Annotated in this window: 49 protein-coding genes and 1 tRNA gene (1 of these 50 only partly in view); 35 read left to right on the top strand and 15 right to left on the bottom strand. The window is 51.3% G+C overall.

Annotated elements, in window-relative coordinates; translation table 11 throughout:
- On the bottom strand, positions 1-157 hold the 5' portion of the coding sequence (gene erpA, locus PsW74_RS15230; RefSeq protein ID WP_063288821.1) for an iron-sulfur cluster insertion protein ErpA. 185 nt of this gene lie to the left of the window's left edge; 157 of the gene's 342 nt are visible here — the first part of the coding sequence; its start codon is at positions 155-157; its stop codon lies off the left edge, out of view.
- A 213-nt stretch (positions 158-370) separates the two neighbouring features.
- On the opposite strand from erpA, the gene PsW74_RS15225 reads away from it, so the two are divergent.
- The 14 genes from PsW74_RS15225 (at position 371) to PsW74_RS15160 (ending at position 16,891) form a co-directional block, all read left to right on the top strand.
- The gene (locus tag PsW74_RS15225) at positions 371-1,588 is read left to right on the top strand and encodes a deoxyguanosinetriphosphate triphosphohydrolase (RefSeq protein ID WP_063288820.1); all 1,218 of its coding nucleotides are present in this window, start codon (positions 371-373) and stop codon (positions 1,586-1,588) included.
- A 90-nt stretch (positions 1,589-1,678) separates the two neighbouring features.
- The gene (gene argS / locus PsW74_RS15220) at positions 1,679-3,433 is read left to right on the top strand and encodes an arginine--tRNA ligase (protein ID WP_063288819.1); all 1,755 of its coding nucleotides are present in this window, start codon (positions 1,679-1,681) and stop codon (positions 3,431-3,433) included.
- A gap of 80 nt (positions 3,434-3,513) precedes the next feature.
- Complete coding sequence (locus PsW74_RS15215) at positions 3,514-6,339, top strand: SPOR domain-containing protein (RefSeq protein WP_063288818.1); 2,826 nt, start codon at positions 3,514-3,516, stop codon at positions 6,337-6,339.
- Positions 6,340-6,412: 73 nt separating this feature from the next.
- Positions 6,413-7,426 (top strand): beta-N-acetylhexosaminidase, encoded by a 1,014-nt coding sequence (nagZ, locus tag PsW74_RS15210; RefSeq protein WP_063288817.1) that lies wholly within the window; start codon positions 6,413-6,415, stop codon positions 7,424-7,426.
- 65 nt (positions 7,427-7,491) lie between these two features.
- Positions 7,492-8,364, top strand: coding sequence for a ScpA family protein (locus tag PsW74_RS15205; RefSeq protein ID WP_063288816.1), 873 nt, complete (start codon positions 7,492-7,494; stop codon positions 8,362-8,364).
- Entirely contained in the window at positions 8,361-9,077 is a 717-nt protein-coding gene (scpB, locus tag PsW74_RS15200; RefSeq protein ID WP_063288815.1) for an SMC-Scp complex subunit ScpB, read from the top strand. Before PsW74_RS15205 ends, scpB begins: the two co-directional genes overlap by 4 nt.
- 57 nt (positions 9,078-9,134) lie before the next feature.
- On the top strand, positions 9,135-10,217 hold the full coding sequence (locus PsW74_RS15195) for an ABC transporter ATP-binding protein (protein WP_057466249.1): 1,083 nt from the start codon (positions 9,135-9,137) through the stop codon (positions 10,215-10,217).
- Positions 10,218-10,299: 82 nt separating this feature from the next.
- Entirely contained in the window at positions 10,300-10,545 is a 246-nt protein-coding gene (locus PsW74_RS15190) for a twin-arginine translocase TatA/TatE family subunit (RefSeq protein ID WP_057466250.1), read from the top strand.
- A 170-nt stretch (positions 10,546-10,715) separates the two neighbouring features.
- Positions 10,716-11,204: a Sec-independent protein translocase protein TatB gene (gene tatB, locus PsW74_RS15185; protein ID WP_057466251.1), complete on the top strand. Its 489-nt coding sequence runs from the start codon at positions 10,716-10,718 to the stop codon at positions 11,202-11,204.
- A 12-nt stretch (positions 11,205-11,216) separates the two neighbouring features.
- Positions 11,217-12,002, top strand: coding sequence for a twin-arginine translocase subunit TatC (tatC, locus tag PsW74_RS15180; RefSeq protein ID WP_057466252.1), 786 nt, complete (start codon positions 11,217-11,219; stop codon positions 12,000-12,002).
- 72 nt (positions 12,003-12,074) lie between these two features.
- Positions 12,075-13,352, top strand: a complete 1,278-nt coding sequence (serS, locus tag PsW74_RS15175) for a serine--tRNA ligase (protein WP_063288814.1) — start codon at positions 12,075-12,077, stop codon at positions 13,350-13,352.
- An 84-nt stretch (positions 13,353-13,436) separates the two neighbouring features.
- Positions 13,437-14,201, top strand: a complete 765-nt coding sequence (gene surE / locus PsW74_RS15170; RefSeq protein ID WP_063288813.1) for a 5'/3'-nucleotidase SurE — start codon at positions 13,437-13,439, stop codon at positions 14,199-14,201.
- Positions 14,202-14,360: 159 nt separating this feature from the next.
- Complete coding sequence (locus PsW74_RS15165; RefSeq protein ID WP_063288812.1) at positions 14,361-15,053, top strand: rRNA adenine N-6-methyltransferase family protein; 693 nt, start codon at positions 14,361-14,363, stop codon at positions 15,051-15,053.
- 89 nt (positions 15,054-15,142) lie between these two features.
- Positions 15,143-16,891, top strand: coding sequence for a M23 family metallopeptidase (locus tag PsW74_RS15160; RefSeq protein WP_063288811.1), 1,749 nt, complete (start codon positions 15,143-15,145; stop codon positions 16,889-16,891).
- 100 nt (positions 16,892-16,991) lie between these two features.
- Here the strand turns inward: PsW74_RS15160 and PsW74_RS15155 are convergent, their stop codons facing one another.
- Positions 16,992-17,885 (bottom strand): ATP-binding protein, encoded by an 894-nt coding sequence (locus tag PsW74_RS15155; RefSeq protein ID WP_063288810.1) that lies wholly within the window; start codon positions 17,883-17,885, stop codon positions 16,992-16,994.
- 315 nt (positions 17,886-18,200) lie between these two features.
- Between PsW74_RS15155 and yajC the strand changes: the two genes are divergently transcribed.
- From yajC to PsW74_RS15130, 5 genes are all read left to right on the top strand, one after another.
- Positions 18,201-18,530, top strand: coding sequence for a preprotein translocase subunit YajC (yajC, locus tag PsW74_RS15150; RefSeq protein ID WP_057466258.1), 330 nt, complete (start codon positions 18,201-18,203; stop codon positions 18,528-18,530).
- Between the two features lie 95 nt (positions 18,531-18,625).
- Positions 18,626-20,230, top strand: coding sequence for a protein translocase subunit SecD (gene secD / locus PsW74_RS29770; protein WP_063288809.1), 1,605 nt, complete (start codon positions 18,626-18,628; stop codon positions 20,228-20,230).
- Positions 20,231-20,246: 16 nt separating this feature from the next.
- Entirely contained in the window at positions 20,247-21,188 is a 942-nt protein-coding gene (gene secF / locus PsW74_RS29765; protein ID WP_063288808.1) for a protein translocase subunit SecF, read from the top strand.
- 144 nt (positions 21,189-21,332) lie between these two features.
- The gene (locus PsW74_RS15135) at positions 21,333-21,737 is read left to right on the top strand and encodes an Mth938-like domain-containing protein (RefSeq protein ID WP_057466261.1); all 405 of its coding nucleotides are present in this window, start codon (positions 21,333-21,335) and stop codon (positions 21,735-21,737) included.
- 21 nt (positions 21,738-21,758) lie between these two features.
- Positions 21,759-22,619, top strand: coding sequence for a phytoene/squalene synthase family protein (locus tag PsW74_RS15130; RefSeq protein ID WP_063288807.1), 861 nt, complete (start codon positions 21,759-21,761; stop codon positions 22,617-22,619).
- A 53-nt stretch (positions 22,620-22,672) separates the two neighbouring features.
- Here the strand turns inward: PsW74_RS15130 and trmFO are convergent, their stop codons facing one another.
- Complete coding sequence (gene trmFO, locus PsW74_RS15125) at positions 22,673-24,070, bottom strand: methylenetetrahydrofolate--tRNA-(uracil(54)-C(5))-methyltransferase (FADH(2)-oxidizing) TrmFO (protein ID WP_082830585.1); 1,398 nt, start codon at positions 24,068-24,070, stop codon at positions 22,673-22,675.
- A gap of 235 nt (positions 24,071-24,305) precedes the next feature.
- Here trmFO and PsW74_RS15120 point away from each other — a divergent pair, with 235 nt between their 5' ends.
- On the top strand, positions 24,306-24,890 hold the full coding sequence (locus PsW74_RS15120; protein ID WP_208988002.1) for a hypothetical protein: 585 nt from the start codon (positions 24,306-24,308) through the stop codon (positions 24,888-24,890).
- A 683-nt stretch (positions 24,891-25,573) separates the two neighbouring features.
- Here the strand turns inward: PsW74_RS15120 and uvrA are convergent.
- Positions 25,574-28,507 (bottom strand): excinuclease ABC subunit UvrA, encoded by a 2,934-nt coding sequence (gene uvrA / locus PsW74_RS15110; protein WP_063288805.1) that lies wholly within the window; start codon positions 28,505-28,507, stop codon positions 25,574-25,576.
- Positions 28,508-28,908: 401 nt separating this feature from the next.
- On the opposite strand from uvrA, the gene PsW74_RS15105 reads away from it, so the two are divergent.
- Complete coding sequence (locus tag PsW74_RS15105) at positions 28,909-29,466, top strand: single-stranded DNA-binding protein (protein ID WP_063288804.1); 558 nt, start codon at positions 28,909-28,911, stop codon at positions 29,464-29,466.
- Positions 29,467-29,733: 267 nt separating this feature from the next.
- On the opposite strand, the gene PsW74_RS15100 is transcribed toward PsW74_RS15105, so the two are convergent.
- Both PsW74_RS15100 and PsW74_RS15095 read right to left on the bottom strand, forming a co-directional pair.
- Positions 29,734-29,808 (bottom strand) — tRNA-Glu (locus PsW74_RS15100).
- A 190-nt stretch (positions 29,809-29,998) separates the two neighbouring features.
- Positions 29,999-30,439, bottom strand: a complete 441-nt coding sequence (locus PsW74_RS15095) for a VOC family protein (RefSeq protein ID WP_057466264.1) — start codon at positions 30,437-30,439, stop codon at positions 29,999-30,001.
- Positions 30,440-30,856: 417 nt separating this feature from the next.
- Between PsW74_RS15095 and PsW74_RS15090 the strand changes: the two genes are divergently transcribed.
- Together PsW74_RS15090 and PsW74_RS15085 are read left to right on the top strand one after the other, a co-directional pair.
- Entirely contained in the window at positions 30,857-31,438 is a 582-nt protein-coding gene (locus PsW74_RS15090) for a cold-shock protein (protein WP_057466310.1), read from the top strand.
- Positions 31,439-31,554: 116 nt separating this feature from the next.
- Complete coding sequence (locus tag PsW74_RS15085) at positions 31,555-31,992, top strand: DUF192 domain-containing protein (RefSeq protein ID WP_082830584.1); 438 nt, start codon at positions 31,555-31,557, stop codon at positions 31,990-31,992.
- A gap of 64 nt (positions 31,993-32,056) precedes the next feature.
- On the opposite strand, the gene galE is transcribed toward PsW74_RS15085, so the two are convergent.
- The 3 genes from galE to PsW74_RS15070 form a co-directional block, all read right to left on the bottom strand.
- Entirely contained in the window at positions 32,057-33,046 is a 990-nt protein-coding gene (gene galE, locus PsW74_RS15080; RefSeq protein ID WP_082830583.1) for a UDP-glucose 4-epimerase GalE, read from the bottom strand.
- A gap of 69 nt (positions 33,047-33,115) precedes the next feature.
- The gene (locus PsW74_RS15075) at positions 33,116-34,048 is read right to left on the bottom strand and encodes a cation diffusion facilitator family transporter (RefSeq protein WP_063288802.1); all 933 of its coding nucleotides are present in this window, start codon (positions 34,046-34,048) and stop codon (positions 33,116-33,118) included.
- 111 nt (positions 34,049-34,159) lie between these two features.
- Positions 34,160-34,792, bottom strand: coding sequence for a MarC family protein (locus PsW74_RS15070; RefSeq protein WP_057466267.1), 633 nt, complete (start codon positions 34,790-34,792; stop codon positions 34,160-34,162).
- Between the two features lie 333 nt (positions 34,793-35,125).
- Here PsW74_RS15070 and gyrA point away from each other — a divergent pair, with 333 nt between their 5' ends.
- The 6 genes from gyrA (at position 35,126) to tgt (ending at position 42,502) form a co-directional block, all read left to right on the top strand.
- Complete coding sequence (gene gyrA / locus PsW74_RS15065) at positions 35,126-37,924, top strand: DNA gyrase subunit A (RefSeq protein ID WP_063288801.1); 2,799 nt, start codon at positions 35,126-35,128, stop codon at positions 37,922-37,924.
- A gap of 315 nt (positions 37,925-38,239) precedes the next feature.
- Positions 38,240-38,743, top strand: a complete 504-nt coding sequence (gene coaD, locus PsW74_RS15060) for a pantetheine-phosphate adenylyltransferase (RefSeq protein WP_063288800.1) — start codon at positions 38,240-38,242, stop codon at positions 38,741-38,743.
- 198 nt (positions 38,744-38,941) lie between these two features.
- Complete coding sequence (locus PsW74_RS15055; protein WP_063288896.1) at positions 38,942-39,448, top strand: peptidylprolyl isomerase; 507 nt, start codon at positions 38,942-38,944, stop codon at positions 39,446-39,448.
- Between the two features lie 55 nt (positions 39,449-39,503).
- The gene (locus PsW74_RS15050) at positions 39,504-39,965 is read left to right on the top strand and encodes a peptidylprolyl isomerase (RefSeq protein WP_093521872.1); all 462 of its coding nucleotides are present in this window, start codon (positions 39,504-39,506) and stop codon (positions 39,963-39,965) included.
- 273 nt (positions 39,966-40,238) lie between these two features.
- A complete protein-coding gene (gene queA / locus PsW74_RS15045) occupies positions 40,239-41,324 on the top strand; it encodes a tRNA preQ1(34) S-adenosylmethionine ribosyltransferase-isomerase QueA (RefSeq protein ID WP_063288799.1) in 1,086 nt (361 codons plus the stop codon).
- Positions 41,321-42,502, top strand: coding sequence for a tRNA guanosine(34) transglycosylase Tgt (gene tgt / locus PsW74_RS15040; protein WP_063288798.1), 1,182 nt, complete (start codon positions 41,321-41,323; stop codon positions 42,500-42,502). Before queA ends, tgt begins: the two co-directional genes overlap by 4 nt.
- Before the next feature lie 56 nt (positions 42,503-42,558).
- On the opposite strand, the gene PsW74_RS15035 is transcribed toward tgt, so the two are convergent.
- From PsW74_RS15035 to galU, 3 genes are read right to left on the bottom strand one after another with little or no spacing between them, the layout of a single operon-like run.
- Complete coding sequence (locus PsW74_RS15035; protein WP_063288797.1) at positions 42,559-43,845, bottom strand: nucleotide sugar dehydrogenase; 1,287 nt, start codon at positions 43,843-43,845, stop codon at positions 42,559-42,561.
- Positions 43,846-43,866: 21 nt separating this feature from the next.
- Positions 43,867-44,877 carry an NAD-dependent epimerase gene (locus PsW74_RS15030; protein ID WP_063288796.1) on the bottom strand — a complete coding sequence of 337 codons (1,011 nt, stop codon included), beginning with the start codon at positions 44,875-44,877 and terminating at the stop codon, positions 43,867-43,869.
- Between the two features lie 17 nt (positions 44,878-44,894).
- Positions 44,895-45,779 (bottom strand): UTP--glucose-1-phosphate uridylyltransferase GalU, encoded by an 885-nt coding sequence (galU, locus tag PsW74_RS15025; RefSeq protein WP_063288795.1) that lies wholly within the window; start codon positions 45,777-45,779, stop codon positions 44,895-44,897.
- 261 nt (positions 45,780-46,040) lie between these two features.
- Here galU and cysQ point away from each other — a divergent pair, with 261 nt between their 5' ends.
- The 6 genes from cysQ (at position 46,041) to eno (ending at position 53,367) form a co-directional block, all read left to right on the top strand.
- Positions 46,041-46,850: a 3'(2'),5'-bisphosphate nucleotidase CysQ gene (cysQ, locus tag PsW74_RS15020; RefSeq protein WP_063288794.1), complete on the top strand. Its 810-nt coding sequence runs from the start codon at positions 46,041-46,043 to the stop codon at positions 46,848-46,850.
- Positions 46,851-46,921: 71 nt separating this feature from the next.
- Positions 46,922-47,830, top strand: coding sequence for a sulfate adenylyltransferase subunit CysD (gene cysD / locus PsW74_RS15015; RefSeq protein ID WP_057466276.1), 909 nt, complete (start codon positions 46,922-46,924; stop codon positions 47,828-47,830).
- A complete protein-coding gene (gene cysN, locus PsW74_RS15010; protein WP_063288793.1) occupies positions 47,831-49,756 on the top strand; it encodes a sulfate adenylyltransferase subunit CysN in 1,926 nt (641 codons plus the stop codon).
- 215 nt (positions 49,757-49,971) lie between these two features.
- Entirely contained in the window at positions 49,972-50,562 is a 591-nt protein-coding gene (locus PsW74_RS15005; protein ID WP_063288792.1) for a hypothetical protein, read from the top strand.
- A 491-nt stretch (positions 50,563-51,053) separates the two neighbouring features.
- Positions 51,054-51,902, top strand: a complete 849-nt coding sequence (gene kdsA / locus PsW74_RS15000) for a 3-deoxy-8-phosphooctulonate synthase (protein ID WP_063288791.1) — start codon at positions 51,054-51,056, stop codon at positions 51,900-51,902.
- Between the two features lie 190 nt (positions 51,903-52,092).
- Positions 52,093-53,367, top strand: a complete 1,275-nt coding sequence (gene eno / locus PsW74_RS14995; protein WP_063288790.1) for a phosphopyruvate hydratase — start codon at positions 52,093-52,095, stop codon at positions 53,365-53,367.
- 481 nt (positions 53,368-53,848) lie between these two features.
- Here eno and PsW74_RS14985 read toward each other — a convergent pair whose 3' ends face one another.
- From PsW74_RS14985 to PsW74_RS14975, 3 genes are all read right to left on the bottom strand, one after another.
- The gene (locus PsW74_RS14985) at positions 53,849-54,505 is read right to left on the bottom strand and encodes a DsbA family oxidoreductase (RefSeq protein WP_063288788.1); all 657 of its coding nucleotides are present in this window, start codon (positions 54,503-54,505) and stop codon (positions 53,849-53,851) included.
- A 105-nt stretch (positions 54,506-54,610) separates the two neighbouring features.
- Positions 54,611-55,852, bottom strand: coding sequence for a hypothetical protein (locus tag PsW74_RS14980; RefSeq protein WP_063288787.1), 1,242 nt, complete (start codon positions 55,850-55,852; stop codon positions 54,611-54,613).
- Positions 55,853-55,860: 8 nt separating this feature from the next.
- Positions 55,861-57,534, bottom strand: coding sequence for a class I adenylate-forming enzyme family protein (locus PsW74_RS14975; RefSeq protein WP_063288786.1), 1,674 nt, complete (start codon positions 57,532-57,534; stop codon positions 55,861-55,863).
- Positions 57,535-57,671: the final 137 nt, after the last annotated feature.

Here is a 57,671-nt window from a genome sequence, read left to right as displayed (position 1 = left end):
CTTTTACGATGTCATACTTGTATTGAAAACCGGAGCAGCCGCCACCTTCGACAGAAATGCGGAGCATGCTGCCATTGGTTTCTGTTTCCAGTATCTGGGCTACGCGTTTTGCGGCCTTGTCGGTCAAGCCGACGGTATTTTCAGGGGTCTGGGTCATAAGCTCAGTCTTGTTTCGGCTTGTATGCTTTCTTTGCCTTATAATTTAGGTGGTCTCCATGGTAATTTCCATAGTATTTTATTGCTAAATTACATTTGGCTTGGGAAAGCGGTTGTTTACAGGGCTTTTACATCTGTTATGTCATTGCTGTGATACGAAAATCGCAGGGAATGACCTGGGCATTTTCTGATTGTAAGGGGCGGGGGATAAAGAATGGTCAAGACGTTAGGATACGGTGCTCAGCCGCGGGCGGAGTATGCTGTTGATCCGGAAGTCAGCCGTGGCCGACTTTTTCCAGAACCGGAAAGCCCGACACGCACGCCGTTTCAGCGTGATCGAGATCGTATTATTCATAGTGCTGCCTTCCGCCGCCTTAAGCACAAGACGCAGGTCTTTGTGTACCATGAAGGCGATCACTTCCGCACACGCCTGACGCACACTATTGAGGTCTCCCAGATTGCGCGCTCGCTGGCGCGTGCGCTGCGGCTGGATGAGGATCTGGCCGAGTGTCTGGCGCTGGCGCATGATCTTGGACACACTCCGTTTGGGCATGAGGGCGAGGACGTGATGCATGAATGCATGGCGGACTATGGCGGGTTTGACCACAACGCCCAGTCTCTGCGCATTGTGACGGATCTTGAGCGCCGGTATGCGGAGTTTGATGGCCTCAATCTGGCGTGGGAAACGCTGGAAGGGCTTGTGAAGCACAATGGGCCGCTGACGGATCGATCCGGTGCGCCTTGTGGCAAGCTTGAAGGCAGACATCTGCCGTTTGCTGTGAGCGAATATGCCAAGCATCAGGATTTGCTGCTGTGGTCGTGGCCGAGTGCAGAGGCGCAGGTGGCAGCGATTGCAGATGATATTGCTTATGACGCGCATGATCTGGATGACGGACTGCGGGCCGGGTTGCTTAGCTTTGAGGCCATGAAAGAGGTGCCGTATCTGAAGCGTATTTTAGACGAGGTGGATGGGAAATATCCCGGTCTTGAGGATGCGCGGCGTATTCATGAGATTGGACGTAGATGTATCACCGGCATGGTGGAGGACGTGATTGCGGAGAGTATTTCGCGAATTAATCAGGTTTCTCCCAAGAAATGCGGGGATATTCGTGATGCAAATGGTCCTGTTATTGCCTTTTCAACTGAAATGGCGCGAGAAGAGCGCGAGTTGAAAGAGTTTTTGTTTGCCAATCTGTACCGACACGAAAGTGTTCTGGCGGTTCGCAGGAAGGTTGCCAAAGTGGTGCGGGATTTATTCCATGCCTACTTTAAGGCACCGGAAAGAATGCCAGAACCGTGGTGTACGGGATTGAAAGGCGAGGGTGATGATGTGAAGGCCCGCAGGGTTTGTGACTTCATTGCAGGCATGACGGACCGTTATGCCATAGACGAACACCGACGATTATTTGACGATACCCCGGAACTGGGGTAATGCGCCAATTCAAACACTATTAATTCATGGAGTTTATGTGGGGCTGCGGCTTTGCAAAACCCTGTGAGCTGTCAAACTAGGCTATTAAAAATGAACATCTTTGCAGACTTCGCCGAAAGGGTAAACAGTGTAGTCAAGGGTCTCGACCTTGCTGCTGACGCGCCGGAGCTGGATCTGCGACGAGTGACTGTTGAACCTCCTCGGGATGCTGCTCATGGCGATCTGGCGACTAACGCTGCCATGGTACTGGCTAAACAGCTGAAGATGAAGCCGCGTGATCTTGCCGAAAAGATTGCAGAAGGCCTGCGCGCCGACAGTGAAGTTGATGCTGTTGATATTGCCGGACCTGGCTTCATCAACATCCGCGTAAACAAAGTTATTTGGGAACGCGTGCTGGCAGATGTTGTTGCCAAGGGCAATGCGTTTGGCAGTGGCAGCCGTGGTGCCGGTTTGAAGGTGAACGTGGAGTATGTATCCGCGAACCCGACCGGACCGATGCATGTGGGCCATACACGCGGTGCTGTTGTGGGTGATGCGCTGGCGAGCCTGTTGCAGTTTGCCGGTTATGATGTGACCCGCGAATACGTGATCAACGATGCTGGCTCCCAGATTGATACTCTGGCGAAGTCCGCCTTTCTGCGTTACCGCGAAGCACTGGGTGAAGACATTGGTCAGATCCATGAGGGCTATTATCCGGGCGAATACCTTATTCCAGTCGGCAAGGCGCTGGCAGAGGAACATGGTGAGCGCTTGAAGGATATGGGCGAGGGCGAGCGCCATGCTATGCTCAAGGGCTATGCCGTTGACAAGATGATGGATCTGATCCGTGAAGACCTGAGTGCTTTGAACGTGAAGCACGATGTGTTCTTTTCTGAAAAGACCATGCACGGTCAGGGGAATGCCATTGATCTGACGCTCGATGCTCTGCGTCAGCGCGATCTGGTTTACACTGGCACTTTGCCACCACCAAAAGGCGAAGTGTCTGATGACTGGGAAGACCGTGAGCAGACCCTGTTCCGCTCCTCCAACTACGGTGATGACAGTGACCGTGCGCTGGTGAAATCTGATGGTAGCTACACCTACTTTGCCGCTGACGTTGCTTACATGCGCGACAAAATTGAGCGCGGGTTCAAAGAGATCATCTTTGTGCTTGGTGCGGACCATGGCGGCTATGTGAAGCGTCTGGAAGCGATCGGTAATGCGATCTCTGGCGGTGATGTGGATGTGATTGTGCGTCTGTGTCAGCTCGTGAAGCTCTTTAAGGGCGGCGCTGAGTTCAAAATGTCCAAGCGCTCTGGTAATTTCATCACCCTTCGCGATGTGGTTGATGAAGTGGGCGTAGATGCGGTACGCTTTATGATGCTCTATCGTAAGAACGATGCGCAGCTGGATTTCGATTTTGACAAGGTGAAAGAGCAGTCAAAAGACAATCCAGTGTTTTATGTTCAGTACGGTCACGCTCGGTGTCATTCTGTGCTGCGTCAGGCTGCTGGAGAGCTGGATTGGTTCTCAAATACTGCTGAAGAGTTGCAGTCTGCAGATTTTGCACAACTTGAAGATGAGGGTGAACTTGCACTGATCGCGAAGATGGCTCAATGGCCTCGAATTGTAGACGGAGCCTCAGAAAATCACGAGCCGCATCGCATCGCGTTCTATCTTTATGAGCTGGCCAATGCGCTTCACAGCCACTGGTCTCGAGGCAAGGAAAAGCCGCAATTACGCTTTATTAATGATAAAACGCCAGAATTAACCAAAGCTCGACTCGCGTTAGTTTACGCAGTTTCACAGGTAATAGCTTCTGGCCTCAATGTTTTGGGTGTCACAGCACCAAATGAAATGCGCTAGCGCCTGAGCATAGTTGATAGAGTATTGGAGGTTCGCGGTGGGGATTGCGAGCCTCTTATTTAAGGGAAAACACCGCTGCAATGACCAATCGCTCCAAGTATCCGGGTCCGGGTGAGGTTTCTGCTAGGCAAACGGCAGGCGATGAACCGCAACAGTGGGCAGGCGATCAAGATCCGCTCGTAGAACTTGCCAGAATTGTCGGGGAGAGCGCTGCTCAGTACCGTCCTAGTTCTCGCGTAGAAAGCGAAGTCTCTGACCGTCCGCTGTTTCCAAAGACTGATGAGCGCAGTGTAACTGCCGATCATGCTTCACAGCATGGCTCTCAGGACGCCACGTTGGCCGATGATTATTCAGTGGGTGCAGCTGAAGTGAATGAGCCTGCATCAACTCAAGATTCATTTGCGGCTCTGGATGCTGTTTTTGCATCTCCCAAGACATCCGCGTCATCTGCACATGCTGATCCGTTTGCGGATTTGAGCGCTGCTGCGTTGTCTGCTGGCGCGCCGAGTGAGGCTGTTGACTATGTCAGCGATCTTCCACCGGTTCCAAAAGCGGCGGCTGTGCCTGAAGCAAAGCCAGTTCCTGCTCCTGCACCTGTGCGCCAGTCTGTGACTGCTGCTGATGTGACTGCAGAGCCGGAAATGGATGATATTCTTTCGCGCGATCTTGAAGAGAGCCTTGTTGCCTCTCTCAATCAGTCTCAGGTGGAGCGTGAGCAGACGTCTCGTCCTCAACGGTCCGTGAGCCGTGCGACACCGACGCTGGATGCTGTTGGCGCACGGGATGTGCGCCCTGAGCAGACTTTGCGTGAGCGCCTTGAACGCCGCACAGTGGATGCTCCACGTGTGGTTGAAACACCGCGCGTTGCTGAGCCTGCTGCGCCTGTACAAAATGTGGCGTCTGCTTCGCCGAGAGCTCTGGATGAGCTTTCCCAGAGTGATTATGACAGCTGGCGCGCCGAGCGTGCTGCTGAGCGTGCAACTGCGGCAGCAGCTGCCAAGCCTGTTCAGCCTGCACCGGCACCAACGCCTGCGATTGAAGAAGCTCCTGCCGCGCCTCAATTGCGTGGCACGCATGATGATGTGGCACCTGCTGCTGACCCTGTTTCATTTGAACCTGATATGACAGCGTTTGCGATGGACACCGGTGCTGAGCTTGAGGGTGAGCACATCAGCGCTCCTGAAGTGTCTGCACAGGAAACTGTTATTCCTGCCAAGCATCTTGAAGAAGCTTTGTTGGCTGAGTTCAGTCTTGACGAGGAAGCGCAGCCAAGCGTTGTTGCTGAACCTGTTGCGCCTCAGCCTGTGCGAAATGTTGCGCAGGAGATTGAGGCGAGCGTTGATGACATCTTTGCAGATGAAATTGCGCAGGAGCCGCAGCCAGAACCAGAGCCGGAAGTTGAAATCGGCCCTGAAGTTGCTGCAGAGCTGAATGAATTTGAGCGCATGAGTGCCGGTTTTGAACAGGTTGCTCAGGAAATCGATCCATTTGCCGTTGAAGGTGATGATGCCTGGCAGCTGGACGAAAGCGTTGCTAACGATACGTCTTTGGATGAAATGTCCTGGCCTGCTGCTGCTGAAAAGCTGGCGCAGACGGAAGCTGCTCATCAAGAGGCAATGAATGCTGCGAAAAAGCCTGGTGAAGAGCAATCTCCTCCTCCTGGCGGATATGATCTTGATGCTGTGGCGCAGGCTATGCGCAAAGAAGATCCTAGCCTTGATGGCGGTGTTCTTCCGCAAGCTGTGCCACGCGTTTCTGTTGATGTTCCTATTGAAGCAGAAGAGAACCGCAGTGGCGGTATGCGCAAAGGCCTGATGGCTGCTTCGCTCATTGGCGGTATTGTTGTGGTCGGCGGTGCCGGTCTGTTCCTGTTCGACTTCGGTGGAACAGGCGGAGATGCAACTCCACCACCGATTATTCGAGCTGATGCCTCTCCAATGAAGGAGGTTCCATCTCCTTCTGCGCAGCCTAAGAACGACACAGCAAAAGTCTTTTCTCCGGAGGAAGCGTCTCAGCCAGTCACTGGCGAGAAGATGATTCAGCGTGAAGATGCAGCTGTTACACCATTGCCGCCAGCATCCAGCGAAACGGATACTGCAAAGTCCAGCGTGTTTGATGTGAACCCGACGAAGAAGGTGCGGACCGTTATTGTTCGTCCTGACGGGACCATCGTTCAGCGGGCTGGTACGGAAGCCAATGTGTCTGCACAGCCTCGTGTTGTCACAAGCAGCACTGTGCGCAACAGCAATCCGCAGAATACGGGTAGCACCACACCAGCGGCAACGTCTGGGCAGTGGGACCCACTTCCGGGTGAAACCCAAAGTGCAAACCAGCAGACTGCTGCTGTACCAACAACCACCAGCTTGCAGGATGCGTTTGCGAATGCTCCGGTGGCAACGCGGACCGAGACGCGTAATACGCTTCTGGGTGTGAGTGTTGTACCGCAGTCCAAGCCGTTTGTTGTGGCGTCTGCCAATACAGGCAGCGGTACTGTTCGCTCCAACACACTGACGCCGCTGCAGCCGCAGCCGACGTCTCGTGTCAGCAACGCACCGCTGAACCTGACTGGAAACCAGAATACGCAAACAGCTGCTGTAAACCCGCAGGCGATTGCTCCAACTCCGACACCTACCGAAGGTGTTGTTGGTGAGATTCCAGGTGGGACCTACATTGTGCAGGTGGCGTCTGTGCGCACTGTTGAGGATGCTCGTGGTCAGATCCGCCGCTACAACAGCCGCTATCCAAACCTGATGGCGTTGGTGACACCGGTGATTACGCGTGCTGATCTTGGCGACAAAGGCATTTACTACCGCATTCAGGTTCCGTTTGATGGTCCGACCAGTGCAAACACCTTCTGCGGTGAGTTTAAATCTGCTGGTGGTGACTGTTACGTTCGCCGCAACTAAATACGCTTTCCCTTTTCAGGGACTACGCTTTGGAGCTTGACGCCGTAACAGCGTCAAGCTACCAGCTTTACTCATGTTTTTAAAATCGTTCATTTCCGGATGCTTTGGACCTGAGCTCAGCGCTGAGGATAAAGTCTTTTTTCGCGACCAGCAACCGTTTGGTCTGATCCTTTTTGCTAGAAACATGGAAACGCCGGCGCAGATCCGCCGTCTTTGTGCTGATTTTCGCGAGGCTGTTGGCCGTGCGGATGCGCCTGTTTTTATTGATCAGGAAGGCGGGCGTGTGCAGCGCTTTGGTGCGCCGCATGTGCCAGTCTATCCAGCGGCTGGGACCATCGGTCGGCTTTATGCGCAGGACGTTGAGGCGGCGAAACGAGCTGCTTATTTGCATGCCTTGCTGATTGGGCTGGATCTGCGTGATCTTGGGTTGAACGCCAACTGTATTCCGTGTCTTGATATGCCCATTGAAGGTGCGAGCAACATTATTGGTCTGCGGGCCTACGGATCTGATGCGGCGCTTGTGAGTGATTTGGGCCGCGCTGCGATGGATGGCTGTCTTGCTGCTGGTGTGATGCCGGTTATGAAGCATATGCCGGGCCATGGCCGGGCGCTGGTTGATAGTCATCTTTCCTTGCCTGAAGTGACAAGCCCACTTGAGGAGCTTGAAGCGCGGGACTTTTTGCCGTTCAAATCCTTGCGGGACTGTCCGATGGGGATGACCGCTCACATCGTGTTTAAGGAGATTGATGGAGATCATCCTGTTACGCAATCTTCCTATGCTATTCAGAAGGTTATACGGGAAGCGATTGGTTTTGATGGCGTCTTGATCAGTGATGATATCTCCATGAAAGCGCTTGGTGGTGATCTGAAGAGCCGGGTTGAGAAAATTGTTGCGGCGGGGTGTGATCTTGTTCTGCATTGCAATGGCGAGCTGGATGAGATGAAGGTGGTTGCTTCGGCAGTGCCGGAGATTGATGGCAAACGCGCTGAGCGCATCAAGGCAGCTATGCAGCGAAATACCCAAGTGTTTGATGGGGATGAAACGGCACTGCGCGCGGAGTTTGATGAGCTGTGTGCGAAAGTTTGAGAAGGTGTCTTCTTACCGGAGTGCAGGACATACTCTTCGGGGATACGCTTTAAAGGGATTGATGTTTGAGCGACGTTGAGGCCACAGAGCAGATAGAGGAAGCGTTGGCAGGCGCGGCGGCTGTGGAGCAGCCCGCGACTGGCGACCCGAACCTGCTTGTGGATGTGGACGGGTTTGAGGGCCCGCTTGATGTTTTGCTCACACTGGCCCGCAGCCAGAAGGTTGATATCACCAAGATCTCCATTCTGGCGCTGACAGAGCAGTATCTTGAGTTTGTAAAGGAAGCGCGCCGTTTGCGGTTGGAGCTGGCTGCAGATTATCTGGTGATGGCGGCGTGGTTGGCTTATCTGAAATCCCGTTTGCTTATTCCGCAGCAAAAAGACAGCGACGAGCCAACGGGTGAAGAGCTGGCAGCGGCGCTGGCGTTTCGTCTGCAACGATTAGAAGCCATGCGGGATGCTTCTGCAAAGCTGATGAACCGGTCGCGTCTTGGACGGGATTTGTTTGCGCGTGGTGCTCCTGAAACGGTGTCGGTGGAACGGCGCAGTGTCTGGACTGCCACGCTTTATGATTTGCTGATGGCGTATGCCTCTCAGCGCCAGCGCCACTCGGTGACGTCCGTGCATGTGAAACGGCGTCAGGTTTGGTCGCTTCAGGATGCGCGCGATATTCTGACCCGTCTTGTGGGGCAGGTCGCAGTATGGACGCCGATTGAGCGATTTTTGACGGCTTATCTGGAAGACCCGCAGGAGCGGGCGACGGCTATGGCTTCTGCGTTTTCGGCCAGTCTGGAGCTGGTGCGTGAAGGCGTGATCGATATTCAGCAGTCCGGGCCGTTCGAGACGATCTATGTGCGTGCCTCACAGCGGACGCCGGAAGAGATTGGTGCGGGTGAGCCTACTGAAGAGCTTCAGGAAAAAGAGGTTGAGTTGTCATGAGTAAAACGCCAGACCTGCTCGACACAGTCTCACAAGATGAGGCCATTGAAGTTGCGGATGCCGGGGAGCTCCTGGAAACGGAGCGCATGGTTGAGGCTTTGATCTTTGCCAGTGCGGAGCCTCTCAGCTTTACCGAGCTGACAAAGCGTATTCCGGGAGACCGGGATATTCGCGGCGCGCTTAACCGCCTGCGCTCGTTCTATCGCAAGCGCGGTGTGCAACTGCGGTCTACTGAGGATCGCTGGTCGTTTCGGACTGCGGAAGATCTGTCGTTCATTTTGCACCGTGAAGCGGTTGAGCAGAGGCGCTTGTCGCGGGCTGCGCTGGAAACATTAGCTATTATTGCCTTTCACCAACCTGTGACCCGCGCAGAGATTGAAGATATTCGCGGCGTTTCTACATCTAAGGGCACGCTTGATGTGCTGCTGGAAACGGGCTGGGTGCGCATGCGTGGTCGACGCAGAACACCGGGGCGTCCTGTAACTTATGGAACCAGCTTTGATTTTCTTGACCATTTTGGTCTTGAGAACATCAAGGATTTGCCGGGATTGGAAGAGCTGAAAGGGGCAGGGCTGCTTGATAGTGCGATCCCTGCCAGCTTCCATGTGCCAGCACCGGATGACAGTATTGATCTGACAGAAGATGAAGATCCTCTGGAAGAAAGTGAAATGTTTGCAACTGGCGCACTTGAAGAAGACGCCGGAGAAAAATAAACACATGCAAGGGGCGCGATGTTGTGTTCGCCGCCTTGCAAGTTTTATGAGGGACGAATGGAGCCAGGGAAGGTTGCAGCATCAGAACGGCTGGTGTTTGACAATATCTACCATCATTATGGGGACTTACCTGCGGTTCGCGGTGTTTCGCTTTCATTGAAAAGCGGAGAAGTGCTGTGTTTGCTAGGGCATTCTGGTTGCGGAAAGACAACGGTGCTGCGTATTGCAGCTGGTGTTGTGCGCCAGCAGCAGGGAAGCGTCCGGATCAATGGTTCTGTGGTTGCCGATGAGCGGACTTTTCTGCCACCGGAAAAGCGCGGTGTGGGGCTTATGTTCCAGGACTATGCGCTGTTTCCGCATCTAACGATTCTTGAGAATGTGAAGTTTGGTCTTTCCGACCTTTCTTCTGAAGTGGCCGAGCGCCGTGCGCGTGATGCGCTGCACATGGTTGGACTTGGCCAGTATCTGGATGATTATCCGCATGGATTGTCTGGAGGTGAGCAGCAACGTGCTGCGCTGGCGCGTGCAATGGCACCGCGGCCTCATACACTGTTGATGGATGAGCCATTTTCAGGACTGGACAGTCGCTTGCGTGATGACGTGCGCACGCAGACGCTGGATATGATCAAAATGCAAGGCGCGACAGCGGTTGTGGTGACCCATGATCCTGAAGAAGCCTTGCGCGTGGGTGACCGGATTGCGCTGATGCGTAATGGGGAGGTGGTACAGCTGGCGACGCCAGAGGATATCTACTTCCGCCCGAATAGTTTGTTTGCCGCTAAATTCTTTTCCGATCTCAATGAGATACCCGGAAAAGTTGTTGGTGGCCGTGTGGTCACGCCTATCGGGAATTTTTCCTCTAATGGCCTTGAAGAAGGGGCTCATGCGACCTTATGTGTAAGACCACATCACTTAAAGGTATGCCATGGTGAGGGACAGTTCAAAGGCAGAGTAATTTCTCGCGCAATGGCAGGTGAGACAGATCTTCTGGACGTACAAGTTGATGGAATTGAGCGTCTTCTACGTATTCGTACGAGGGATGTATTACAATTCTACCCAGAAAATGTCATAGACTTGTGTATAAATGCAGAGAATGTTTTGGTTTTTGGGCGAGAGACGTCAGTAAATCATAGTGGGTAATTCTTCTGGATACTACCTATTAGTATCTGGGGGATGTAGTGTCTCTCAAAACACAGTTCAGGGTTCTTAAGGAGTTTGGTTGATGGGCTCAATTGGTATTTGGCAAATTGTCATCATCGCGGTTGTCGTAGTTCTGCTGTTTGGTCGCGGAAAGATTTCCGAGCTGATGGGCGATGTTGCAAAGGGCATCAACAGCTTCAAAAAGGGGCTGAATGATGATGCTGCGGAAGCAAAAGAAAAAGAAGAAGATCCTAAAGTGATCGACCATGCGCCGGGTGACACCGTGAATGCGCAGGAAAAAACTGAAGACACCGCGAAAAAGGACTAAGTCTCCTTTAAGGTAGTCTGTGTAAATTACCTAGGGAAAGTCGGCGTTTTCTGGCTTAGAGTTTGTGATCTACGCCTTTCCCTAGTGAATGTGCCGTTGGCGGCACGACATGTCTATGATGAGAGCCTGGCAACGGGCTGTCATTGAGACACTAACGAAACGGCTTCTTTATGTTCGATATCGCATGGACAGAGCTGCTGCTTGTTGCTGTGGTTGCCATTTTGGTGGTTGGCCCCAAAGAACTGCCGGGCATGTTGCGCACAATCGGGCGCACAATCGGCAGTGTGCGGCGTATGGCTGGCGAGTTTCAGTCTAGTTTGAATGACGCTGTCAAAGAAGCGGAGAAGCAGACCGGCATTGATGAAATGCGGAAGCAGGCTGATGCCGCACAAAACTTCAATCCACTTGATGACTTGAAAAAGACATTGGCGGACGAGAAGAAAAAGCTTCAGGACAGCATGAAAACTGCGGAGAGCGATGTGAAAAGCTCGCTGAACGGTGAGGGCTCTTCGGAGAGTAAGCCGGACAGTGCGCCAGAAGCTGCGCCTGTGAAGGCGGAGGTTCCGACGCAGAAAGTTGTTTCTTCAGCTGAGCTGGCTTCCACGCAAAAAGCAAAAGAAAGTGCCGCAAGCACTCCTTCCAGCAAAGATGAAAGCTAGGGCGGCTATTTTATGAGTGATAACGAAATTGAAGATTCGCGTGCGCCACTGATTGAGCACCTGATCGAATTGCGTTCCCGCCTGATGAAGTCGGTGATTGCGATCGCTATTGCCTTTGCGGTTTGCTTTTACTTCTCAAATGACATCTTCAACTTCCTGATCGAACCGTTTTCGGCAGCGGCCGGGGAAAGTATTGAAGTCAAGCTGATCTACACCGCACCGCACGAATGGTTCTTCACCCAGATGAAGCTGGCTTTGTTTGGAGCGCTGTTTATTGCCTTCCCGGTTCTTGCCAGTCAGATTTACATGTTTATGGCGCCCGGGCTTTATAAGCACGAGCGCAGTGCATTTATTCCGTATCTGGTCGCGACACCTATTTTGTTCGTGATTGGCGGGTCGCTGGTTTATTACCTTGTGCTGCCAATGGCGATGGGCTTCTTCCTGGCCATGCAGCAGATGGGCATGGACGGGCAAGCGTCCATTGAGATGCTTCCGCGTGTGAGTGAGTACCTGAGCTTCGTGATGGTTCTGATCTTCGCGTTTGGTCTGGTTTTTCAGCTTCCGGTTGTTTTGACGCTTATGGGACGCGCGGGTCTTGTGACCTCTGAGTCTTTGAAGGGTAAGCGGAAATATGCTGTGGTTGCTGCGTTTGCAGCTGCGGCAATTTTAACACCTCCTGATCCGATTTCGCAGATCGGTCTTGCACTTCCTACTCTGCTTCTCTACGAAGTCTCCATCTATTGTGTAAGGCTCGTCGAGAAGAAACGTAAAGAGAAGGAAGCGGAAGAAGAGGCCTAGTCTCACTTCCACCCTGATTTACGAGTTTCCCGGCGGGTTATCTGAAGGCAAACCTGCCGGGGTTACTAAGTTATGCTTGATATCAAGTGGATTCGTGAAAATCAGGAGAGCTTTGATACAGCTCTCGCTAAACGCGGCCAAGAGCCACGCGCTGCGCTGCTCGTTGAACTGGACGATGCGCGCCGTTCCCACACCACCAAGCTTCAGGAGGCGCAGCAGCGCCGTAACTCCGCATCCAAAGAAATCGGCATGGCCATGGGCCAGGGCGACAAGGAAAAAGCAGAGGCCCTGAAGGCTGAAGTTGCCGAAATTAAAAGCTTTATCCAGAACGGCGAAGAGGAACAACGCAAGCTGAACGCTGCGCTTGAGGATGCTTTGGCTGTTATCCCCAATATTCCTCATGAGGATGTTCCGCTTGGCGTGGATGAGGCTGACAACGTTTTGCTGCACACGCATGGCGAAAAGCCGCGTAACAACTTTGAGCAGAAAGAACATTACGAGCTGGGTGAGCAACTTGGCGGCATGGACTTTGAAACCGCTGCTAAAATGTCTGGCTCCCGTTTTGTGTTGCTGAAAGGTCAGATTGCGCGTCTGGAGCGTGCGATCGGTCAGTTCATGATTGACCTGCACACGCAGGAAAACGGCTACACCGAAGTTTCTCCACCACTGTTGGTGCGTGATAACGCGCTTTACGGTACGAGCCAGCTGCCGAAGTTTGCTGAAGACCTGTTCCGTACGACAAATGATCACTGGCTTATTCCAACAGCAGAAGTTCCGCTGACGAATGTGGTTGCTGGCGAGACACTGGCTGAGGCAGACCTGCCACTGCGTATGACTGCTCTGACCTATTGTTTCCGGTCTGAGGCTGGGTCTGCTGGTCGTGATACGGCTGGTATGCTGCGTCAGCATCAGTTCCAGAAGTGTGAGCTGGTTTCTATTACGGATGAGAACAGCTCTCTGGAAGAGCTGGAGCGGATGCGCGCGTCTGCTGAAAAGGTTCTGAAGCTGCTTGGCTTGCACTACCGTGTTGTCACACTGTGTGTTGGTGATATGGGCTTTGGTGCTCGTAAAACCTACGATATTGAAGTTTGGCTGCCAGGTCAGGATGCTTACCGCGAGATCTCTTCCTGTTCTGTTTGTGGTGACTTCCAGGGCCGTCGCATGAATGCACGCTACCGCGTGGAAGGCGAGAAGGCTCTGAAATTCGTTCATACTTTGAACGGCTCTGGCCTTGCTGTTGGGCGCTGCCTGATCGCAGTGATGGAAAACTATCAGAATGCAGACGGAACAATTACGGTTCCTGAGGTTCTTCGCCCATACATGAATGGCCTTGAAGTCATTGGCGCTTAACAATTGATGTAAGCGTATTTTCAGCAGAAGGGCGGTAGCGTTCTTCTGCTGCACTGCGCGACTTATATGAGGAATTGCTGCGATATGCGTATCTTACTAACCAACGATGACGGGATCCACGCTGAGGGTCTTGAGGTTTTGGAGCGCATTGCGCGGCAGATTTCAGATGATGTTTGGGTTGTTGCACCAGAAACCGACCAGAGCGGTGTGGCGCACTCCCTGTCTTTGAATGATCCTTTACGCGTTCGTGAAATTGACAGCCGTCACTTCGCGGTTCGCGGTACTCCAACTGACTGTGTGATCATGGCGGTTCGTTCCATCATGGATACACCTCCTGATCTGGTTCTTTCCGGTATCAACCGGGGTGCGAACATTGCAGATGATGTGACCTATTCCGGTACCATTGCTGCGGCTATGGAAGGCACTTTGATGGGTGTTCGTTCCATTGCGCTGTCTCAGGCATATGCTTTTGGGTCTGAGTTCGGCCCGAGCTACGACACGGCTGAAGCGCATGCCGTTGGTGTGATCCGCAGCCTGCTGGAGTTCAATCTGCCATCTGACACGCTGCTGAACGTGAACTTCCCGAAAGACGCGCCTGACATGGTTAAAGGTGTTAAGGTTGTGCGTCAGGGCAAGCGCGATGCGGGTTCGCTCTACATTGAAAGCCGCAAGGATGGCCGTGGCAATCCATATCACTGGCTTGCTTTCCAAAATCGCGTGCCAAGTGCATGTGAAGGGACTGACATCAATGCTTTGAAAGAGGGCTATATTTCGGTCACGCCTTTGCATCTGAACCTGACAGCTGATGAGTTGATGGGGCAGTTGGAAAAGACACTCGAAAAGTCCTGATTTGATGTGAAGCTGATGAGGTCCTTCGGGTTGGCGTCAGGTTCTTAGGTTATGTGTGCGTTTCCTTCAAAGGGCAGAGGTGGCCTTTGAAGGTGCGCTCTTTTGAGCTTGCTGGCCCGCCAGCGGGTTTTGCACTGCAGATAGACGGAGTGTTTTAAAATGGAAGACAGTCTGTTTGCTGATGAAGATGGTCGCTTTGATGAGAACCTTGCCAAGCAAGCGGCATGGGTGATGAAGCTGCGATCTGAGGGCGTGCGGAACCTTGAGGTTCTGGGGGCTCTTGAAGCTATCCCTCGTAGAATATTTCTGTCAGCCAGTCAGCAATTTCTGGCCTTTGAAGATCGTGCATTTCCAATTGATTGCGGGCAGATGAGTACACAGCCATCCTTGATAGGGAAGGTTGCTGATTTTCTGCAAATGAAGCCGGATCATTCCCTTCTGGAGATTGGTAGTGGGTCCGGGTATCAGTGCGCGGTTCTTTCTAAAATCTGTGATCGCATCGTCTCGCTAGAGCGCTATCGGACACTGGCTGATCTGGCGCGTGAGCGACTTCGGTCCTGCAAGATCAACAATGTCGACGTGATTCATGCGGATGGTCTTGTGGCGCCTGTTGATGAAGAGGATGATGGCGGCCCGTTTGATCGCATTATTTTAAATGGTGCGCTGGACCGTGTGCCGGGATTCTTGTTTGACCGTCTTGCGCCCGGGGGGCGTTTGTTGGCGCCAATCAAGCATGAAAGCGGTATTTGCCGCCTGATTCAATATGACAAAGGTGGCCGCGGTCTTGATGAGACTGACCTTGGTGGTTTCCGCTATCTTTCTCTCACACCGGGAATAGCTGCGAAACTGTAGGGGAATGAGGCTTTAATTAAGTCTTTATCAACTCTGTTGTCAGTAAACTTACGCCAGTTAGCCTTTTATTTGTATTGGGTAGGGCGGATATGCAGTTTCATTCCCGTGAGAAAGCCAGATTGCGGCGCGGTGTAGCCTTGTTTTTGCTGTCAGCAGGTCTTGCTGGTTGTAGTGGCAATGTGGACCGGTTTGGCAAGTCTGAATATGTTGATGAACCAACGTCTCCGGCTCGAACTGCCGTTGTGGTGACGCCCGGACTTCCATCATCAAGCACGAAATCTGTTGTTCAGCGCGGTGTCTTGTTGCCTGCGCCAACATCAAGTAATGCTCCTATTGTGACCGGATCTGCGCAATCGCGCGGGTATCCGCAGCAGACATGGCAGCCGACATTTTCTAAACAGCCTGTTGCGGTGAGCCAGCGCACGCGCGCGAGCGCTCGGGTTCCTGCAGCACTTGCCAAAGCGCCGAATGATGGCACGCTTGGGTGGACAGCTGTTGGTGGCCGCGTTGTCACGCTGAAAGCCAACGAGAATGTTGATAGTCTTGCCTGGCAATACCGTGTGCCGGCCAACGAAATTCTTCATGCCAATCGCGTGACTGTGAGTTCTGCGCTGCAGCCCGGTGATTCCGTTGTTATTCCGGTGAAGATGGTTCGTAAACCGAACCGCTTGCCGAAAGCCAGCGCTCGTGTGTTGCCGTCCAATAGCCAGCAGCCTCAGACGACAGCCTCCATTCCTTCGCAGTATGTTGCGCCTTTGAATGCCAATGGCTCTGCTTCCAGGCAGTCTCGTGATGTGTTTGCGACCAAGATTGCGGCTGCGTTGCTTCCTCCGGGCAATGTGGGAGAACGATCGCGTCCTGTTTACAGTGATGCGCCTCCAGCAGCTTATCCGGTGCAAAGGCGTGCACCAGCAGCAGCTGTGCCTGCGTCTTCGCTTCAGCCAATTCAGCAGTCTGCACCTTCTCAGGTCTATCGTGCACAGCAACAGCCAACGACCTATCGCAGTCAGTCTTTGACGCCGATTGTTGCTCCGCAGTCTGCGACTGCTCAGCCATCTTATGGTGTGCCTGTTACGGGGCAGGCAGCGCGCAGCGTTGCTCCTCTGCGCGTTTCAGCTGTGCCAAAGAGCAAGCCTAGGGCTTCTGTTGCACAGCGTCCGGCCTCAGTTGCCAGTGTTACAGCGACACGAGCGGTGCCGAAGCCGAAGAGAATCGCTTTGGCAGGGTTGAACCCGCAACGCGTGGCCGCTCCGGTTGCGACGCAGCGCACGCTTGCCAATTCTCTTGCGCCGACCCCAGTTCACACTGCAAGTGTTCAGAAGCCGCAAAAACCGATTGTTCCGGTTATCTCTGAAGCTGAGACGGATGTTGTCCGTTTGCAGCCGACAGAAGTTTCCAAGCCAGCGCCTGTGCAGCCAGTTGCGACAGCGAAGGCTCCAAAGGTTGCTGTGGCAGATGAAGCGACGTTCCGCTGGCCGGTACGTGGGCGGATTATCTCTGACTTTGGCGTGAAGCCGGGTGGGTCTAAAAACGACGGCATTAATCTGGCTGTTCCATCAGGAACAGACATTAAAGCTGCGGAAGACGGAACCATCGTTTACGCCGGTAATGAGCTGAAAGGCTTTGGAAATCTGGTGCTTATCCGCCATGATAATGGCTGGGTTTCAGCTTATGCGCACAACAAAGAGCTGAAGGTGCGCCGTGGTGACGCCGTACGCCGTGGACAGACTATTGCCATGGCTGGTGCGACCGGGTCTGTGACACAGCCTCAGCTGCATTTTGAGCTGCGTAAGGATAACAAGCCGGTAGATCCTATGAACCATCTACCGCGTTCCTAATAAAAAGGGGGAGGGTTCTTCTTGGAACTCTTTTCATAGGTAGAGCACGCCGCGTTGATGACCTTCACGCGGCGTGCTTTTTTATGAGCGTGTTTGTTTGTCAGGACAGCGTCTGGCTGAGGCGGCCTGCCAAATCCTGAATAAACTGCCATGCGACACGGCCAGAGCGGGCGCCGCGTGTGGTGGACCATTCCAGCGCCTGTGCGCGGAGCTGCTCCTGCTCGACCTTTAAGCCAAAATGCTCTGTGTAGCCGTAGATCATATCCAGATACTCATCCTGAGAGCATTTGTGGAAGCCGATCCAAAGGCCGAATCGATCAGAAAGTGAAACCTTCTCTTCCACCGCTTCGCTTGCATGGATCGCGGTTGACCGCTCGTTCTCCATCATATCGCGCGGCAAAAGGTGTCTGCGGTTGGATGTGGCGTAAAACAGGACATTTGCTGGTCGACCTTCAATGCCGCCGTCCAGAGCTGCTTTCAGGCTCTTGTAGCTGGTGTCGTCGCCATCAAAGGAGAGGTCGTCGCAAAAGATGATGAAGTTGTATGGCTTGCCGCGCAGCTCGTTCATCAACGCTGGGAGGGCTTCGATGTCCTCGCGGTGAATCTCGATGAGAACAAGTTTGCGGACGCCTTCGGAGTTTGCGTGTGCTGCGTTGATCGCAGCATGAGCAGATTTCACCAAAGATGACTTGCCCATGCCTCTGGCGCCCCACAACAGCACGTTATTGGCCGGAAAACCTTCTGCGAACCTATTTGTGTTCTCCATCAGCATTTTCTTGGAGTGATCGACGCCTTTGAGCAGGCTAATATCAACCCGATTGACTTTGGGTACAGGTGCAAGCTCAAACGGGGAAGGGTGGAATACAAAGGCATCGGCTTCGTCGAAATTGACAGTAACCGGAGGCTTGGGAAGGGAGCTGGCCAACAGGGCGACAATCTCGTCCAGCTTGGATGTAAGAAGGGCGACTTCAGAGGTATTTTCTTTAGTGGTCATGTGTATCTACGTGATTAACTCAGGTGCGCTGGCATAGGCTTTACGCAAAATGCACTAGGTGAAAAATTGTCTCAGCGGCGGTTCTGCTATTTGATCTGCGGCCAAGTATCCCTATTTACAGCTGTATCATGTCCAATACTCTTGGGGAAAGTCCCAGTTAGCATGTCAATGCCTTGAAAAGGTTGGAGTGGACTGTATAGTCCAGCGCAAAATCCTTGTTCTTTCGGGCCAAGGTCAATTTTGGAGGGGTTCACCTCGCCAATTGTTTAATGAACGCCATCAGGTTCCTCGGGAATTTGTGGTAAGGAGAAACTAATGTTTATTACCCCTGCCTATGCACAGGCCGCAGGCGGCGTGCCAGACGTTGTAATGTCTATTGTGCCGTTCGTCCTGATCTTCGTGATCATGTGGTTCCTGATCATTCGCCCTCAGCGCCAGAAAATGAAGTCTCATCAGGAAATGGTGAGCAATCTGCGTCGCGGCGACACCGTTGTGACCTCTGGTGGTCTGATTGGTAAAGTTGCTAAGATCGTTGATGATGCTGAACTGCAGGTGGACATTGCTGAAGGTACGCGTGTGCGTATTGCTCGTGCCATGATCCAGGAAGTTCGCTCCAAAGGTGAACCTGTTAAGGACGGCGAATAATCGCGCCTTGATACCTGTAGTTTCAGACCGCTTTCCTGTTTCGGCAATCGCCGCAGTGAGAGCGGTCTGCCTATTCTAGGACCGGGCATATACTCATGCTTCATTTCGCGCGTTGGAAAATCGCCCTGATTATCGTCGTGGTGCTGGGCGGTATCTTTACAACATTGCCGAACTTCTTCCCGGCAAGTACCGTTCAATCCTGGCCGGATTTTATGCCTAAGCGCCAGATTGTTCTCGGTCTTGACCTTCAGGGCGGTGCTTATCTGCTCTATGAGGTTGATAAGGAAGATTACAAAGAAAAACAGTTCCGTCAGCTGGTTGGAAATATCCGCCGGGCCCTGCGCGAGAACCCACGTATCGGCTACACCGGTCTGGGTATTCAGGGAGACGGCGTTCAGGTTCGCATTCGTGATAATGCACGCTTCGATGAGGCTGAACAGCGCCTTGCAGAACTGGTAAACCCGCTTAACTCCGGCGTTTTCGGTGGTGCAGCGGTTAACGAATTTGTTCTTGAACCTCAAGGTGACGGCCTGTTCCGCATGGCTTTCTCCGAGGAAGGTCTGGACATGCGCCTCGCTTCCGTTGTGAGGCAGTCCATTGAGGTTATCCGTCGCCGTGTTGATGAACTCGGCACGACTGAGCCTTCCATTCAGCGTCAGGGCACTGACCGTATCCTTGTTGAAGCGCCGGGTGAATCCAACCCTCAGCGCCTGAAGGATATCATTGGTGCAACTGCGCAGCTAACGTTCCATCTTGTTAGTCAGGAAATGAGCGCGTCACAGGCACTTCAAGGCCGTCCGCCAGCAGGCACGATGGTTGTTGAGAGTTCTGATGGCCAGCCATACCTGTTGGATGAAAACCCGCTGCTGACGGGTGAAGAGCTGCAGGATGCTTCTGTTGCGTTTGACCAGCAGACAAACGAGCCTGTTGTGAACTTCCGCTTCAACACTGCCGGTGCCCGCGTCTTTGCGGATGTGACCCGTGCAAATGTTGGCCGTCCGTTCGCGATTGTGCTGGATGACGAAGTGATCACCGCTCCGGTTATCCGCCAGCCAATTACAGGTGGTTCCGGTCAGATCTCTGGTAGCTTCACTGTTGATGGTGCGAATGATCTTGCTGTTCTGCTGCGTGCTGGTGCGCTTCCTGCGCGTCTGGATGTGGTTGAAGAGCGTTCAGTTGGTCCAGGCCTTGGTCAGGATTCCATTGATAGTGGTAAGGTTGCTTCCATCGTTGCAGCGGCAGCGGTGGTGATCTTCATGCTGCTGGCTTACGGCCAGTTCGGGATCATTGCGAACCTTGCGCTCGCTTCCAACGTGTTCCTGATCTTTGGTGTGCTCACCACACTTCAGGCAACGCTGACCCTGCCGGGTATTGCGGGTGTCGTTTTGACAATTGGTATGGCGGTTGATGCCAACGTGCTGATTTATGAGCGCATTCGTGAAGAGGCACGCGCTGGTCGTTCCGCTATTGGTTCGATTGATGCGGGCTTTAAGCGTGCGCTTGGCACCATTTTGGATGCAAACATCACAACGCTGATTGTGGCTGTGATCCTGTTCTTCATCGGTTCCGGTCCTGTTAAAGGGTTCGCTGTAACGCTGATGATCGGTATCTTCACCACAGTGTTCTCTGCGTTTACTATCTCTCGTTTCCTCATCTCTGTATGGGTGAAACGTAAGCGTCCATCCAAACTGCCAATCTAACTCGGAGCATGACCCTATGAAACTTCTTAGACTTGTTCCGGAGCAGACCAACTTCCGCTTTATGCATTGGCGGGTGTTGAGTTTTCCGTTTTCTGGAATTACGGCAGTTCTTTCCGTTGTGCTGTTCCTGACAATCGGCCTGAATTACGGCATCGATTTTAAGGGCGGAACACTGATTGAGCTGCAGTCCACAAGCGGTCCTGCGAACCTTTCTGAAATTCGCCGGACCCTTGGTGGTCTTGATCTGGGTGATGTGCAGGTGCAGGAATTCGGTAGTCCTACCGAAGTTCTGATCCGCATTGAATCTCAGGGCGAAGGTGAAAGCGCCCAGCAGCATGTGGTTGAGAGTGTCCGTGGTGCCTTTACCGATGGATATGAATTCCGCAGAACTGAAGTGGTTGGACCTCGTGTCTCCGGTGAGCTTGCTTATGCAGGAACGCTGGCGGTCGGGTCTGCCTTGCTGATGATCATGTTTTACATCTGGTTCCGCTTTGAATGGCAGTTCGCAGTTGGTGCGATCATCACCACCTTCAATGATATCCTGCTGACGGTTGGATTGTTTGCGGTGTTGCAGCTGGACTTTACGCTGTCCAGTATTGCGGCGGTGCTGACGATTATCGGTTACTCGCTCAACGATACGGTGGTTGTTTATGACCGTATTCGTGAGAACCTGCGTCGTTACAAGCGTCTTTCTCTGGAAGAGCTGCTTGATAAGTCCATCAACGAGACCTTGTCCCGTACAACAATGACATCCGTGACCACTTTGCTCGCGCTGTTTGCATTGTACTTCCTGGGCGGTGAAGTGATCCAGTCCTTCGTGCTGGCGATGATCTTCGGTATCGTGATCGGGACTTACTCTTCTATCTTCCTTGCCTCTCCGTTGCTGATGCTCATGAAGCTTCGCACCAGCGTGTTTGACAAGAAAGACGACGAAACATCTCCTGCAAAATCTGCTTAACCAGCGGAAACAGCTAGTGTTTTAGATGGGGCTGACCACAGTTGTGGTCAGCCCCATTTTCTATTGGACATTCTTTCGCGTGTAATTAAACAGAGGCTATCAATTTGCGCGTATACTGGGCGAAAATAGCCATTGGAGGACACTATGGGAAAACGTGGAGAGCCTTTGGAAGTGCGGGATGCGCATTATCCAAGCATGGTTCAAATCGACGCCTACGGAAATGGCGGCTTTCGATTTGCCGATATGTCTCATCGTGGATCGCTGATGTGTGTGCCGTCTGGCGTTTATGGTTGGGCGCCAACCAGCTTTGATGAAGTTACGGATGAAGCACTGGCGCAAATCCTTGCAGAATCTGACGACATTGAAGTGTTGTTGATTGGTGCTGGTGACGAGCTGAAGCCATTTCCAGAGTCTCGTAAGGGGCCGTTTCGTGAGAAGGGCATTATGGTCGATAGCATGTCCACAGGTGCTGCTGTGCGCACATACAATGTGCTTCTTGGTGAAGACCGCGCTGTGGCAGCCGTGTTTATTGCAGTTGAAGACGTTTAAAAAGAAGCGTGGAACCCAGCTATGAGCCAGGCCTATGACCACTGTAATGATTTCGTAAAACGCTTCTCCTACGAGCGTTACCTGAGCACATTGTATGCTCCGATTATTGCGCGTCCGAGTTTGATTGCCCTTTACGCCTTTGCCTGTGAGATTGCGCGTATCCGAGAGTTGGTCAATGAGCCGATGCCCGGAGAAATTCGCCTGCAATGGTGGCATGATGCGCTGAGTGGAACTGATCATGGCGATGTGATGCACAACCCGGTTGCGCAGGCGATCATTGAGACGATTGAGCATCATAAATTGCCAAGAGAGCCGTTCCTCAACCTGATTTCTGCGCGCCGGTTTGACCTTTATTCCGATCCAATGCCAACCATCAATGATCTGGAGGGGTATTGCGGGGAGACCAACTCTACAGTGGTTTTGCTGGCCTCTATGATATTGAGCGGAAAACCTGCTGATCGCCAGCTTTCTGACGCCAGCGGGCATGGTGGTGTGGCGTATGCGCTCTCTGGCTTGATGCAGACGCTTGCGTGGCAGGCCTCGCGGCACCAGCAGTTCCTTCCCAAAGATGTGATGGAACGACACGGTGTGGATGCGAATGCCTTGCGAGGGAACCGTTCAAATGATGCTGTCTGGGCGGCTTTTGAAGAAATGGTGGAGCTGAGCAAAAAGCATCTCGATGATTGTGAGAGTGCACTGGAAGGGATTGACCCGTCTGTGCTGCCTGCGTTTTTGCCCGTGTTTCAGGTGGAACTGTTCTTCAATGAGGCGGACAAAGATAGTTTTGAGCCGCTGCAGGTTTGCGGTGGGGCTCCGCATATGCGCCGTGTCTGGCATATGTGGCGGACATCTCGCCGCCTTACCAAACTCTCGCGGAAATAGAAAAAGGCCGGAATTTCCGGCCTTTCTGTCTCTAATTGTATGTTGCGTGCGTGTTAGACGTTCGCGACCCATGCTTTAAAGTCATCCAGACCACGTTTGGCCATAACCTGTTTTTTAAGGCGGGTCTTTTCTTTCCCGCGCAGGCGCTTGCCTTCCGGATGCTTCGGCATCTCGTCCAGAGGAGGCAAGAGGCCGAAGTTGATGTTCATTGGCTGGAAGGAACGTGGGCCGGAGCCATCTTCGCGATCGATGTGACCACCCGTGATATGGTTGACGATTGCACCGCATGCAGTTGTGACTGGCGGAGGTGCGATGTCGGTTCCAAGTGCCTGATGAGCTGCAAACAGACCTGTCAAACATCCAACAGCGGTGGATTCCACATAACCTTCACAGCCGGTGATCTGACCTGCGAAACGCACGTGTGGCAGAGCTTTGAGCCGCATTTGATCATCGAGAAGACGCGGTGAATTGAGGAAGGTGTTGCGGTGCAGGCCACCGAGGCGGGCAAACTGAGCTTCTTCCAGACCCGGGATCATGCGGAGAATTTCTGCCTGTGCGCCGTACTTCAGTTTGGTCTGAAAACCAACCATGTTGTAAAGCGTGCCAAGGGCATTGTCCTGACGCAGCTGCACCACAGCGTAGGCCTTGATGTCTGGCTGATGGGCATTGGTTAGGCCCATTGGTTTCATTGGGCCGTGGCGCAGAGTTTCGCGGCCACGTTCTGCCATCACTTCAATTGGCAGGCAGCCATCAAAGTAAGGCGTGTTTTCTTCCCATTCCTTAAAAGAGGTCTTTTCGCCGCCAATCAGTGCATCGATAAAGGCTTCGTATTGCTCTTTATCCATTGGGCAGTTGATGTAATCTTTACCTGTACCGCCCGGGCCGACTTTGTCGTAGCGAGACTGAAACCATGCCTTGTTCATATTGATGGATTCAGTGTGGATGATCGGTGCAATCGCATCAAAAAAGGCGAGGGAGTCTTCGCCGGTCGCTTGTAGGATCTGCTCTGAAAGAGCTGGAGATGTGAGCGGGCCGGTTGCAAGAATGACCTGACCGCTTTCTGCGGATGGGATCTCAGTCACTTCTTCGCGGAGGATCTCTACGTTCTCGTGGCCTTCCAACGCGGCCTGCACAGCTTGGGAAAATCCATCGCGGTCCACGGCCAGTGCGCCGCCAGCAGGCACTTTGTTGGCATCTGCGCATCTCATGATCAGGGAGCCAGCGGCACGCAGCTCAGCATGAAGTAGGCCAACAGCATTGTTTTCGGCATCGTCAGAACGGAATGAGTTGGAGCACACCAGTTCTGCAAGGCCATCTGTTTTGTGTGCATCGGTCTCACGTGTTGGGCGCATTTCGTGCAGAACGACCTTCAGGCCTTTTTCTGCGATCTGCCATGCTGCTTCGGAGCCTGCCAGGCCGCCGCCAACCACGTGTATGGGCTGCTTCGTCATTTCCTATCCAATCGACTGGGCTTCTGTTGCGCCAAAGCGTCTGATGAAGCCTAAGTGTTTATCGCTTGCGAATTGCTTAGCCTCTGAACTTGCTCAGTTCAATCATTTAGGCCATCAATCTTCCATGGTTGTGCAAAGTGATTCACAAAAACACATGTATTTTTCAAATAAGAAACTGAAGAAAATTTCTCAGGCCTTCGTGATTGCAGTTGGCGCAATTGGGCTAACTGCGTGCATGAGCCAAATTAATAGAAAGCCAAGTACCTGGTATACTCAGATGGGTGGCATCGAAAACAAAGGTGACACACTTTACATCTGTCATGGTTTCGGCTGCGAATATCGCACGACTGTGACGTTTAGCCAGAAAGACAAACAGCGATTACGCACGATTTTGAAGCGAGGGCATCGAAGCCCTGAAGCTGAGCGTGCCGCAATTTCCAAAGCGGTGCAGTGGCAAGAAAAGCGTGTTGGACCTGTGGTTGGGTCATCCAATGATATTGGTGGGTTGGATATGGGTAATGGCAACGTTAAAGGGCAGATGGACTGCATTGACGAGGCGACCAATACAACAAGCCTGCTGGTTTATGCGGGTTCTCAGGGGTGGCTTAAATACCACCGTGCGGCGCGGCCTGCCTCTCGCGGTTTCTTCCTGGATGGCAAATATCCGCATGCTTCAGCTGTTGTGGTGGATACGACCACAGAGGTTCCATGGGTGGTAGACAGCTGGCGCCTAAGTAATGGCAAGCCGCCGGATATTCTGCACATGACTGAGTGGCTGACTATGACTAGCGCTGATTTGGAAAACCCACCAGGCGGGTGAGCTGGTGATGAGAGTTGCGCAGTGATGTGCGTAAAGCTGTGATGATTTGGAGAGCGTATCAGCGAGGCTGGTGCGCTTTTCTTTTGTGTGATTGCTTTACTGAGGACGATGGGTAGTTTTGAGGAAAATAGGCCCTTAAAACAGCTAACGCCCGTCGATGGGAGGAACGACGGGCGAAGCTAGTAAACAGAGAACTGGGAGGAAATCTCTGTTTAGAACCATCAAGCAGCTTGGGAGGAGGTGCTGCCTGAGGATTGTATGTTAGGCTGCCGAGGTTTAATTGGGAGGAGTTCCTCAGCGGCCTTGAGTTGGTTTATACAAAAGACTTTCCAATTGTGCATCACATCATTTCGCATGTCCGATATGCAAAAAATGCATAGCATTATGGCAAATGATGGCGCTACCATTCTTCAAAACGACATAAATGCCAAAATTAACGATTGTGCAGTGCGGTAGTTTTGTGATTTGGGGTACAAATCTGCATACCTGAGGGGCCGGGAGTGCTGTTTTTAGGCAGTTGGCGCTGAAAACTTAATCATATGTCAATGTGTCGCCGGCTTTGGGTGGGGTTTGCAGTGGATCGGCGCCAGTTGGTATTTTGTGTTGTTTTCGCGGAAAGAGACTGTTGGGGGCGGTGATTTTTGCAAAAAAAAAGACCGGGACAGTGCCCGGCCATTTGGTTTTTATTCTGCTGCGTCCAGCTTGCTGGCGCTTCGCCTTTCAAACAATTCCTTGAGGAAGTGTCCCGTATAGCTCTCTGGTACCTCTGCCACATCCTGTGGACGGCCGGTTGCAACGATGGTTCCGCCGCCGTCGCCCCCTTCAGGGCCAAGGTCAAGGATCCAATCTGCAGTTCTGATCACTTCCAGATTGTGTTCGATCACGAGAACTGTGTTGCCCTGATCGACCAGCTCATGAAGGACATCGAGCAGCTTGGCGACATCGTGGAAATGGAGACCGGTTGTTGGTTCGTCCAGAATATAGAGCGTACGGCCAGTTGAGCGTTTGGAAAGTTCTTTTGCCAGTTTCACACGTTGTGCTTCACCGCCGGACAAGGTGGTGGCCTGCTGACCGACCTTGATGTAGCCGAGGCCCACGCGGGCGAGGGTTTCCATTTTGTCGCGGATGGATGGCACGGCAGAGAAGAAGCTTGCTGCTTCTTCAACGGTCATGTCCAATACATCTGCAATGGATTTGCCCTTGAACTGAACTTCCAGTGTCTCGCGATTGTAGCGCTTGCCCTTACACACATCACAGGTGACATATACATCTGGCAGGAAGTGCATCTCGATCTTGATAACACCGTCACCCTGACAGGCTTCGCAGCGTCCGCCTTTTACGTTGAAGGAGAAGCGACCCGGAGCGTAGCCGCGTGTTTTCGCTTCCGGCATGCCTGCAAACCACTCCCGGATTGGAGTGAAGGCGCCTGTGTAGGTTGCCGGGTTGGAACGCGGCGTTCTGCCAATTGGGGACTGATCAATGTCGATGACTTTGTCCAGACGCTCCAGACCTTCAATCCGGTCATGCGGAGCGGGATTGTCGCGTGCGCCATTGAGGCGGCGAGCGGTTGCCTTGTAGATGGTATCGATGAGGAATGTAGATTTACCGCCACCAGATACACCCGTCACACAAGTGAATGTGCCAAGCGGGATGGTTGCATTCACGTCTTTGAGGTTGTTGCCGCGTGCGCCGAACACCTTGATCTGACGGTTCTTGTCAATCTTGCGTGGCTCATCTGGTTGCGGGATGCTCATTTTGCCGGAAAGGTACTTGCCGGTGAGGGAGGCCGGATTGGCCATCACTTCATCTGGAGTGCCTTTGGCAACTACTTGTCCGCCATGGATACCTGCGCCCGGACCCACATCTACCACGTAATCCGCGGTGAGGACGGCATCTTCGTCGTGTTCTACCACGATAACGGTGTTGCCCAAGTTACGCAGGTGTTTCAAGGTTTCCAGAAGGCGGGCATTGTCGCGCTGATGCAGGCCGATTGATGGCTCATCCAGAACATAAAGAACACCGGTCAGGCCGGAACCGATCTGGGAGGCCAGGCGAATACGTTGGCTCTCACCACCAGACAAGGTTCCGGAAGAGCGGTCCATGGAAAGGTATTCCAGACCAACATCGTTGAGGAACTTCAAGCGCTCACGGATTTCCTTGAGGATGCGATATGCGATTTCGTTTTGTTTATCGGAGAGCTTTTCATCAATGCTGGAGAACCAGTCATGTGCGGTTTTGATGGAAAGGGCTGTGATCTCGCCTATATGGCGATCTGCTATTTTGACGCAAAGAGCCTCAGGCTTGAGGCGGTAGCCTTTACAAGCATCGCAAGCATGGTCGGATTGGTAGCGTGAGAGCTCATCGCGCACCATCTGAGAATCTGTTTCACGCCAGCGCCGCTCGATGTTGCCGACAACGCCTTCGAATGGCTTTTCGGTTTTGTAAGAGCGGGTGCCGTCATCATAAACAAACTGCACTTTTGTGTTGCCGGTTCCGAATAGCACCGCATTGCGGAAGTCTTCCGGAAGGTCTTTCCAGGCTTTGGTCATTGGCTGCTTATGATGCTTGGCCAATGCTTCCAGTGTTTGCGTGTAATAAGGAGAGGTTGAGCCGGTTTTTGACCATGGCAGGATCGCGCCGCCTCGAAGGGACAGGGTTTGGTCCGGTACAACGAGTTCGGCTTCAAACGCCAGTTTTGTGCCGAGACCATCGCAAGTCGGGCATGCGCCAAACGGGTTGTTGAACGAGAACAGACGCGGTTCAATCTCCGGGATGGTGAAGCCGGACACCGGGCAAGCGAACTTTTCAGAGAAAATGAGCTGCTTTGCTTTGCCTTTTTCATCCTGCTGATCTGCAAACTCAACGGTAGCGAGGCCTTCGGCCAGCTCCAGTGCGGTTTCTAGAGAATCTGCCAGGCGGCCAGCCATGTCTTCGCGCACAACGATACGGTCAACAACGACATCAATATCGTGTTTGAACTTCTTATCCAGAGTGGGCGCATCGGCGATTTCATAATACTCGCCGTCAACTTTTACGCGCTGGAAGCCCTTTTTCATGAGCTCAGCGAGTTCTTTTCTATACTCGCCTTTGCGGCCACGCACGATTGGGGCCAGCAGGTAAAGGCGGGTTCCTTCTTCCAATGTCAGAATTCGGTCTACCATTTGGGAGACGGTTTGACTTTCAATTGGAAGGCCCGTTGCCGGTGAGTATGGAATGCCTACGCGCGCGAATAGAAGGCGCATATAGTCATAAATTTCTGTGACTGTGCCGACTGTGGAGCGTGGGTTTTTTGAGGTAGTCTTCTGCTCAATGGAGATTGCAGGTGACAGGCCGTCGATCTGATCTACGTCCGGTTTCTGCATCATTTCAAGGAACTGGCGGGCGTAAGCGCTCAGGCTTTCAACGTAGCGGCGCTGCCCTTCAGCGTAAATCGTATCGAAGGCAAGAGAAGATTTGCCCGAGCCGGACAGGCCAGTCATGACGATCAGACTGTCTCGTGGAAGATCCAGGTCCACATTCTTCAAGTTATGTTCGCGAGCGCCACGTACAGTGATCTGCTTCATAAGGTCTGCGCGCGCGGGAGTATTTTGTGTGTCATGTGTTGGCGACTTCGCCATGGAACTGTCCTTTATCACGGATACCGAGTTCGCATATAAAAAGCAAAACAGGTCTGGGCGCGATCCTCAAAATGCAGGAGAATGAGCGCTGGAAATCAGGTGGAACATAAACGGAACAATTTTAAGGAGCAAGCCTTTTTGAGTTTGCTCTCGTAAATTTGTCTTTTAGAAAAATTGAGAGTTGAACTTGGCAGTTTTGCAAGGCATTGTATCGGAACAAAAATAGAACGAGCAGAGAGCCTTGCTTGCGGGCGCCTGATATTCCGACTGAAAGCCTAGGAAATGTGGACAACCACCGCGGGTTTGAGAAAGTCTGTTTGAATTGTAGAGCGCGGAGCATAGGTTACTTGCCAACTTAACTCGCTTAAACTTTGGGTGGGTTCAGACTTAGGAGTAATTCAATGGCCGGTAGCGTCAATAAAGTCATTTTGGTTGGAAATTTGGGCGCAGATCCGGAAATTCGCCGTACGCAGGACGGTCGTCCGATCGTCAACTTGCGTATCGCTACTTCGGAGAGCTGGCGTGACCGTAATAGCGGCGAGCGCCGTGAGCGGACCGAATGGCACCGTGTTGTTGTGTTTAATGAAGGTCTAGCAAAGGTTGCCGAGCAATTCCTGCGCAAAGGCTCCAAGGTTTACATCGAAGGTCAGTTGCAAACTCGCAAATGGCAGGACCAGAGCGGCCAGGATAAATACTCCACCGAGATCGTTTTGCAGGGCTTCAACTCTACGCTGACTATGCTTGATGGTCGCGGCGAAGGCGGTGGTGCAGGCGGCCAGGGTGGCCAGTCCGGTGGCTTCGGCGGCAGCGGCGGCGGTGGCGGCGGATACGATCAGGGCGGTGGCTTTGGTGGTGGCGGCTCCAGCAATCAGGGCGGCGGCTTCGGCGGTGGCAGCGGAGGTGGTCAAGCACCATCTGGCGGCTTCGGCGGCGGAATGGACGACGAAATTCCGTTCTAAGCCAAGCATGCAATTCAAGATGGCCCGGAGTGAGCGCAGGTTCACTGCCGGGCTTTTTTGTGTTCCGGTGTGAGGTCTTGCTCAGAGAGTGACGTGGGTAAAAGTCTTATCTTTCGACTTTACTTGGGCTTAAGTGGACTGGTCGCGGCTATGAGGATTGGGGAGCTCGTTCGCAGAGATGTGTCGTCAGTACTTGCTCTCAAAATAATAGAGAAACAACGCATGAAGATGCGATGTTAGCAAAACAAATAAATTTAAGGAGAGAATTGGTACGCCCAAGGGGAATCGAACCCCTGTTTCCGCCGTGAAAGGGCGGCGTCCTAACCGCTAGACGATGGGCGCACTCTACAGCATTTGCGCAATTTGGCGCGCTGTGAGGAGGCTTATAAGTTTTCAGTAGGATATTGTCTAGTGCTTAAAATTTTATAATTCAAACAATCCACAAATATGGATTTAGTCTATTCTTTTCTTAATTATTGTTAGATTTCAGCGCCTCACTCGAAATTGAGGCGCTGAAATGCTTGTGCTGAAATTACCAGCTGCCGGTGTTGCCCATGGAAAGCCATGGCTCAGCTGGTTCAAGGCTTCCACCTTTTTGCAAAAGCTCAATGGAAATTCCATCTGGAGAAACAATGAATGCCATACGGCCGTCGCGTGGTGGTCGGTTGATTGTGATCCCAGAGGCTTGAAGCTTTTCGCAGGTCTCATAGATATTGTCGACTTCATAGGCGAGGTGGCCGAAGTTGCGACCTCCGGCGTACTCTTCCGGATCCCAGTTGTATGTTAGCTCGAGTGCTGGTGCGGAAGATGCGCTGAAGCTTTCTTTGTCTTCAGGCGCAGCCAGGAAGACAAGCGTGAAGCGGCCAGCTTCGCTTTCGTGACGGCGAACTTCTTCCAGCCCAAAGATACTGCAATAAAACTTCAGGGATTCATCAAGATCTTTAACGCGGACCATGGTGTGTAGATAACGCATGTCGAACTCTTTCTTTTATGGGATTGGCTCTATGAAGTGGGAACCAGCAGAGGTTGAAGTTGGCCGAAGCTAGCGCGAAAAAAGCTAGGAGGGAAGGGTGCCTAGTATTTCTGAATTCTGAATATGCAAGGTATGCTTCGCAATAGTGTGTATCTGATGACAAGCGGAGACTTTGAAAGTAACGCGGGGATTCATGGGATAAAATCTTCAGTAGTGTTAGCTATACCCCCTCCAAACTTCAGGTAAATGGTGTTGATAGGACAACACTAACCAAATCAATGGGGGATCATTTAGCTCTTTGTTAATTTTTTACCTTTTTGCCGTCGGGCGTAATGATATTCTTTTTGTGGAATCAAGTGGTGTTCGGTTTTGATCGAGCGTTACATTTCAGATGCGGCAAATTTCGGGGCATTCATCATGGTGGTAAAAACGGCGCCTCAGTTAGGCTCTGTCGAGGACCTGGTTGACGATACAGCCTTAGATGTTCTTCAAGTGGCAGGAACAATCAAGTGGTTTGATATTGGTAAAGGCTATGGTTTTGTAGAGCCGGAAGACGATCTGCCTGACGTCTTGTTGCATGTTACATGCTTGCGCAGAGACGGCTATCAGACGGCGTATGAAGGCGCGCGTGTTGTTTGCGAGGTTCTTAATCGTCCGCGCGGATTGCAGGCTATGCGCATTCTTTCCATGGATGAGAGTTATGCGGTTCATCCTTCTCAGCTGCCACCTTCTCGGACGCACGTGCAGGTGACGCCAGAGGGTAGCTTTATCGACGCGGAAGTAAAGTGGTTTAACCGGGTCAAGGGCTTTGGCTTCCTGACGCGCGGCGAAGGCACGGAAGATATCTTCATTCATATGGAAACGCTACGTCGTTTCGGTATTACTGAGTTGCGGCCTGGTCAAAAGGTGCAGGTGCGCTTTGGTGATGGGCCGAAAGGCAAGATGGCTGCGGAAGTTCGGCCTGTCGGGAGTGGTACTCACATTCCGGCATCTCACTGACGAGAGGCTGATCGTTTTCAGATCACATTCCTGAGATTTGCTAGTTTTAAGCCCTTGGTGACTTGCCAAGGGTTTTTCTTTGGCTCAAAGCTAAAGAAAACGAGGTTTAGGGCTATATGACGGTTCTTCGAATTGCATTCATTTTTATTTTGCTAGGTATGACATCGACGGTCGCTGCAGGTATGAGAACTGAAATTCTTGAAGTGCGTAGTGCCAATGGAACGCATGAGTTCCAAGTTGAGGTCGCTGAAACGCCTGATGATAGAGCTCAAGGCTTGATGGGCCGAACGGATCTGACAGCTGATCAGGGGATGCTGTTCATTTTCCCGCAGTCGGGTCTTCAGTACTTCTGGATGAAGAATACGCCGACTTCGCTCGATATCATTTTCATCGGGTCTGATTATAAAATTAAAAGCATTGCTGCGAATACAGTGCCGTACTCGAAAGAGATTATTCCTTCCGGTTTGCCTGCTCAATATGTTTTAGAGGTGGTGGCTGGGCGCGCGGCTGAATTGGGTATTCAGCCCGGAGATCGCGTTATCCGTATCCCATAGATGAAGCGTTTAGTGCTTCGCAGAAAAGTGTGCCGACTGAGGAGTTCAGCCGGCGCAATAACGGTTAAAGGCTGTTTTTGAATTGGAGCTTTTTCTCCCAATCCAGCGCATGTTTTACGATTGTTGGCAGGTCATCAAAGCGTGGCTTCCATTCCAGATTGCTCATGATTCTGGAGTTGTCTGCGACAACTTTTGGAGAGTCGCCAGCACGGCGCGGCTCTTTTTTCACCTCAAAATTAACGTCTGATACGGCTTTCACAGCGTTGATGACCTGAAGGACTGAGTAGCCGTCACCGTAGCCTGCGTTCATGATAATGCTATCTCCGCCATCGCGCAGGCGTTTTAGGGCGAGGTAATGTGCGCTTGCAAGGTCGGAAACGTGGATGTAATCGCGCACTCCAGTCCCATCTGGTGTGTCGAAATCATCGCCAAAAATGCCGAGATGGGTGCGCTTACCGAGGGCAGCTTCGCAGGCCACTTTGATCAGATGTGTCGCATTCTTGGTGGACTGGCCAGTGCGACCTTCCGGATCAGCGCCTGCCACATTAAAATAGCGTAGAGCCGTGTATTTGAACTCGTGGGCGGCGGCCGTGTCGCGCAACATAAGTTCTGTCATTAACTTTGAAGTGCCGTAGGGGCTTAAGGGATTTAAGGGGGTGTCTTCAGAAACTGGAATAACTTCTGGATCACCATAAACTGCTGCGGTTGATGAGAAGATGAAATGCTTGATGCCATTCTTCACACAGGCTTCAATTAATGTGCGTGAAGCTGCTGTGTTATTCTCATAATATTTCAGTGGGTTAGAGACGGATTCTGGGACGATAATTGAGCCCGCGAAGTGAATGACCGCACAGATGTCGTGGTTGCGGAAGATTGTCTGGAGCAGATCAAGGTCTGTGATTTCGCCTTCGTAAAGCTTGGTGCTCTGCGGGATGGCCCAATCGAAGCCCGTGGACAGATTGTCTATGACGACAAAATCCTCTCTCGCGTCGTGAAGACACCACGTCATGTGGCTTCCAATATATCCGCAGCCGCCTGTTACAAGTATGGTCATTGTCTGCTCCAAAATTCTTAGTATGTAAGCTTCTTAAGGGTCTAATCTGTGTGTCACTAGGCGGATAAACTACTCGCCCTCAAGAATCTGATGATCGCGTGCAGCCTGAACTTCAAGGAATACGCGTCCGATCAATGGTTGTGCCCGTTTGATAGTGTCTTCCAGTGAGAAGATGACTTCTTCAACTGCGCCTGCTGTCAGAGCGTCTTCGAAATCCAGCGAGGCTGCGAGAAGGACGTCATTTGGGCCCAGGTGCAGGGTGCGGATTTCATTCACGCCTTTGACGGCTGCGGGTGCTTGTAGAATTTCTCGTACGGAAGCAACAAGTTCGTCAGAAGCGCTTTCGCCGATGAGGAGGCCTTTGGTTTCCAGTGCCAGTACAAAAGCTGTGCCTGCGAGGATGAGGCCAATTAAGACAGAGGCTGCTCCGTCCAGCCATGCAATGCCCAAAGCTTGAGCGCCGTAGATGCCGGCAAATGCTACGAGCAGGCCAAGCATTGCGGCTGTATCTTCGAAAAGTACAGTGAAAACTGTTGGGTCTTTGCTGTCGCGCACAGCGGCAAGGAAAGGGCGCTTGCCTTTGGTTTTTTTGAACTCTTTGTAGGCGACCATCCAGGCCCAGCCTTCAAAAATGATTGCGAGTCCAAGGACGATGTAAGCGATCAGGGCAGATTCAATCGGGTGAGGATTGAGAATTTTCTGAATGCCTTCGTAGAGCGAAATCCCTGCACCAACGGCGAAAATCATGATGGCGACGACAAATGCCCAGAAGTAAATTTCTGAGCCGTATCCGAACGGGTGTTTTTCATCTGCAGGTTTTTCAGCGCGCTTCATGCCAAGCAGCAGCAGGCCCTGGTTTCCTGTATCAACGAGCGAGTGAATGCCTTCGGACAGCATTGCGGCAGACCCGGTATAGGCTGCGGCAGCAAATTTGGTGATTGAAATGAGTGTGTTGCCAGCAAGGGCGGCGAAAATCACTTTTTTTGAGCCGTGGGCAGCCATTCGAATCCTCCGTGAAATACAAGGGTGACTTTACGAAGGGGATTTGGGACTGCAAGCTTTAACTCATTTGGGGAGAAGAGCGCCCACAAGAGGTATGGGCGCTCACCTGAATTATGAATGCATCTCGATTAACGAGAAGATGCCGTCTGCAACGAACTGAACGGACAGCGCTGCGAGGATCACACCAAAAAGACGGGTGATGATGAGCTGAACTGTGGAACCGAGCAGTTTATCGATGCGTGCTGCCAGCAGAAACACGAAGAAGCTGAGTGCGAGCACAGACAGAAGGACTGCGATCAGGCTCATCTGGCCAGCAAAGCCTGGTGCCTGACCGGCGAGCAGGATGATTGCAGAGATAGTTGCCGGACCTGCAATGAGCGGAATAGCTAGCGGGAACACTGCTGTCTGAGACAGGTCTTCCTGTTCGACAACCTTTTCCGCACTTTCAGCTTTACGCTTCTGGCGATGTTCGAACACCATCTCAGTTGCAATGATGAAGAGCAGAAGGCCGCCTGCAACCTTAAATGCAGCCTGAGAGATGCCGAGAACTTCCAGAAGCTGGCGTCCGGCAAAGAAAAATGCCAGGAGCGTGATGCCAGAAATGACTATGGCCTTAATCGCGATCTGACGGCGCTCAACACTGCTTGCCCCGGCGGTTACGGCCAGAAAAATTGGTGCCAGACCAATCGGGTCGATGGTGACAAACAGCATGGCAAATGCATTGATGAGGAACTCAATGAGCATTGCGCTTTACCTTGTATGTGGTTTAGCCCATCTTTGGGCGCTTTTACCCGCATTTCTGCGGTTCTTGAGAGGGCGCTACCAGACAATGTTGTATTTGGCAAGAGTTTGATAGGATTTTGCACTGCCTGCGTATAGCTTAGTATTTTTATGAGGAAGAGCGATGCTTTTGAGCAACGAAACTGTGTAGAAAGGCCTAGTAACCAGTGGTCGATGAGGCCGTGGGGTAAGGTAGTTGTTATTAGGTGTCTTTTCAGGGCTTGTGGCGTTTGGTTCTGCGGTTTGAATCGGCTATAAAGGCTAGGAATTCTGACTTAAAATTGATGAGAATAATCCTTGGCAGATCAGGACTTAAGTACACCACCAGGTGGCCTACCTAGCGACATTCGGCCCGTCTCTATCACAGATGAAATGAAGCGCAGCTATCTCGATTACGCAATGAGCGTGATTGTGAGCCGTGCGCTTCCCGATGTTCGTGATGGTTTGAAGCCGGTTCACCGCCGCATTCTGTATTCTATGCATGAAAACGGATATGAGTGGAACAAGCCCTATCGTAAATCCGCCCGCGTCGTTGGTGACGTTATGGGTAAATATCACCCACATGGTGATAGTGCGATTTATGATGCTCTTGTTCGTATGGCGCAGAATTTTTCCATGCGCCTGCCACTCATTAATGGGCAGGGCAACTTTGGCTCGGTTGATGGTGACCGTGCTGCAGCGATGCGTTACACAGAGTGTCGCCTCGAAAAAGTTGCTCAGACACAGCTTTCCGATATCGACAAAGATACGGTGAACTTCAATGAGAACTACGATGGCTCCGAGACGGAACCTGAAGTTCTCCCAGCACGCTATCCGAACCTACTGGTAAACGGTGCTGGCGGTATTGCTGTTGGTATGGCGACCAATATTCCGCCGCATAACATGGGTGAAGTGATTGATGGCACGATCGCAATGATCGAGCGCCCTGAAATCACTCTGCCAGAGCTGATGGAGATTATCCCGGGTCCGGACTTCCCGACCGGTGGTATTATTCTTGGCCGTGCTGGCATCAAATCAGCTTATGAGACCGGACGTGGTTCCGTTCTTATGCGCAGCCGGGTTGAGACAGAAGAAATTCGCTCAGGCCGTATGGCATTGATTGTCACTGAAATCCCTTATCAGGTGAACAAATCCTCTATGATCGAAAAGATCGCAGAGCTTGTTCGTGAAAAGCGGATTGAGGGCATCTCTGACATTCGCGACGAATCAGATCGTCGTGGTATGCGCGTAGTTATTGAGCTGAAGCGTGACGCGGTTCCTGATGTTATCCTGAACCAACTCTATCGTTACTCTCAGCTTCAACAGAGCTTTGGCTGTAACGTGGTGGCTCTTAATGGTGGCCGTCCTGAGCAGCTTGCACTGCAGGATATGCTGAAAGCGTTTATTGCTTTCCGTGAAGAGGTTATTGGTCGCCGGACCCGGTTCCTTCTGAATAAAGCGCGTGATCGTGCTCATGTTCTCGTAGGTTTGGCTGTTGCGACTGCCAACATTGATGATGTTATTCATCTTATTCGCACAGCACCTGATCCTGCGACTGCGCGCCGTCAGCTGATGGAGCGTAACTGGCCAGCGAAAGACATCGAGCCGCTGATCCAGCTGATTGATGATCCACGCTACGCTATTCAGGAAGATGGTACGTTCAAGCTTTCTGAAGATCAGGCTCGCGCCATTCTGGACCTGCGCTTGCAGCGTCTGACTGCTCTGGGCCGCGACGAGATTGGCGATGAACTCGACAAGCTGGCGACGGAGATCAAGGACTATCTTGATATTCTACGTAGCCGTGAGCGTATTCTTCAGATTGTTCGTACCGAGCTTGAAGAAGTACGTGATGAGTTTGCGACGCCGCGCCGGACAGAAATTACCGATGGTGGTGGAGATCTGGATGATGAAGATCTGATCCAGCGTGAAGATATGGTCGTGACCGTATCTCATACCGGCTACATCAAACGCGTTCCTCTGGACACCTATCGTGCGCAGCGTCGTGGCGGTAAGGGCCGGTCTGGCATGCGGACGAAAGACGAAGATTTTGTAACCCGTCTATTCGTTGCCAATACGCATACGCCAGTTCTGTTCTTTTCGTCTCGCGGTATTGCCTACAAGATGAAAGTCTGGCGTTTGCCGTTGGCGAGCCCGCAAGCACGCGGGAATGCGTTGGTCAACATGCTGCCACTTGAGCAGGGTGAGCGCATCACCTCTATTCTGCCGCTTCCTGAAAATGAGGAAACATGGGCAGAGCTGGACGTGATGTTTGCGACCAAGCGTGGAACCATCCGCCGGAACAAGCTTTCAGACTTCGCTCAGATCAACAAAAACGGCAAGATCGCCATGAAGTTGGAAGAGGGAGATGGCATCGTCAACGTTATGACTTCAACGGAAGACGATGATGTTCTGCTGACGACCTCGTCGGGTATGTGTATTCGCTTCCCGGCAACGGATGTTCGTGTGTTCTCTGGCCGTAACTCCGTTGGTGTTCGTGGGATCAACCTTGCTGAGAGTGATCACGTCATCTCCATGACGATCCTTGGTCACTTTGAGTGCGATTCCGAAGAGCGGACGGCTTATCTGAAGCTTTCCCGTGCTATGCGCGGTGAGGAAGCAGAAGATAATGTGTCCTTTGAGGACGCGGGCATCTCCGAAGAACGCTTTAAAGAGATGGACGAGAGTGAAGAAGTCATTCTTACTGTTTCTGAAAAGGGTTATGGCAAGCGCACCAGCTCGTACGAGTACCGTACCACCGGTCGTGGCGGTAAGGGTATCGCGGCTATGACGGTGAATGATCGTAATGGCCGCCTGGTTGCGTCTTTCCGTAGTGAGGACAGTGACGAGATTATGCTGGTGACCGATGGTGGTCAGCTGATCCGTTGCCCAGTTAACGGCATCCGCATTGCAGGTCGTTCGACACAAGGTGTGACCGTGTTCAATACCTCTGCTGAAGAGCAAGTCGTTGCAGTGGAGCGCATTAGTGAAGCTGATGATGACGAGAATGTTGAACCTGAAGACGCTGTTGAGGTCGGTACAGACACCGGAGGGGCAGACGCAGAGAGCGCTGCTCCGACACCTGAGGGTGACGGTGGTGAAGTGCCAAGCACTGAGTAGGTGATGTAGATTCTAGAAAAAGGCGGGGCATGTGCTCCGCCTTTTTTGTTTCTGGCTATTTTATTCTGGGAGAGGGAACTGCAATTTTGTGAGTGATATAGATTTGAAGGCTTTCATTGTGCTTTTCTAGAAGCACGTCTTGGGTAGATCCAACTATCGATCCAATTCTGCATGATCTGTCCTAAATGGTATGGCCTAATTGTCAGAAATAGCTTGAAACGCATGGGTAAAATGGGTTCAATCTCGCCAAAGCCCAAAAGGTAAGTGTCATTTATGATGCTTATGGGGAGAGGCATTTGTGACGCGAGAGATTATATGAAGCGCATTGCACTTTATCCGGGGTCTTTTGATCCTATGACACACGGTCATCTGGACATTCTGGAGCAATCATTGGTTTTGGCTGATGAGGTGATTGTAGCTATTGGCATTCAGGCTTCCAAGGCTCCGTTGTTTTCCTTTGAAGAACGTGTGGAGTTGATCCGCCTTGCTTGTGAAGAGCAGTTTGGTGCAGAAAATGCTGCTCGTATTCGTACAGTCTCCTTTACTGGGCTGGTAGTGGATGCAGCGCGAGAGCATGGCTCTAATATTCTGGTGCGCGGACTTCGAGACTCGACTGATCTCAATTATGAAATGCAGATGGCTGGAATGAATGGGGCGATGGCATCTGACATCAAGACCGTATTTTTTCCAAGCTCACCAGTGATGCGCCCCATTGCGGCTACACTGGTGCGCCAGATTGCAAAGATGGGGGGAGATTACAGTTCGTTTGTCCCCAAGTGTGTTGAGGCTGCGCTTAAAAAGCGCTTTGAGATTGCTTAAAAACAACGCAACAGAAAAGACTGCCTATTTGATAGGGTTAGACTTTTTTAGCGCGTCGCGTTTATGTGCAATCACATAACACCCGCTAAATTTTGTTTGTGTGCGTATCTCTTTTCGAAAGCCAATTGGGAGTTTGAGAGGTACGCCTTGGCTAAGACAAGGACAGAAATCTTGCTACGTATCCTGACAGCATGTGCGATGGTTGTGGGCGCATTTATGATGCCATTCACTGCCAGCGCGAAAGATCTTGAAAACACGATTTATCTGGACCTAAAAGACGGACGCGTTGAAATTGCGCTGCGTCCTGATCTTGCACCTGAGCATGTGAAGCGTATTAAACAGCTTACACGTGAAGGCTTTTATGATGGCATCGTATTCCATCGAGTGATTGATGGCTTCATGGCGCAGACTGGCGACCCAACCGGCACAGGCATGGGCGGCTCTGAAATGCCTGACCTGAAAGCTGAGTTCTCCAAGGCTCCGTTCAAGCGCGGTACTCTTGGCATGGCACGTTCCCGCAGCCCGAACAGTGCGAACTCTCAGTTCTTCATCATGTTCAATGATGGGTCCTGGCTTGATGGTCAGTACACCGTATTTGGTGACGTGGTTTCCGGAATGGACGCTGTAGACAAGATCAAACGCGGCGAACCTGTTCGTAACCCTGATAAGATCATCAAAATGCAGGTTGCGGCAGACGCCAAGTAGAGGCTATGTCTGCACTCAGACTTATTCTAAGATAAAGGACAGTCCCGTGGCTGATATCAAAGATCCAGAAAACACACTGCTGCTGGAAACCACTCAGGGTAACGTTGTTATTGAACTGCGTCCTGACCTGGCACCTAACCACGTTGCTCGTATTAAAGAGCTCGCACGTGAAGGTTTTTACGACGGCATCGTGTTCCACCGTGTGATTGACGGCTTCATGGCTCAGACCGGCTGCCCACAGGGCACAGGTACTGGCGGCTCCGGCAAGAAGCTGAAAGCTGAGTTCAACGATGCGAAACACGTTCGCGGCACATGCTCCATGGCTCGCTCTATGGATCCAAACTCTGGCGACAGCCAGTTCTTCATCTGCTTCGGCGATGCATCCTGGCTCGACGGTCAGTACACCGCATGGGGTCAGGTTGTTGAAGGTATGGACAACGTTGACAAGATCAAACGTGGTGAGCCTGTTTCCAACCCAGATAAGATTGTCTCTTTGAAGGTTGCTGCGGACGCTTAATAGCGAACGCACTGCGAATTATGAAAGGCTCGGCAATTTGCCGAGCCTTTTTGTTGGGGCCATGCAAATGGACGCAGCGCTCTTCTAAACAGGTTGACCTAAATCGCGTCAGGGGGTATCTCCCTCTGGCTTCAATCGTTTGACTGCGGGACAGGTGACAGCAAGGCCTGCAGACTACAAACGGATTTGGCAATAATTCCAATAAGACAGCACGGAGATGGCGACCACATACTGTGCGGCGCTGATTTGCTGTTTTGTAAAACTGGATACCCTATGCTGGTTGATGATTTTGATTTTGATCTGCCACCGGAAAACATTGCGCTCCGCCCGGCAGTTCCGCGTGATAGTTCACGGATGTTGGTGGTGCGCCCTGATGGTGAGCAACTGCTGACAGATGATCAGGTGCTGTCTCTACCTGACCTTTTAGAGCCGGGTGATGCGCTCGTCTTTAATGATACAAAAGTTATTCCGGCACAGCTGCTTGGCTTCCGCTCGCGTGATGGCGTGACGGCAAAAGTTGGTGTGACATTGCACCAGCGTGCCAGTGCGAAGGAATGGCGTGCCTTTGTTCGTCCAGCTAAGAAACTGAAAGTTGGCGATACTGTTCGTTTTGCTTTTGATGAGGAAAGTAAAGATACTGCAGAGCTTTCTGCTGTTGTGGCTGAGAAATCTGAGGCTGGCGATATTCTGTTTGAGTTTGACCGTTCTGCCGGTGAGCTGGATGCTGCGATTGCACAGGTGGGGCACATTCCGCTGCCGCCATACATTGCAGCTAAGCGGGCTGAAGATGATCAGGACCGCAAAGATTATCAAACCATCTACGCAAAATATGAGGGTGCTGTTGCTGCACCCACTGCTGGTTTGCATTTTACAGATCAATTGTTTGCTGCCCTTGAAGAGCGCGGTGTTGAGAAGCACTTTGTGACGCTTCATGTGGGCGCTGGCACGTTTTTGCCAGTCAAGGCCGACAAGACTGAAGACCATAAAATGCACTTTGAGTATGGCGAGATCAGCGGTGAGACAGCTGCAGCGCTCAACGCTGTGCGCGCCCGTGGCAACAAGATTGTTTCTGTTGGTACAACTTCACTGCGCATTCTTGAGAGCTCAGTTTCTGAAGATGGCGTGATTAACCCGATTTCTCAGAGCACCGACATTTTTATTACACCCGGCTATCAGTTCAAAGCCATTGATGCGCTGATGACCAACTTCCATTTACCGCGCTCAACGCTGTTTATGCTTGTGAGTGCACTGAGTGGTATGGACGAAATGCGCGCTGCTTATGAGCATGCGATCAGCACTGGCTATCGTTTTTACAGTTATGGAGACAGCTCGCTGCTGTTCAAGAAGGCTTCCAAATGACCGAAACATCTCGTGAAACACAGCAGGGCACCAAGCCGTTTTCCTTCAAGCTGCTGAAAACAGATGGCATGGCGCGCCGCGGTGAAATTACAACGTCGCACGGCAAGGTTCGTACACCTGCGTTTATGCCGGTTGGTACACAGGCGACTGTAAAGGCTATGTATCCGCAGCAGGTGCGTGATCTGGGGGCGGATGTTGTTCTCGGTAACACATACCATTTGATGCTGCGCCCGACTGCTGAGCGGATTGCCAAACTTGGTGGCCTGCACAAATTTATGGGATGGGATCACACGATCCTGACAGACTCTGGTGGGTTCCAGGTGATGTCCTTGTCTGGTCTTCGCAAGATGACAGAAGAAGGCGTAACCTTCTCGTCTCACCATGATGGATCAAAGCATTTCATGAGCCCGGAGCGTTCTGTTGAAATTCAGGGCCTGCTTGGTTCTGATATCCAGATGCAGCTTGATGAGTGTATTGCTCTTCCTGCTGAGCGGGATGAAGTTGAGCGCGCCATGCAATTGTCTTTGCGTTGGGCTGAACGCTCCCGTGCTCAGTTTGAGAAGATGGGTGGCCCAGAAAAGGGGCAGGGCCTTTACGGTATTGTTCAGGGCGGTGACGTGCCGGATCTGCGCGTTGAATCTGCTCAGCGACTTGGTGAGCTTCCGATGGAAGGTTATTCCGTTGGTGGTCTGGCCGTTGGTGAGCCTCAGGCTGTCATGCTGAAGATGTTAGAGATCACGACGCCTGCGATGCCAAAGGACAAGCCGCGTTATCTGATGGGTGTTGGCACACCAGAAGATATTCTGGAAAGTGTCGCGCGTGGTATTGATCAGTTTGACTGTGTGATGCCAACCCGTGCTGGCCGTCATGGATTGGCCTATACCCGATTTGGTAAAGTGAATCTGAAGAATGCGCGCCATTCTGAAGACCCGCGTCCGTTGGATGAGCATTCCAACTGTGAAGCAACTTCAAAATACTCCCGAGCTTACCTACACCATCTGGTGCGTGTGAATGAAGGTCTGGCTGCGATGCTGTTGACCTGGAACAACCTTGCTTACTACCAGTACCTGATGCAGGGCATCCGTGATGCGATTGATGAAGGTCGGTTTGAAGAATTCCGCCAGCAGACCAAAGAAGATTGGGCACGTGGCGACATGGAACCTTATGTTTGGTCATAGGGTTCAGCGAATATAAAAGCTACGAAGGCTTGGGTGTGAGAATGCCCAAGCCTTTTCTATAGGCGCCATAGAAGTACATGCTCTGGTGTCTTCTCCCTTTCCAAGAGACCATGAAGATCGGCGACAAAGACTTTTTCTGCACTTAAATACCGCTCCATCACATGCCAGGGTTCTTCGTTCTCGAAGAAAGCATGATGGGGAACTGCCAGAATAACTGCATCACAGTCACCCGGTGGAGTTTCCTGGTAGAGTTCGACGCCAAAGTGCTCTTTCGTGTGCTCAGGATCGGCTAAAGGATCGACAGCGAAGATATGGGCACCGAAGCGTTCTAACTCTCTAATCAGGTCGATTACTTTAGAATTTCGTGTATCGGGCACGTCTGCTTTGTATGTGATGCCTAATATGGCAATACGGGGTGGCATGGGGCGTGCAAGCTTTACGCACCCCTGAATGACTTCTGTTGCAATGAATCTACTCATGCTTTCATTAGTGCCTCGCCCTGCAAGGATAACCTGAGGGGAGAAGCCAAGCTGATGTGCTTTATCTGTCAGGTAGTAAGGGTCAACGCCGATACAGTGTCCGCCGACTAAGCCGGGATGAAATGGCAGAAAGTTCCATTTGGTTGAAGCGCCTTCCAGTACATCGCGTGTATCGATATCCATGGCATGGAATAGCATGGAGAGCTCATTCATGAGCGCTATGTTCAAATCACGTTGTGTATTTTCAATGACCTTTGCAGCTTCAGCGACTTTAATGGATGAGGCTTTGTAAACACCTGCTTTGACGATCTTTCCATAAAGCTCCGCCAGTGTTTCAAGTGCATCTTCTGAACTGGCTGAAACGATTTTGAGCAGGTTGGAAAGTGTGTGTTTTTTGTCGCCGGGATTGATCCGCTCGGGTGAGTATCCAATCTGGAAATCCTTCTGAAATCGCAGACCGGACTCTCGTTGCAAAAGGGGGATCGCGATCTCTTCGGTGGCGCCGGGATAAACTGTAGATTCGAACACTACGATGTCGTTGGGCTTCATGAAGGCCCCAACGATTTTTGATGCTTTTTTTATTGGGCCGAGATCAGGGCGTTTGGAGATGTTTATTGGAGTGGGAACTGCAACGATGTGGATCCGCGCCTGTCTGATATCAGGCGCGGAATACGTGAGCGTTAGGTTTTTGGAAGAAAGAACCGTCTTGCTGACAGAGGCAGTTCTATCATTTCCCTCGAGAAGCTCTTGGACCCGGTGACGATCTATGTCGTAACCAATGGTTTTGATACCTGCATGCGCCAGCGCACAAGCAACAGGCAAGCCTACATAGCCAAGCCCGACAACTGAGACGATTTCTTCCATAAAATGGCACCTTGGGATGTCCTACACATTGTAGTAATCCCGATACCATTTGACGAAGTTTGCAACCCCTGCCTTTACGGAGGTTTGCGGTTTGAAGCCCGTTGTCTCAATCAGATCTGTAACATCAGCAAAGGTGGCTGCAACGTCTCCAGGCTGGAATGGTAAGAACTCTTTCTTTGCGGTCATGCCCAGCGCGTCTTCGATAGCGGCTAGATAGTCCATTAGCTGGACTGGATCGCTGTTGCCGATGTTGAAGACCTGATACGGTGCGCTGGAGGTTGCCGGATCAGCTGCTTTTCCATCCCAATTATCCGTACGTTTTGGGGGGAGGTTGGAAACCCGCACAATACCTTCCACAATATCATCCACGTATGTGAAATCACGGATCATATTGCCGTGGTTGAACAGCGGGACAGGTTTACCCTCTAATATGGCCTTGGTGAATTTGAACAAAGCCATATCCGGGCGTCCCCAAGGACCGTAAACGGTGAAGAACCGTAGACCTGTGCAAGGGATGTCAAAGAGGTGGGCGTAGGAATGGGCCATGGCCTCGTTGGCTTTTTTTGTTGCAGCATAAAATGAAACCGGATGATTGCCGCCGCGATGTGTCGACAACGGCATCGTTTCATCTAGCCCGTAGACTGAGCTGGTGGAAGCATAGACCAGATGCTTTACATCATGCGCGCGAGCACCTTCCAGTATAGATAGAAAGCCAGTGACGTTTGCATCGACGTAAGATTGAGGACTTTCCAGCGAATAGCGCACGCCTGCCTGAGCAGCAAGGTGAATGACCCTTGACGGTGCATGTTGCTTGAAGATGCGCATGACAGCTTCGGCATCTTCAAGCCTGATCCGTTCCTCTGTGAAATGGTTAGAGGATGTGAGACGCTTCAGTCGCTCTTCCTTCAGCGTCACATCATAGTAGTCTGTGACACAATCCAGGCCGATGACATGATAGCCATCTTGTAACAGACGGAGGGCTACAGCGTTGCCGATAAAGCCGGCAGTGCCTGTTACAAGTACTTTTTCCATTTCACGTTTCCCGATACTCAGCTGGTTTTTACAAGAAGCTTGTCTAGCATTGGGCGTAGCTGAGCAGCCAGCTCCGAATCATCCAATGCATAAGCGACATTTGCCGACAAGAACCCTGAGCGAGAACCACAGTCGTATGTTTCTCCACGGAATTCGACGCCGTGGAAGTCCTGCTGGCCCATCAGTGTGAGCATGGCATCGGTGAGCTGGATTTCACCACCGGCACCGGTGCTCTGGTTTTCGAGAAGTCCGAAAATCTCTGGCTGCAGGATATAACGGCCATTGATGTAGAGATTAGATGGTGCAGTCCCTTCTGCTGGCTTTTCAACCATACCAGTGATGGAGAACGTGTCGTCAGCGCGTGGAGCATCCCGCTCGACAATGCCGTATTTGTGTGTTTGATCCCACGGCACTTCCTCAACTGAGATGATGTTGCCGCCATGGTTCTCATAGGCCTCTACCATTTGTGAGAGGCAGCCTTTTGGCGCTTTCATCAGCATGTCTGGCAGCAAAATAGCGAAAGGTTCATTGCCGATGATGTCGCGTGCACACCAGATCGCATGTCCCAAACCGAGAGGTTCTTGCTGACGGGTGAAACTGGTTGTACCTGCGGAAGGGCGGATCTTTTCAAGAAGCTCCAATGCATGGTCTTTGTTTCTGCGACGCAGAGTTTCTTCCAGCTCATAAGCAATGTCGAAGTGGTCTTCGATCACCTGTTTATTTCTTCCTGTTACAAATACGATGTGCTCAATCCCGGCTGCGCGAGCTTCATCAACCACGTACTGGATGATAGGCCGATCCAGAATGGTCAGCATTTCTTTTGGAACGGCTTTTGTTGCAGGAAGGAAGCGGGTGCCCAGACCTGCAACCGGGAGAACAGCTTTTCGTATCGCACGTGTCATATATTTGAATTCCTTAGGTCAAGGAGATCGAAACAGTCATTTTCTTAGCACTTATCTGCAGCGAATTAGGCTCGTCAATGGTACCAAATGAATTTGTCCTAGGACATAATGCTTCGATTGCCCGAAATTTGAATTACTCATTCTTTAGAGATGTTCATTCGCAGTCAATTATCGCGAAATTGTGAAGCTCTCTTGTTTCTCCAGAACATGCTGTTTTAAAAGTTACTCCAAGATGAACAGAAAGCTATCAAGGGTGTAATTGTGATTGAAGGTTTTAAGCTTGCGGCGCTGGAAGCAGGGCAACGAATTCTGGGGATTTATGAGGAAGGCTTTCAGTCGGTGACCAAAGGAGATGGTTCTCCGGTCACAATTGCAGACCAGCAAGCTGAAGAAATTATCCTCAATCACCTGTCTGTTCTCTGTCCAGATGTACCTGTGATTGCTGAAGAAGCAATGGCAGCAGGAATTATGCCAGAAATCGGTTCCCGCTTTATTCTTGTGGATCCTCTGGACGGTACGCGAGAGTTCATCAGCCGGAATGGCGAGTTCACAGTCAATATTGCATTGATCGAGAACGGAACTCCCACCAAAGGCGTTATCTTTGCCCCTGTGACTGGTGAGCTGTTTTGGGGAGAGGTTGGGCAAGGTGCTTATCGATCAGAAGCCAAAGGACTTGAGCCGGGAAAAGCTACAGAGATGAGTTGCACGGTTTTTTCTAAAGAACTGCGGGTTCTGGCAAGCCGATCGCATCGCAGTGAACGGACCAATGCTCTATTAGAAAGATTGGAGAACTCATCGATTGTTGCTGCGGGTTCATCTTTGAAATTTTGCCGCCTGGCAGAAGGGAAAGCCGATTTTTATCCACGCATGGAGCCAACGATGGAGTGGGATACTGCTGCCGGGCAAGCGATCCTTTGTGCTGCCGGGGGAGCGGTTGTTGTAAAGGGGGGAGCGCCACTTGCATACGGCAAGCTTAAAACGCCTCAAGACAAACCTTTCGCAAATCCGTGCTTTTTAGCAGTCGCGGACGAAAAAATTATTTCCCATTATGGCTTAAGGTCGGGTTGGTAAGCTTCGGCGCATCAATGCTCAACCGTTAAACTCTGGATCAAGACTTAACGACACGTCCTTTGGAGACCGTGATGGGCATTGATAGCCAGTCGCATTTGCGACGACTAGAAAACGAGAGCATTCATATTATTCGCGAGGTAGCGGCAGAGTTTGACAACCCTGTGATGCTTTACTCCATTGGTAAAGACAGCGCGGTGATGCTGCACCTTGCTCTTAAAGCCTTCTATCCTTCCAAGCCTCCATTTCCTCTACTGCACGTGGACACCACGTGGAAGTTTCAGGAGATGATCACTTTCCGTGATTACACGGTAGATAAATATGGACTGGATCTGATCGTTCACACGAACGAAGAGGGCGTCAAAAACAACATCAATCCATTTGATCACGGCAGCTCCAATTATACGCACATCATGAAAACGGAAGCGCTGAAAGAAGCGCTTACGCAATACAAGTTTGATGCAGCTTTCGGTGGTGCGCGGCGTGATGAAGAAAAATCGCGCGCAAAAGAACGCGTTTTTTCGTTCCGTTCTGCGAGCCATGGTTGGGATCCTAAGAACCAGCGCCCGGAACTGTGGTCACTTTATAACGGTCGGATTGCCAAAGGTGAATCTATTCGCGCATTCCCGCTCTCCAATTGGACTGAGCTGGACATCTGGCAGTACATTCTGGCTGAAGGCATCGAAATTGTACCTCTCTACTTCTCTGCCAAGCGACCCGTGGTTGAGCGGGATGGCACTTTGTTGATGTTGGATGATGATCGCTTTCGTCTGGAACCAGGTGAGAAAGTTGAGCAACGGGATGTTCGTTTCAGAACTCTTGGATGTTATCCGCTGACAGGGGCTGTGGAATCCACAGCTGATACTCTTGAAGATATTGTGAGTGAGATGCTCATTGCCCGGACTTCTGAACGTAGTGGTCGCCTGATTGATCATGACAGCTCCGGCTCAATGGAAAAGAAGAAGCGTGAGGGGTATTTCTAAATGAACAAGATCGCGCCAGTGGCAGAAGCATTTGATCTGTCCACCTATATCAACTCACAAGAGTCCAAAAGTTTCCTGCGTTTTTTGACTTGCGGCAGTGTCGATGATGGAAAGTCCACGCTTATTGGTCGCTTGCTCTACGACACCAAGCTGATTTTTGAGGATCAGCTGGCAGCGCTTGAGAAAGATAGCCGCAAGCACGGAACTGTTGCAGACGAAATTGATCTTGCGTTGCTCGTGGATGGCCTTGAGGCTGAGCGGGAGCAGGGGATCACAATTGATGTTGCTTACCGCTTTTTCTCGACTGAAAAACGGAAGTTTATTGTTGCTGATACACCTGGGCATGAACAGTATACGCGGAACATGGCGACCGGGGCGTCAACGGCAGATCTTGCAATTTTGTTGGTTGATGCGCGCAATGGACTGCTAACGCAGACACGTCGGCACGCATTTATCGCATCTTTGTTGGGCGTGCGTCATGTGGTTCTGGCGGTCAACAAGATTGACCTTGTTGACTATGACCAAAAGCGGTTTGAAGAAATCAAGGCGGATTTTGAGAGCTTCTCATCTGGGTTTGATTTTGACAGTAGCGAAGTCATTCCGCTTTCAGCGCGTTTTGGTGACAATGTGACCACCAATAGCGAGAAACTCAGTTGGTTTACTGGTCCGACTTTGCTTCAACACCTTGAAAATGTTGAACTTGGTGAAGAGCACAGCGAAGCAGCGTTCCGTTTTCCAGTTCAGTGGGTGAACCGTCCAAATCTGGATTTTCGCGGATATAGCGGCACTGTTCGTGGCGGATCTGTCAATGTGGGTGATGAAGTTGTCGTTGCCCAGTCTGGCAAAACCAGTCGCGTTGAAAAGATTGTCACCATGGATGGTGATCAGCTGCGAGCTGATGACGGTCAATCGGTTACTCTGACATTGGCTGATGAGATCGATATTTCTCGTGGCGATGTTCTAGCGCCAGCGCACTCACGACCTGATGTAAGTGACCAGTTTGCCGCTCATCTGATCTGGATGTCTGAAAGTGCAATGCTGCCGGGGCGACCTTATCTTTTGAAGTGTGGCACTAAAACGATCGGGGCAAGTGTTACAGAGATCAAACACAAGGTAGATGTGAACACGTTTGATCATCATGCGGCAAAGCAGCTGGCTCTTAATGAGATCGCATTTTGTAATTTGGCGCTTTCTGAAGCAATTGCGTTCGACCCATATGAAGCAAACCGGGATACTGGCAGTTTTATACTCATCGACAGAATGACGAATGAGACTGTTGCTGCTGGTCTTATCTGGTTTGGACTGCGACGGGCGACTAACGTTCATCGTCAAGCCCTGGATGTGAACAAGAAAGCGCGTGGTGGTCTTAAAGGACAGAAGCCTGCCGTTCTCTGGTTCACAGGGCTTTCAGGCTCCGGTAAGTCGACCATTGCGAATGCGGTGGAACAGAAGCTACTGAGCCTTGGACGGCATACCTATCTGCTTGATGGCGATAATGTTCGTCATGGTCTGAATAAAGATCTTGGATTTACCGATGCTGATCGCGTTGAAAACATCCGCCGAGTTGCTGAGACATCGAGACTCTTTGTGGACGCAGGGTTGATCACACTGGTTTCCTTTATCTCGCCATTTAAGGCTGAACGTCAGCTTGCTCGTGATTTGCTGGATACGGATGAGTTCTTTGAAATCTTTGTCGATACAACTCTTGAAGAGTGTGAAACACGTGACCCTAAGGGACTTTATGCCAAGGCTCGGAAAGGTGAGATTTCCAACTTTACCGGGATAGATAGCGCTTATGAAGCCCCTGAGGCTCCGGAACTGCATTTGAAAACTGCAGGGCGCACTGTTGAGGCTCTGGCTGATGAGATCGTCGACCGCTTGCTTAAAGATGGCTATATTGGCTCGGACAATACCTGGGTCATCTAGAACACCTGTAAGTTTTTGGAATTTCCAGCCGGGGACGAGAGTTCCCGGTTTTTCAGTTTCAAGTGAGTGTTTTATCAGGCAGGGTTTATGCCAATCTTTCCGAATTACTCTAAGAATTTTTTACCAAGGTGAGACCCTGTAATTTTTCGCAGGGTCGATATCAGGTAGTTTCTCGCTGCGTTTGTGCTGTCATGGCAAAACAGTTGGAGGAATAAATGCCAAAGGCTCTCAAAAAATATAAGAATGTCAAAGAGTTCTTGAGCGGTGTGTCTGCATTCCAGAAAGAAATGGAAAAAAAACATAAGCTCCCGGCTAAAGATGTCGCTAAATACGGCAAGTTGACAAATGATAAAGCGGCTGTCGAAAAGGCCTATATGAAACTTGTCGAGGATGAACCGAAGCTAAAGAAAATTTCTGCTGATATTGAAACAGGTCAGAAAGCCCTCAAATCTCTTGCGAAAGCACAGGACGACTATATCAAGGCACATGATTCGGTGGAGCAAATCACCAAGGGAATGAAAACTTTGGAAGCTGAAGCTGGTGGAGACAAGAAAAAGCTTATTGGCGTTGAAAAGTATCAAAAACTTCGCCAGCATTTAGATACTGCGAACAAAGGTTATGATGCCGCTGAGAAGAAGATTGCTCAGGTGGCCGCGCTCCAAAAGCAAGTTGAGCGGTTTCAGGATACCTATGAGAGAGAGCGAGACAAAATAGCAAAGAGTTATGGAGTTACCTTAACAACAGATGCGAAGAGTTTGATTGTTCTTATGGGGAAGACTGCCGAGATGTCTATGGTTATTGGATGACGCTGTTTTAGCCTGGTGGATGTTTCGCTTGGCTACACAGTTTCTGATGGTTCGCTTTTGTGTTGGCGCTGTTATGTTTCATTTAAGCTCAGTGTGGGCGGCAACGTATCGATTGGCCGGTTGCCACTCTCTTCAATTCAATATGAAGCATTAATGAGCTCATCAAAGAATGTGTTTTGAACCACAGGCTTTGGCTAGTGAAAAGGTCGCCATCCAAGTTGAGGCGTAGCACTCATCTACTCACAGATGAGATGCATTCTATGCAGTGCATGCTATTGTTAGATATGCATTGGACCAAGCAAGATGATGGCTGCAGCTATCCCATGAAACTCAAGTTTTTTGGCGTTCACAGACTTGGAGGACTGGCTGTAAGATCTGCGTATGTCAAAGGTCTCTGTAGAGTGCATCGCATCGTTCCTGCTCTTGTAATTTGGAGCCAAAGCGCCTAATCAACTTTTGGATTATATTCACGCCTTTAAGGAGATCTCTTCGTGTCTCAACCAAATTCAGAAGTTTCAGTTGGAAACGCTGTCTTTTCAAATGATAAGCCGTTCTCTCTTATTGCTGGACCATGCCAGATGGAGAGTCGCGCACATGCCATGGAAATGGCTCAGGCTGTCAAAGAAATTGCAGAAGAACTGAGTATAGGGTTGGTTTTCAAAGCGAGCTACGACAAGGCGAACCGGACTAGTCTGTCTGCCAGCCGCGGTATGGGCATGGCCAAAGGTCTGGAGGTTTTTGCGGAAATCAAAGAAACCTACGGCTTGCCGGTGATTACCGATGTGCATGAGCCAAACCATTGTGCACCAGTTAGTGAAGTTTGCGATATTTTGCAGATTCCAGCTTATCTGTGCCGCCAAACTGACCTTCTTGTTGCTGCTGCGAAAACCGGTAGAGCGCTGAATGTGAAGAAGGGACAGTTTCTCGCGCCCTGGGACATGAAAAACGTCATGACCAAAGTGGTTGAGAGTGGCAACTCCAATGTGATGCTGTGCGAGCGTGGCGCAACATTTGGCTACAACACACTTGTTTCAGACATGCGCGCTCTGCCGATTATGGCGGACATGGGTGCTCCGGTGGTGTTTGATGCAACTCACTCTGTACAGCAGCCTGGCGGCCTTGGTGGCACATCTGGTGGACAGCGCGAGTTTGTTGCAACACTGGCACGTGCTGCTGTTGCCGTTGGCATCGCAGGTCTGTTTGTGGAGACGCACGACGATCCTGACAACACCACGTCATCTGATGGTCCGAATATGATTCCTCTAAACCGACTCAAAGACTTGCTGCTGTGGCTGCAGGAGTTTGACCGGATCGCGAAAAACGGAAGTTTTACGCTTTAGATATTTCACGGCACCTAAGGAAAGTGACAAAATACTGCGTTTTTACGTAGAGGTGCGACAAAATACATTCGTTTATTCCCAAGGATTTACAGAAGGGTACGGTCTCTTCTCTTCCTTGGGGGCAGTACCTCGGGTAAAAGCTCTTAGAGCCAAAATTCCACACTCTACAAGTACATTGGAGTACTCTTAGATGACTGCTATCATCGACATTATTGGTCGCGAAATCCTTGACAGCCGCGGCAACCCAACTGTTGAAGTTGATGTGCTTTTGGAAGACGGCTCCTTCGGTCGGGCTGCAGTTCCGTCCGGCGCCTCCACTGGCGCATTTGAAGCTGTTGAACGCCGCGATGGCGGTGAGCGTTACCTTGGCAAGGGTGTCGAGGACGCTGTAGAAGCTGTAAACGGTGAGGTCTTTGATGCTGTCGGCGGTATGGACGCTGAAGACCAGATCAAAGTTGACCGTGCTATGATCGAACTTGACGGTACCGAAAACAAAGGCCGTCTTGGTGCAAACGCTATTTTGGGCGTTTCCCTTGCTGTTGCGAAAGCTGCTGCTGAAGCGGCTGCGATGCCACTTTACCGCTATGTGGGCGGTTTTGGTGCACGCACACTGCCAGTTCCGATGATGAATATCATCAACGGCGGTGAGCATGCTGACAACCCAATTGATTTCCAGGAATTCATGATCATGCCAGTGGGCGCAAGCTCTCTGCGTGAGTCTGTTCGTATGGGTTGTGAAATCTTCCATACGCTCAAGAAAGGTCTTTCCGCAGCTGGCCACAACACCAATGTGGGTGATGAAGGCGGTTTTGCTCCTGGTATCGGTTCTACTGATGAAGCGATCGGTTTCGTTCTGAACGCTATTGAGAAAGCTGGTTACACCCCTGGTGACGACGTGATGCTTGCATTTGATGCGGCTTCCACTGAGTTTTACAAGGATGGCAAATACAACCTGAAGGGCGAAGGCAAGATCCTTGGTTCTGATGAAATGGTTCGCTACCTTGAAGATCTGGTGAGCAAGTACCCAGTATTCTCCATCGAAGACGGTATGGCTGAAGAAGATTGGGATGGCTGGAAGTCTTTGACCCAAGCGATCGGCAATAAGTGTCAGCTGGTAGGTGACGATCTGTTCGTGACCAACTCCGAGCGTCTTGCTCGCGGCATCAAAAACGACACTGCAAACTCCATCCTCGTGAAAGTGAACCAGATCGGTTCTCTGACTGAGACCATGGAAGCTGTCGATATGGCGCACCGTGCAAGCTACACTTCTGTCATGTCTCACCGTTCAGGTGAAACCGAAGACAACACCATTGCTGACCTGGCAGTTGCATTCAACTGTGGCCAGATCAAAACAGGTTCTTTGTCCCGTTCTGACCGTATGGCTAAGTACAACCAGCTTATCCGTATCGAAGAAGAACTGGGCCTGCAGGGCGTGTTTGCTGGTCGTTCTATCCTGCGCGGGTAAGACCTTCAGTATTTGCTTGAAATTAAGAAAGCCGGTCCATTTGGGCCGGCTTTTTTGCTTTCTACATCCTGATGAAAATGCCGTACAAAAAGGTTCCGACTTTGAATATGAACCACCCTGGAAATAGATAACCCCACATATACGGGACGGCTAGGAACCCCCATGCCGCCATCAGACCGAGATCATACAAAGAGTGCCCAATATCAATCCCATAAATGATGCAGGGGCTTATACCTTTCGATGAAAATGAACAGTCAGTGCTCGAACTAATCACGAAGAGCGCCGCAATACTTGCAAGCCAAATGGCAATGGGAGTTAGTAGCAGCGCGATGAAAGTCCTAAGGCTCATGCATGCAAGATTATACCTGCAAGCAAAACAGAGCCACTATTGAAATCCAGCAGTTGAATATGTGGCTTTGTTGTTGCGCTTAGAATTTATCTTCAGCAGCTCGTTAAGCACATAAAGACGCGGCTACTTCTTTTATTCGCCAGATTTTGTTTCCTCGGCGTGGCGGATTGCTGCTGCGAGTGTTTCGGGGTTTTCTGCTCCTGCCACTGCAAAGCGGCCATCTATGATGAAGAAGGGAACGCCTGTTACGCCAATTTCATGAGCACGGACTACATCTGCTTCAACTTCTTTTACGTCCTGATCTGTATTCAGTAGATCAGAAACGAGTTTGCTGTTGAGGCCTGCGCGTTCGGCGGCGTTGGTCAGGACTTGCTTATCGGTCAGGTCAGCGCCTTCTGTGAAGTAAAGCTTGAACAGCTCTTCGACCATCGCGTCCTGCATGCCTTCAGAACGGGCCCAGCGGATCAGCCGGTGGCTGTCGATTGTGTTTGGGGATTTCGTGATTGCCTCAAACTTGAAGTCAATTTCTTCTGCTGCACCGGCATTGCTTACCTGAGCGTAGATCTCTTTTGCCCGTTCAGCTCCACCAAACTTGTCTTCAAGATATTTTTTGCGATCTTTGCCTTCTTTGGGAAGGGTCGCATCAAGTTGGTAGGGGTGCCATTGAACTTTTACGGTGCTGTCTGGTAGCAGCATCAAGGCTTTCTCCAGTCGGCGTTTGCCGATGAAGCACCATGGGCACATGACATCGGAGATAACATCAATGACAATCGGGGCAGTAGTAGACATCAGTATTCTCAGTTATGGGTTTGTCGCGTTAGCTCTATAATCTATCAGGAATATCCGATAGTTTTCCAGGAAAACTCTCACAGTTTCGTGAGGAGGTGGAAGAACTTATCCGTTGCCCAAGCCTGTGGTGCGTACCATGACGAGCACGCGGTTGGAGAGCTGTTCCATGCCTTTTTTGCTGCGTAGAACGGCGACAGGTCCACGGCCTTCAATGTTAGCAACGAAGTCTTCATCACGGCAAACGGCCATTGCTATGGAAAGGACAGTTCCGCTCCAGTACATTTGATGCTGTGCAAATGCTTGAGGATTGCTGCCAGTGAAACGTTCTATGAGTTCAAGAAGATTGAGTTCGTAGATGGACTCACCACGCCGTTTTGTGGATTCTTCTAGAAGTTTCAGGTAGTTGAGGTATTTTTGCTCGGAAAGGAAATCATCATTGTCCTGACGTGCAAGCCATTGGCTGGAAACAGTCAGGATTGCATCGGTCAAACGCTGGCGTCTGCCCGCGCGCAAGGCGCTAATGATATGACCCGTGAGCGCTTTATCTGAGACCTCACCGAGCAGGACATCAGTTGCACCTGCTGAATAGAGGAGGTGTGCGGATTCTTCGTCAATGCTATGGGCAAGTATGGGCAAGTTGAAGTAACGTGGATCAGCTCGCAGGCGCTCAATCTCTTCGCAAGCTTGCCATGCGGGCATGTCGATCAAGACAGCTTCAAATCGGCGCGCTGTCAGATAATCCTCTGTCATATCGGAGGAGAAACCGCTGACGATTTCTACAGGCATATCCAACAGAGCTTGCGTGCGTCCAAAGTGCTTGCCAAACCCGGCAACGAGTAGTCCCGCAGATTTTAGCGGGCCAAATTCGATCTTATACTCTGGCAATGGACCAAATAGGCCACGGCGCAGGCGCGCTTCCTCAGCTCTGTTGGCAAGACGCCTCAAACCGGCAATGCGTGGCAGCAGAACATCTGGTGGTATTGCATCACTCACAGTTGCGCTTGGCTTTAAATCTAGCGGAACAGGCGCACTGCCACTTGTAATAATAAGAAGTGGAACTTCGACACCGGGACCTTTTCGGAATTGCCTAATGGTTTGCGTGAGTTCATCTAGCTCAGGAGGATTATCTTCCTGCCAGGGCAAAAGAATGCATATGGGAAGAACGTTTGCACCCTGTAGCTCGTCAATAAGCTGTGCGCTGGTTCGAACTGCGACCAGACGATCAGATAGCACGGTCAAAGGCTCCAACATATCAAAGACATGATTTTGCGCCGGTGCGATCAGCAGGATTTTGCCCCAACTGGAATCGTGCGTTTCAGTCTCTAATGGTTGGCTATGATCGGCCATTCATCCTCTCAGGCAACCGCTTCCACCGGTTTTGGCTGGGAGCGTCTGGTCAATTTCTGTCGGTCTACAGTACCACCTTCTGTCATTGGCAATGCGCGGAGTGACAGAATTCTATGTGGCATCATTGTCAGGCTGACGCGTGATGCGTCGAGGTAGGCGTAAAAGGCTTCCACATCAACGAGAAGGCCTTCTGACGGTACCACCGCGACCATAAGGCGTGCACCCATTAATTCATCTTCTACCAGAAAAGCAGCCGCTTCTTTTACCCCCGAGAATTCACTGTATATTTCGTCGAGACGTTCCAGCTCCAGCAAACCGGGTGCTTTTTGACCGGGCGTTCCAAAGCCATGAATTGCTCCAGTAACGTCATGTACGCCAACAGGGATTTGAGTAATCAGCCCATGTTCATTTTGCTCGTTGCTGAAGAATGTAAGATGAGATTCGTTGGTCGGCCAATCTGCATCCGGGACCATCGCACCCTTGAGTTTGAGGTGGTATCCGGGCGCTGTTGTCGAAACTTCTTGTGAATTTTCCTCATTTATTTCAACGGGATCAATATTAATAAGGCACGGGCCGTGGGTGGATGAACTTGGGGCAAACTGGTTGCCCGGAATGAGGGAGACAGGCTCCTCAGAGGTTCCTCGCAAATGTGCCACCAGTGCATATTCATCCAACACATGGAGGTCTGTTACGATGCCTTTGGCTTTGTATTTGGCAGGCGTTGGTGAGGTGATTGCCCATGTGGCAACGGTGTTTGTTTTCCAGCCTTCCAAGGCCCCATCAATGTGAGAAGCAAGCGGTCCAGGGGTTAAAATATAATTTGCCTCAATGGAGCGTGCGTGATCCGTTAATGTGGATAAAGCATGTGGATGGTGGAGATGCAGCGTCCCTTCGCTCAGTAGCCACGGGACCAAACCGGCGCCAATTCCGGTAATTCCGCACAAAATATACGGCAGCAAAATACGTGCACCCGGCTCCAGTCTTGTCTCAAGAAACGGCATGAGGCCTGTGGAGACCCAGTGGTTATGGCTGCGCGGGATTGGGCTGATTTCGGACCCAGAGTGAACCCAGGTGAGTGTGGCGACGTGATTGGCAGGTGCTCCATCCCGATCTACCACCGGCTCCGGGAAGGAATCCCCACTCTCAGCCAGCATGGGTGCCATATCGATGAGGCCGTCGGGAATGTCGCTGCCGAGGCCAAAAACGAAACGCAGAGAGAAAAAGTCAGCGGCAGCGTCGCGCGCTTCTTCGCCGAGCATGCGAGTTTCAACGCGATCTGCTGTGATCAGTGCTTTGGCATCTACTGTGCTGAGTGCGCGTAAAATCTCAGAGTGGCGCCAGTGCAGCGGGAAGGGGGAAACAATCAGGCCAGCTCGTAGTGCGCCGAGGATGCAAAGAACATTATCGACTGTATTGGGAGATTGCAGGCCCAGAATGTGGTCTGGCTCCATCCCTACAGCTGCGAAGAAGCCAGCAATTCTGCTGATTTCCTGCTCTGCTTCGGCATAGGTCAGGTGGCGCGGCTTGCCGCCGGTCCATGTTTCTCTGTCGGGTGCATCGACCAATGCCAAGCGGTTTGGATGTTTTTGCGCAGCACGCCGGAACAGCATATCAAGAGTGATATTGCCCCAAACTCCAGTTGTGCTGTGGTTTGCAATGGCATCGGTATTTGACAGTATCATTTAAGGTAAGTCCGCTAAGCGACTGAGAAATTAGAGATTCGACAAGTTGGTTAATAGACACTTTTGTTGAGTAGGCTGCCTTCATCAAGAACGCAGCCTAATTTTTATGTGTTTATCTACTCTTTAGGTGCATCCCA

It is taken from the genome of Pseudovibrio sp. W74, from assembly GCF_001623085.1.
Lineage (GTDB): Bacteria > Pseudomonadota > Alphaproteobacteria > Rhizobiales > Stappiaceae > Pseudovibrio.
This window is presented reverse-complemented; position numbering and strand designations above follow the sequence as displayed.

Excerpts from the sequence above, each read along its gene's own strand:
- tatB (WP_057466251.1), top strand. The coding sequence starts at position 10,716 with ATGTTCGATATCGCATGGACAGAGCTGCTGCTTGTTGCTGTGGTTGCC.
- galE (WP_082830583.1), bottom strand. The coding sequence starts at position 33,046 with ATGACCATACTTGTAACAGGCGGCTGCGGATATATTGGAAGCCACATG.
- PsW74_RS14975 (WP_063288786.1), bottom strand. The coding sequence starts at position 57,534 with ATGATACTGTCAAATACCGATGCCATTGCAAACCACAGCACAACTGGA.
- PsW74_RS15075 (WP_063288802.1), bottom strand. The coding sequence starts at position 34,048 with ATGGCTGCCCACGGCTCAAAAAAAGTGATTTTCGCCGCCCTTGCTGGC.
- queA (WP_063288799.1), top strand. The coding sequence starts at position 40,239 with ATGCTGGTTGATGATTTTGATTTTGATCTGCCACCGGAAAACATTGCG.
- coaD (WP_063288800.1), top strand. The coding sequence starts at position 38,240 with ATGAAGCGCATTGCACTTTATCCGGGGTCTTTTGATCCTATGACACAC.
- PsW74_RS15225 (WP_063288820.1), top strand. The coding sequence starts at position 371 with ATGGTCAAGACGTTAGGATACGGTGCTCAGCCGCGGGCGGAGTATGCT.
- PsW74_RS15190 (WP_057466250.1), top strand. The coding sequence starts at position 10,300 with ATGGGCTCAATTGGTATTTGGCAAATTGTCATCATCGCGGTTGTCGTA.
- PsW74_RS15070 (WP_057466267.1), bottom strand. The coding sequence starts at position 34,792 with ATGCTCATTGAGTTCCTCATCAATGCATTTGCCATGCTGTTTGTCACC.
- tatC (WP_057466252.1), top strand. The coding sequence starts at position 11,217 with ATGAGTGATAACGAAATTGAAGATTCGCGTGCGCCACTGATTGAGCAC.
- secD (WP_063288809.1), top strand. The coding sequence starts at position 18,626 with ATGCTTCATTTCGCGCGTTGGAAAATCGCCCTGATTATCGTCGTGGTG.
- nagZ (WP_063288817.1), top strand. The coding sequence starts at position 6,413 with ATGTTTTTAAAATCGTTCATTTCCGGATGCTTTGGACCTGAGCTCAGC.
- serS (WP_063288814.1), top strand. The coding sequence starts at position 12,075 with ATGCTTGATATCAAGTGGATTCGTGAAAATCAGGAGAGCTTTGATACA.
- secF (WP_063288808.1), top strand. The coding sequence starts at position 20,247 with ATGAAACTTCTTAGACTTGTTCCGGAGCAGACCAACTTCCGCTTTATG.
- uvrA (WP_063288805.1), bottom strand. The coding sequence starts at position 28,507 with ATGGCGAAGTCGCCAACACATGACACACAAAATACTCCCGCGCGCGCA.
- scpB (WP_063288815.1), top strand. The coding sequence starts at position 8,361 with ATGAGTAAAACGCCAGACCTGCTCGACACAGTCTCACAAGATGAGGCC.
- PsW74_RS15195 (WP_057466249.1), top strand. The coding sequence starts at position 9,135 with ATGGAGCCAGGGAAGGTTGCAGCATCAGAACGGCTGGTGTTTGACAAT.
- PsW74_RS15160 (WP_063288811.1), top strand. The coding sequence starts at position 15,143 with ATGCAGTTTCATTCCCGTGAGAAAGCCAGATTGCGGCGCGGTGTAGCC.
- surE (WP_063288813.1), top strand. The coding sequence starts at position 13,437 with ATGCGTATCTTACTAACCAACGATGACGGGATCCACGCTGAGGGTCTT.
- PsW74_RS15085 (WP_082830584.1), top strand. The coding sequence starts at position 31,555 with ATGACGGTTCTTCGAATTGCATTCATTTTTATTTTGCTAGGTATGACA.
- PsW74_RS15105 (WP_063288804.1), top strand. The coding sequence starts at position 28,909 with ATGGCCGGTAGCGTCAATAAAGTCATTTTGGTTGGAAATTTGGGCGCA.
- PsW74_RS15090 (WP_057466310.1), top strand. The coding sequence starts at position 30,857 with ATGGTGGTAAAAACGGCGCCTCAGTTAGGCTCTGTCGAGGACCTGGTT.
- PsW74_RS15005 (WP_063288792.1), top strand. The coding sequence starts at position 49,972 with ATGCCAAAGGCTCTCAAAAAATATAAGAATGTCAAAGAGTTCTTGAGC.
- cysN (WP_063288793.1), top strand. The coding sequence starts at position 47,831 with ATGAACAAGATCGCGCCAGTGGCAGAAGCATTTGATCTGTCCACCTAT.
- PsW74_RS14985 (WP_063288788.1), bottom strand. The coding sequence starts at position 54,505 with ATGTCTACTACTGCCCCGATTGTCATTGATGTTATCTCCGATGTCATG.
- eno (WP_063288790.1), top strand. The coding sequence starts at position 52,093 with ATGACTGCTATCATCGACATTATTGGTCGCGAAATCCTTGACAGCCGC.
- tgt (WP_063288798.1), top strand. The coding sequence starts at position 41,321 with ATGACCGAAACATCTCGTGAAACACAGCAGGGCACCAAGCCGTTTTCC.
- trmFO (WP_082830585.1), bottom strand. The coding sequence starts at position 24,070 with ATGACGAAGCAGCCCATACACGTGGTTGGCGGCGGCCTGGCAGGCTCC.
- galU (WP_063288795.1), bottom strand. The coding sequence starts at position 45,779 with ATGACACGTGCGATACGAAAAGCTGTTCTCCCGGTTGCAGGTCTGGGC.
- PsW74_RS15055 (WP_063288896.1), top strand. The coding sequence starts at position 38,942 with ATGGTTGTGGGCGCATTTATGATGCCATTCACTGCCAGCGCGAAAGAT.
- PsW74_RS15035 (WP_063288797.1), bottom strand. The coding sequence starts at position 43,845 with ATGGAAGAAATCGTCTCAGTTGTCGGGCTTGGCTATGTAGGCTTGCCT.
- PsW74_RS15155 (WP_063288810.1), bottom strand. The coding sequence starts at position 17,885 with ATGACCACTAAAGAAAATACCTCTGAAGTCGCCCTTCTTACATCCAAG.
- PsW74_RS15130 (WP_063288807.1), top strand. The coding sequence starts at position 21,759 with ATGAGCCAGGCCTATGACCACTGTAATGATTTCGTAAAACGCTTCTCC.
- argS (WP_063288819.1), top strand. The coding sequence starts at position 1,679 with ATGAACATCTTTGCAGACTTCGCCGAAAGGGTAAACAGTGTAGTCAAG.
- PsW74_RS15215 (WP_063288818.1), top strand. The coding sequence starts at position 3,514 with ATGACCAATCGCTCCAAGTATCCGGGTCCGGGTGAGGTTTCTGCTAGG.
- PsW74_RS15095 (WP_057466264.1), bottom strand. The coding sequence starts at position 30,439 with ATGCGTTATCTACACACCATGGTCCGCGTTAAAGATCTTGATGAATCC.
- PsW74_RS15030 (WP_063288796.1), bottom strand. The coding sequence starts at position 44,877 with ATGGAAAAAGTACTTGTAACAGGCACTGCCGGCTTTATCGGCAACGCT.
- yajC (WP_057466258.1), top strand. The coding sequence starts at position 18,201 with ATGTTTATTACCCCTGCCTATGCACAGGCCGCAGGCGGCGTGCCAGAC.
- PsW74_RS15135 (WP_057466261.1), top strand. The coding sequence starts at position 21,333 with ATGGGAAAACGTGGAGAGCCTTTGGAAGTGCGGGATGCGCATTATCCA.
- cysD (WP_057466276.1), top strand. The coding sequence starts at position 46,922 with ATGGGCATTGATAGCCAGTCGCATTTGCGACGACTAGAAAACGAGAGC.
- PsW74_RS15165 (WP_063288812.1), top strand. The coding sequence starts at position 14,361 with ATGGAAGACAGTCTGTTTGCTGATGAAGATGGTCGCTTTGATGAGAAC.
- PsW74_RS15120 (WP_208988002.1), top strand. The coding sequence starts at position 24,306 with ATGAGCCAAATTAATAGAAAGCCAAGTACCTGGTATACTCAGATGGGT.
- PsW74_RS14980 (WP_063288787.1), bottom strand. The coding sequence starts at position 55,852 with ATGGCCGATCATAGCCAACCATTAGAGACTGAAACGCACGATTCCAGT.